We start from the raw sequence: 56958 nt of genomic DNA, 5'->3' as shown, positions 1-56958 counted from the left end.
TTTATAGCTTCTATATCGTTTTACTGCCCGAGTAGATAGTGCTAATTCGCTCCACTACGGCTGAGGCATCGAGCAAATCTTTAGTATTGTTTATACGGTCAATCCACTCCACCTTACCGCTTGCAGCGTCTTTGCCAACAATGATACGATACGGAATACCTATTAGATCCGCGTCCTTGAACTTCACACCTGCTCGTTCATCTCGATCATCGATTAGCACATTAATCCCCGCTTGCTCTAATGGTGTGGCCATTCGTTCTGCAAGCTCTCGCTGGTTCTCATCTGCGTAGGATATTGGGATGATGTGAAGCTGGTATGGACTAATAATTGTTGGCCATACAATCCCATCCCCTTCAACCTGCTGCTCAATTAATGCTGACAATATTCGGGATATGCCGATACCGTAGCAGCCCATCACGAAATGCTGTGATTTCCCGGCTTTATCAAGGAATGTAGCTGACATGCTCTCACTGTATTTTGTCCCGAGCTTAAATATATGTCCCAGCTCAATTCCTCTATTAAACTGTAAACGTCCTGCCTCACAGCGTGGACAAGTATCACCTTCAACAACATTGCGAAAATCTGAAACATGCGTGACGTCTAGGTCTCTTCTTACGTTCACATGCTTATAGTGGTAGTCTTGCTCATTGGCTCCTAGGATGCCGTCCGTTAATTCGAGCACGCTATAATCAACGAGTACTGGAACGGTTAAGCCGATTGGACCAACGTAGCCAGTAACAGAGGATATATGTGCTGCAACTTCGTGATCGTTAGCTAGATTAATAGTTAATGCCCTTAAATAATTCTTTACCTTTAGTTCATTAACCTCATAATCTCCACGAACAACGACAGCAACGGGCTGACCATCAACGATAAACAGCATCGTTTTTATGATTTGTTTTGCGTCAACACTAAGATTTTGCACTAGCTGCTCGATTGTGCTCATGCCAGGTGTATAAAGCTTTTCAAGCGGTGCATCATTAAATCTTGTCTGACTGTGAGCTATTACTTCGACAAAATCGGATGGGTTAACCTTTGCCGATGCTCGCTCAATATTCGCTGCGTATTGACATTGATCACAGTGTGCAATGGTGTCCTCCCCAATATCAGCCAGTGCAATAAATTCATGCGTCCCTCCTTCTCCGCCAATTGCCCCGGCATCTGCCTCTACAGCACGATAATTTAGTCCTAAGCGCGTAAAAATTCGGTTATATGCTTCATACATGCGATGATAGGTCGTGTCTAGCCCTTCCCAATCCGTATCGAACGAGTAGGCGTCCTTCATAACAAACTCTCGTGTGCGTAACAAGCCGAAGCGTGGTCTACGTTCATCTCGAAACTTCGTTTGAATCTGATAAAGCGTTACTGGCAGCTTGCGATAGGAGTTAATATCTTGACGTACAATCGAAGTAATGACTTCCTCATGGGTAGGACCAAGCGCAAATTCTCGTTGCTGTCGATCAGCTAGTCTTATCAGCTCAGGCCCGTAAACATCATAGCGACCTGACTCCTTCCATAGCTCAGCCGGCTGCATGACGGGCATTAGTATTTCCTGTGCGCCCGCAAGGTCCATTTCCTCGCGAATGACTTGCTCTATCCTTTTAAGTACACGTAAGCCAAGCGGCATATAGCTATAGATACCAGCCGCTAGCTGCTTGATTAAGCCAGCTCTTAGCATTAGCTGATGACTAACTACCTCTGCATCAGCTGGCGCTTCTCGTAATGTAGAAAAATACAATTGGCTTTGTTTCATTTCCAGCCCTCCTATGGATTGCTTAATATCGGTAGAAAATAAAAAAGACACATTCGTTAGGGACGAATGTGTCGTGATACCACCCTAGTTCGACGAAAAGCAAGCACAATTACACTGCTTCTAGTCCTTCATTAGTATAACGGCAAGTTAAACCGGTAACGATAGCGAATAACTTATCGTTACTGCTCACAAGATAGGGACTTTGCTCAATCGTTTCGAGAAGTCTTTCAGCCGGTGGACTTCCTCTCTGTTCAGCGATGCATGGAGCAAAATGGTCTTGATCAGGCGCATTTAGAATATATAATTGTTCAATACTGTAGCGGAAAGTAACGAAAAAGTCAACTATATGTTGTTACACGAGACCTTATCGTAATCGTTGCCATTCTGTAATGGTGGTTTTTATAGATTGCGATAGATGAGCGTGGTAAAACCTTTCGGTCTGCCATGAATCATGCCCAGCCTTCTTACTGCGATAAATAGTGCCCAGAGCGTAATTTCTGCCTTGTCTCGCTCCGACAATTTCCTAACATTGTTATATCCAGACAATAATGCTTCATATCCACCTAAGAAATCATGAGTTCTAAAATGACCTAGGTCATACCGAGCGCTCACCGCTTTAATATCACCGAAATCAATAATTCCACTATAAGCACCGTGATGTTGAAATATATGCGATGTATCGAAGTCGCCGTGAGCCAGATAAGCCCTTTGTTCGTTGATGAATTCGAAGCCTTCTTCTAAAGCAGTTCTCACCACATTTATCGAATGATCCTGTAAGCCATAATGATGTAATATAGACAGATCATGCTCTAAAAACTCTTCGTAGTAGCATCGCATAGATTCGTGCTCACCAGTCAGTGTAGCATTTACAGCTCGATCAATCTCACCAAAGCCCTTTAGTTCAATCTGATTGACTAGAGCGATTTGTTCACCTGCATGATATAGAATTTGTGCGAGGTTGTCATGATCGATCTCTAAGTCAGGCCGATCTAGATCACTACCTAATAGCTCTTCTGTAACCATAATAGATAAACCGATGAGATGATTTCTCTGTTCGTAATAGATGACGTTAGGAACGTTAATTCCTTTACTCCGTAGAAGCCTAAGCACTTTAACCTCAGCATCGAAACTAGCAGCTTGCTCTGGCAATATTCGAAGATAAAACGTTTGATGATCTGTGAATATCCGAAATACGTAAGTAGAGCTCCCTTTTGTTACTCTTTCTAATTCCACTCGTTTTCCGAAATAGTGTTCAGTGATTTCTCTCACTATCTCTATAGCCGGCACTTCAATTCTCTTCAACTATTCTTCCCCTCTCAGATTAGGGAAAAACGTTACATTACAATACGTAATCCCCTATAAGAATAAGAAACTTGGATTTATTGATGAACATAAAACATCACTCCTTTCATTGCTTGCACTATTATAACATTTTTATCCTTTTTCTTTATCGATCAATTTCCTGTGGTTTCCAATCATAAAGAAGAAACTCCTCGATAACGAGGAGTCTTAACATTGCATATATTCATTTAGCGTATAGTAATCGTTTGACGATATTGCTCAGATACGGTTTTATAGATTAGCTCATATCCTGCTTCATTGGGATGGATGCCGTCTTCACAGATCAGATTTTGATAGTTATGGTTTAGAAGAAATGCCGAACGAATATCGATAAGTGGTACTGATAGCTGTGAAGCGAGCCGAGTAACCTGGGCATTATACAGCTCCTGCCAACGATAGATTACGTTCACATCGCCTCCAAGCCATGTCAGAATATGATCCTTATTCAGATTACGAGAAATCCATGCAAAATATTTATCAGGAACCAATGGCGGCAATGTCAGCATAATCGGGTTCCCTTGACACTCACGGATTTTGGCGATCATCTCAGTATATTTCTTGTTAAATACTGGTATTGGCGTATTGCATTCGTGATTCGCTTGCGGATTGTCCGATATTTCCTTCCAGTTATAGTCGCAATCATTGCCACCAAACTCAAGCAGTACATTTTTAAAGTGCTTCACTTTATCTAGATGCCGATCCAAAACTGCGAGTCCCTTCGTTACCGTGCTTCCCATCATACTGTAGTTTTGAATAGAAAGCTTCTCGTCACTAATGCCAAATAGCTTCTGCAGATCCATCTTCAATGTACTGTAACGATTGGAATCCGAGCGAAGCAAAATCCCTTTGCCGATGGAATCACCAAATATACCTATGTTCAAGCTGCCGTTCAGCATTATTCATTCCCCCATTCCGTACACTTCTCTCCACCTAATTATATCAATGTGCGGAGTGAAACTGCAGATGATGAGTGTCATAACTTCGATATGACGAACGTTAGTACATAAGCTAAAAACCCGAGTGGTGCATAAGGAATGCACCACTCGGGTGTCGCAAAGTAGTTCTAAAAAGATTGTTCTATCTCCTAATACGCTAAGCTATTGCATCGATGCTTAACAATCGCAGCTGCGCTCTAAAGCAGCGTCTCCGCACCGTCAATAAAGATTTCTGTACCAGAGATATGGCTTGAGCTCGAGGATGCTAAAAACTTAACGAGATCAGCAACCTGTTCAGGCTTACCAGGGCCGTGCTCGAGCGGTTGACTTCCTTCAGGATAGACAACTGGAATTTGAATTTTTTCCACTTCTGGCTGCTTGAATGTGTTCTCACCAATATTCGTTTGAATGGCGCCTGGACAAATTACATTTACACGAATTTTATACTGTGCTAGCTCTAGTGCGGCCATTTTAGCAAAGGCAACCTGCCCTGCCTTTGAAGAGCTGTATGCTGACATACCGAATCCGGAAAACTTTCTACTGCCATTGATTGAGCTCGTAATGATGATGCTTCCACCGTTTTGCTTCATATGTGGAATCGCATATTTAATCGTAAGGAATGTACTTTTTAGATTTGTCGTTAACGTTTCGTCCCATTGATCTGGTGTAAGATCCTCGATTGGCGCAACCGTGCCATTGATACCAGCATTCGCAAACACAATATCGATAGTTTTGAATGTATCTACAGCTTGTTGAATCGCTTGCTCAACGCGCTTAGGATCGGCAACATCGGTATCGACAAAGATGCATTCCCCACCTAGCTGCTTGATCTGCTCCTCTGTCGTTTCCGCTCGTCGATTATTTAGGTCGACAAGTACAATTTTAGCTCCTGCCTTCGCCAAAGCAATGGCTGTCGCTTGTCCTATCCCTGAAGCAGCACCTGTAATGACTGCAACCTTGTTGTCTAGACTGTTATTGTTATCTGTCATTCTCGTATACGACCTCCCGTTAAAAGCATCATTAGAATCGTTACAGCTTAATCATAGTTTTACCAGCCTCTTAAAAAAAATCCGAAAAATACGGCGTATGCTGCTCAATCGCATCTTCTAATAGATCAAGTGTTTCTGGTGCGCACTTTATGCGCCCAATCTTACGCAAATATTCAGGACGTTTATATCCGAGTAACATCGTCGTCATCGTCTGAATGCTGATGCTATCCTCATTTTGCTTTGTAGAGCGTGTTATGCTGCCCTTACCATTCTTATCAATTTGTAGAGTAAAGGTCCCCTGGTTCCATGACAGTAATGGGTCATTGAGCGTAAATGTCCATTCCCGTTCCGTTATGTCTGGCTTGAACGGATACTTCGCAATAAATTGCTCAATATCTACAATTCGTGCCATATAGTAAGGCGAGATGGATTCCTTAATATCTGCATCCTCTAGCAGGAACGATAGCTGCTCATCGGTATGAATATTGCCGGTTACCTTTGATATCATAGAAAAATGCGCACTAATAAAGTTCCAAAGTCCGCTACGCGCTTCCTCATCGATAAAAATCATATCCTTGACGTGAAAAACCTCATCCTCGATCCAGTATAATATGTAACCGCTTGGCTCCCCATCCTCGCTATAATAGACAGCAGCCATCAAGTCATCAGAATCCCAACGCCAATATTCGCTCCACGCAAGGTCATTACGAAGCATAGCTCCATGTGTGATGAGTGAATAGCGTTCGTAGGCTCTAATAACGTCCTCACTTTCAGGATCAACGCGTGAGACATCACCTGGTACTGGTCTATTTTTAGGCAATTGATAGTCTTGAACCTCAAATACGATTTTGTCAGATATGATTTCCCAACCTTTGCGACGGTAGTATGGAATCGAATATGGGTACAAGTAGGAGATGGATTGGTTTCTTTCTCGCATATTGGTTAATGCCTGCAGCAGCAATCGGTTCATTAGTCCTTGACCAGAATATTCGGGAAATGTCCCCACTCCCGTTACACCGCCCATATCATAGGTTTGGCTGAAAATTCTCACTTGAAAAGGATAGGTTGCGACTTGAGAGATTAATTCATCTCCATCAAACCAGCCGATAACATCCGCTTGCTCCAGCACCGGTGATTTGGCGCGAACGATCTCCTCCTCATCCCAGCCTGATTTCATAAGCTCCTTATGTGTAACTTGAAAGACATATCGCAACAGACGGGAATATTGCTCCAGATGTGATAGATCAACCTTTTTCATTTTCAAATTTTGTTTGCGATGCATGTCGTAGACTCCCCTTAACATTTTTTTTAGGTTTGCACGAATCATCCGATAATATTCTGTGAAGCAGATAAGGTGATTGTTTTCTATAGTCCTTGGTGCGTATTGAATAAAAAAGATGCGCCCAAGCATTCACTTGAGTGCATCCTCACCATCGATCTAAAGGTTGTTTCTGTTTGCTGATATGCTCTTTAGTTTGTCACAGCTATAGCCTTGCTACTGTTTATCATGATCTTCCTTCTTAGTTGTTTCCTCAAGCATTACTGCATTTAATGCATTAAGAAAAGCCATCGCACTCGCTTTAATAATATCTGTATCCATCGCACGTCCGCTGTACGTTTTGTCCTCATATGAGATCTGGATATTTACTCGTCCAATCGCTTCTTTGCCTCTAGAGATGCTGTAAATCTTGTAATCCTTCAGCTTCACATCTAGCTTGGCGATATCCTTCAGAACCGAGTAAAGCGAATCAATCGGGCCATTCCCTCCTGCGCTTCCTTTTAGCAGTTGATCACCATATTTCAGCTCAACCGATGCAAACGGATTCGTATCATTCGTCGTAACCTCAAACGAGATTAGCTCGAACATCCGGTGATTTGCTTGTGTAGTAGAAGTAAAATGCTTACTAACTAGCTCGAAAACGTCATGATCATACACTTCTTTTTTCCCATCTGCTAGTTCAAGAAACTGTGGAAACAGCATCTCAGCTTCCTCATCACTAAGCGTAAAACCAATTCTTTGTACCACATTCTTAAATGCATGTCGTCCTGATCGCGCGGTTAAGATCAGCTCCATGCTATCCACGCCTACCTCCTCTGGAGACATAATCTCGTAAACCTGCTTATCCTTCAGCAATCCATCCTGATGAATGCCTGATGAATGGGCAAAGGCATTATCACCTACAATGGCTTTATTTACTTGCACATCAAGGCCTGTCAAATGAGTAAGCATTTTTGAGGTAGGGTTTAGTTCCGTTGTATGAATATCGGTGTAGCAATGATAGAAGTTTTCTCTCACCTTAAGTGCCATCACCACCTCTTCAAGCGCTGTATTGCCAGCCCGTTCACCAAGGCCGTTAATGGTGCATTCAACCTTATCTGCACCGTTTTTAATAGCGCTCAGAGTATTGGCTGTTGCCATACCCAGATCGTTGTGACAATGCACGCTTAACATCACTTGATCGTTCAAATTTTTTAAGCGGTCATTAATTTTATAGATCAGCTCACCGAACTGTTCAGGCACAGCATAACCAACAGTATCGGGGATATTAATGATCGTCGCTCCAGCCTTAACGACAGCCTCAATGGTAGTCCACAAATATTCGAAATCGGATCGCGATGCATCCTCCGTAGAATATTGAACATACGGAAGTAGCTTTTTGGCATATTGAACCGCATCAACCCCCATCTGCAGCACAGCATCCCTCGAACGATTAAACTTCTTCTCAACATGAATGTTGGACGTGCCTAGCACGATATGGATAAATGGATGCTGGGCAAGCTTTATGCTTTCATAGACAGCATCAATATCACTCTTTACGGCACGTGCAAGTGTTGTAATTGACACACTTTCTCCTACCTGCTTCGCAATTTCCTGAACGGCTAGAAAATCACCCTTCGATGAAGATGGGAAGCCTGCTTCGATCATATCTACATTGAGTTTTTTCAATTGATGAGCAAACTCAATTTTCTGATTAACATTTAATTTTGCACCTGGAACCTGTTCGCCATCACGCAGCGTAGTATCCAAGACGATAATTTTTCGGCTCATGGAGAACCCTCCCTCAATAGAAATATAACAAGCATCTATGTGAAGCGAGTTTGATTAAACCCGGTCTTTAATCAACAAAAAAACTCGTCTCTATATAGAGACGAGTTTTAACTCGCGGTACCACTCTAATTTATTTTATTCATCGAATAAAATAATCTTCTTCGATGGCCAACACCATCTATCCTTTTAACGGTGGAATTCCGGCTTACCCTACAGATTCAGGCAGCTGTTCATAGACGAGTTCAAAGTAAATGATACTACCGTTTCACACCAACCAACGGCTCTCTGCAAGCTCAGCTTACTTCTACTATTTCTAATCAATACATTTCAATATGTTGTTGTTAGAGATTATATGGATTAAAAAAGCGGATGTCAAGAAAAACTTTTGAAATAATTAACAAATGGAATTTTGACAATGAAAATTATCATTTAAAAAGGATAGGTTGCGATTTGAGATATTACTCATCTCCATCAAACCAGCCGATGACATCCGAAGCACAAGTCATGTGACGAAAGTAGGCTATATGTAATCTATATTGAAACGATTGGACAGTATTCCTTAGTAAAATAATGTATAATATCGTAAGTAATAACGGCGCGAGTTTAAGTGCTCTTATGTAGCTATCTGTATAAAGGAGTTAGATAAACGTATGGCAATGATCGATGATTTATTAAAATTAGATATCCGTATTGGTACTGTACTAAAAGCAGAGCATTTTCCAGAAGCTCGGAAACCTGCAATTAAGCTGGAGATAGATTTTGGCGAGATTGGCATTAAGCGTTCGTCTGCTCAAATAACGAGGAGATATGAACCGAATAAGCTTATTGGTCAACAAGTGGTTGCCGTTGTTAATTTTCCAATCAGACGAATAGCTGGCTATGAATCTGAAGTGCTAGTTATCGGGGGGATTCCAGAGGAAGGCGATGTTGTATTATTAAGACCTGACGCACCAGTTAAGAATGGAACGCCGGTTGCTTAATGCTAAATACTCACATACTTTAATGATGCAATGGATAGAGCTCCTAAAAAGACGTGGTTGCAATGGAAACCAAGTTTTCTTAGGAGCTTTATCCTTCGAGAATTATAAATTATTTGTGATCTGTACGTTCGGTAATGTTTAGTTCGATAATGTTTAGTTCGATAATGATAGTGAAGTGTCTGACCTAGTCATTCTGCCATTCCTCTTCAATGAGATCAGCGAGTACTGCAGCACCAGCTTTACTACCTGAAGCTGCGGCAATAATAAGTTGAGAAGGCATGACATATGCAGCATCTCCTGCAGCAAAAACGCCTTCTGCTGTCGTTTTCCCCATCGGATCCGTCACGATACCACCCATTTCTGTTGACTCATAGCCCAGCTCCTCCTGGAAGCTTAGATTGGCAGACAACTGTGTAGCAACCATTCCGCCACTACATTCAATCTGTGAGCCGTCGGTAAACCGAACCTTCTCAAGCTTACCATCTGATCCGATAAATGCTGCAATGGATTGTTCAATGACAGGAATCCCTCTTTCTCTAAGCTGATTCAGCTGTTCCTCCTCCAAAATTTGCTTCCCATTCGTGCACACGGTCAATTGCTTACTCCAGTTATATAGCAGCTTAATCGAATGGAACAGATGAGGAGTATCGGACACGAGTACTAGCGGTTGATCGCGGTGCTCCCAGCCATCACAAAAAGGACAACTGAACAAGCTTTTACCGTAAAATTCATGAATACCGGTAATGTTCGGCAGTACTTCCTTTATGCCAGCAGCTAGTAGCAGCTTACGTGCTGGAATGATTTCTCCTGACACAAGCCTCAGCTCAAAGCCGTTCTTCGTTCTGCTTACCGATTCAACTTCTGCTTGCATCGTTTCTACAGATGGATAACGATGAATCTCCTCGTTCGCGATTTTTCTAAACTCTGCAGGCTTAATTCCATCACGAGTTAAATAGCCGTGTGACTCATGTGCGACTCGATTCCTTGGCTTACCGCTGTCCAGCACTATGACCTTTCTTTTGGCTCTACCAAGCACAAGTGCCGCATTCAATCCCGCGGGACCTCCGCCTATAATTGCGCAATCGTATAACATAAAACGCCTCCATCCAATATAGATATTATAGATATGTTATGTCTGTAATGTGAGTATATATAGAGGAGCTCTCCCCCTACCCGCTCATAGTTATGAGTCGATGTAGATAGGTATAGCTCCTTGCTATCAGTTCATCATGGTTAAGCTTAATGATAGTGCTCTACTACGGCTAAGCTTCTCGTACATGGGAGGCAAGCTCTATAAGCTTTTTATTTTGCAAATATCGCTCCATGTCCTTCTCAGCTGCAAGCATGACTTGATGGATTTGACATTGCGAATCGACATGATCCACACATTCAAATAACGAGGTCAATCCTTCAATAGCGTGAATTACATCAAGAAAGCTAATCTCATCAGCTTGCCTTTTCAAGCGATAACCGCCACCAGCACCAGTTGCTGATTCGATTAGTCCTGCCTTAACCAGTTTCGTAAGTATTTTAGATAAATACGTTGGTGAAACCCCTTGCTTCTCTGCTAGAAGCTGAACACCAATCGGCTTATCTTCGGTATAAGCGATTAGATACATCATCGTATGAAGAGCATAGCTGGTCGCTTTTGAATATTTCATGATGTCCTCCAATTATAGACTTTATGTGTCTATAATATCTATAGTGTAAATCAATGTCAAGCAGATTACAGTTTTTTCAATCAAGCTGTCGCATGGTCAGATATAATCATGCTAGTATTAGTGCAGAGCCTACAACAGGAGGATATTATGTTTTTATCAATCTTAATTTTTATACTTGCAGGGCTTGCAGAAGTCGGTGGCGGATATTTGATATGGCTTTGGCTAAGAGAGTCCAAGCCTCTATGGTATGGTGCAGTAGGCGCAGCTGTGCTTGTTATCTATGGCATATTGCCAACGCTGCAAAGCTTTCCTAATTTCGGGCGGGTTTACGCGGCGTATGGTGGTGTTTTTATTGTTATTGCGGTGCTTTGGGGCTGGCTCGTTGATAAAAAAGCACCCGATCTATATGATTGGCTCGGTGCAGCGATCTGCTTGCTCGGAGTAGCGGTTATGCTATGGGCACCAAGAAGCTAACGCAGTCCCCGATCAACATACCTTTCATATAAAAGGCTGTATAAGCATCCTTCAGCGCGATTGTGCTCACTTGAAGAAGCCTATACAGCCTTTTAACATAATTAAACGTATGACAAGCTCATATCTCAGCATGACTTGAACAGGTCGCCTAGACCGTCCATGCATGAAAATCAATGACTCGATCACAAACCTTGTGTAACAATGCTCGATCATGACTGACAACTAACATGCCCATCTTGCGTCGCTCGGCAATTTGCAGTGCGGTTTTCCAGATTTGTGCTTGCGTAATGGCATCAAGCATGGTTGTCATCTCATCGGCAAGCAAATAACTCGTATGTGGACTCAAGGAACGGGCAATACATATACGTTGCAGCTGGCCACCCGATAGCTCTGAGGGCCAGCGATTAAACCAGCTTCGATCGATATGCAGTGCATCCAGCAGCTCATCATCTGGCTGCCAGCCCTCATTCAATATAGCGCCCACCTTCCAGCGTGGGTTAACCGCATGCTCAGGATGCTGATAAACAAGCTGTACTGGGTGATAGCCTCTTTTGGGCAGCAGATGACCGTTAATCCGTACCTCACCTTCTGTGGGTGAATCCATTCCGGCTAAGATGCGACATAGCGTTGACTTTCCACTTCCACTGGCTCCTTGCAAGCCAACAATCTCGCCTTGACGAATTGATAAATCAATGGAGCGAAACAGCCAGCTCTTATCAGGCAGCTGCTTACCAATGCCTATTGCTTCCAGCTTCATGACTGCCACCCCTTCACATGAATAAATTGATTCTGTGGCAGTGCCTGCCATAATGCCCGTGTATAGGGATGTACAAGCGCAGCACCCTCTCCAGTAAAGCTTGAAGCGGGCGCAATTTCCATCAGTTCACCACTATGCAGTACAGCAACACGGTCCGCAATTTGCGCTGCTGCGGTTGAGTCATGTGTAATGAACAGAATCGCTGTTCCCTGGTCAGCCATTTGCTGAAAGACCAGTAGTGTATCTTGAGCGACCTGTTCATCAAGGCCAGGCGTAGGCTCATCGGCAATGATTAGCTTAGCACCGCTTACTGCAGCGATACATACGAGTACACGTCTAGCCATTCCACCTGACAGCTGATAAGGATACATGGCAGCAGCAGCCTGTGGCAGACGAAAACGCTCAAATACCTTTTGCCGCTCCAGCTTAGGATTGCCTATACGAACAGCCTCTTCCACTTGCTGTCCAACGCGCATGAGCGGGTTCAAATACTGTACGGATTGCGGGATTAATGCAATCTGATTTCCTCTCAGCTGCCGCATTCGTTTATCTGTTAACGGTTGACCATCAAACGTTAGCTTGCCAGATATGGCGGCATGCTCTGGCAGAAGTCCAAGTATAGAATGAGCGAGTAGGCTTTTTCCAGATCCGCTCGCACCAACGATTGCCAATATCTCGCCTGCTTGTACAGATAAGGAGAGCTCTCGAATAACTGGCATTGTACGCTTACGCATTCTAAAATCATAGGATTCAAAGGCTATTGAAAGCTGATGAATGTCTAGCAGATGCATGGTTGCTCCTCCTCTCTATTGCCGTGCACGGCTTGGGTCGATGATTGAATATAAGCTGCGAGCCAGCATATCGAAGGCTCGCACGACGATAAACAAGCATAAGCCCGGAAACACTGCTAGCCACCACATACCCGCAGAGATATACTTCATAGATTCGGATAATATAATGCCGATCGCCGGCTGATGCGGTGATAATCCCATGCCTAAAAACGTAAGTGCAGCCTCGTGCAGAATCGCATGTGGAAACATTAACAATGCACCGACAATAAATTGAGGAAGTAGATGTGGCAGCATATGTCTTGTTGCAATCCACCATGATGATTTTCCTAGCTGCTTCGATATGATGACATAAGGAGCGACTTTCAGCGCTAGGATTTCAGCACGCAATAGTCTCGCAAGACTCGGCCAATGCGTAAGTGCCAGAGCAAGGATGACCCCCTTCATCCCGCCTCCTGCAGCGAACGCAATGAGGATGAGCAGCACAAGATGAGGTACACTTAAAAAGCAATCAATTAACCATGTAATGATACGATCTGCTGTTTTTCCAAGCGTTGCGGCGATTAGTCCTAGAATGCATGCAATAATCGCGCTTGAAATTGATGCTGCCGTGCCGACGCCAATGCTCAGCGCCAAGCCCTTCATCGTACGCGTAAGCATATCTCGCCCTAGCCAATCTGTTCCGAACAGATGATTCCATGAAGGAGATAAGTTTCTAGCGTCAAGCTGTGACAGCAAGCCCTTGCTGCTAAGCAGCGCTGCAAGCAGTAAAGGAACAACAAGAAGTACGCTTGCGCTAATGATGGTAAGGAGATAGCTACGCTTCATGCTTGTACCCCTCCTTAATGCGCGGATCAATGATGCGATACGTCCATTCAGCGATCGAATTGCCGACAAAGACAAAGCATGTGCTGAACAGTACGATACCCATAAGAAGCGGGACATCACCTCTAGTGCTTGCCTCAACCGTTGCTTGTCCAAGGCCAGGGTATGAGAACACCTGCTCGATGAGCACCGCTCCTCCGAACAGCTCACTGAACGATGCAAATTGCAATGTTATCGCTGGCAAAAGGATATTGCGCAAGCCATGCCGCCACACTAACTGGAGGCCACTCAACCCTTTTGCTCTTGCGAATGTTATATACTCGCTTGATAACACCTCAATTAGCTTCTCACGTGTATGAAGTGCGATATGTGAAACACCAACAAGACTTAACGTTATTGCGGGAAGGATCATATGGTAGGCTCGATCCAGCCAACTGACTTCATCTGCACGAACACCAATAGGTGTTCCTAACCCAACTGGAAAGATAGGCAGCCACACTGTAAATAACAGCAGCAGCAGCACACCAGCCCAGAAGGTTGGCGTAGAAGATAAGGCGTAGCAATACCATTGAATGATCCGATCGAGCCAAGTACCTCGCTTCAATGCTGCAGCAACACCAGCTGCAAATCCAAAAAAGCCGGATAATAGCCAAGCTATCATTAATAGTGAGATTGAACTCATAAATTTCTCTTGGATCACTTCAACGACTGGCTGGCGGTATATGATTGAGGTACCCAAATCACCTTTTACTATTGCACTAAGCCAAGTAAAGAATCTTTGCACTGGAGGCTCATTTAATCCCCAATGCTCCGCAATAGCTGCACGCTGCTCCTCCCCTACACGCAGCATATCTGCACCAATATAGGCTTGAACTGGATCGATTGGAGAATTGCTCATCAGTACGAACGTCAAGCTGCTTACACAGGCAAGCAGCAAAACGAGTCTCATTAGCTGACGGAGCAATAAGGTAGGTATCCGCATCGCTTACTCCACCCATTTCCACTGATCAATATTACTTGTTATTGGCCAGCCATGACCATGCGGATGAATCGGCTGCTCCCCAATATCAAGCTGTTCGTCCATATAATATAGATGGTCAATATTCACGAGCCAAGCCCATGGGGCATCACCTTTCGTACTGAGCCCTGTTGTACCGTCCCATTGTGCCTTTTTCCATAGCTCGTGTGCCTGCTCCATATCCACTGCTTCTAACGCAGCTTTCATATATTGATCAACTGTATCATTGCTGTAATATCCGGGATTAAAGTAGCCTACCCCTGCATATGAGCTGCTGTATACATGATACATCTCTAGTGGATCGAGACTTCCCCAGCCTAGCATAACGGGCTGCGAGTACATGAGACGACCGATTTCATCCCAGCTTTTACCTTCAGCTTGAATCGATATACCGATCGGCTTAATCATATCGGCTACCGCAATTGCCAAAGACTGACGGATGCTGTCACCAGCGGGATACAGCAAGGTGAACTGCGCCTTCACACCATTTTTTTCTAGTATTCCATCACCATCACTGTCATACCAGCCTCCATCTGCTAACAGCTTCATAGCAGCATCTGGGTCAGCATCCTGAACGACAGAAGCTTCATTCCACCACGGAAGCTGATCATTCACGGAATAGGCTGGAGTCCCATACCCTTCAAGCACCCCTTCTACAAGCAGCTCACGATCAATCGCAATATTCATGGCTTGTCGAATGGCAAGCTCACTCGTTACTGCATTGCCGATTGGGTATCCCTCTGCCGTACTGTTCCCCTCAGGCTGATATGGAAACATAATGCCGCGGTTGTCGACAGATTGAACTGCTTTAAGCTTCATCCCATTTATGTTCTGTTTACTAAAGGTAGATGGAACTGCTACGATATGCACCTTGCCAGCCTTGGCGGCTGCAAGCGATGCATCCTCATCTAGAAACAAAAATACTAATCGCTTAAAGCTTGATTGCGGACCGTAATAGCGCTCATTCTGCTCAACGATCAGCTGCTGCCCTTTATCCCACTGCACTAGCTTATACGGGCCCGATCCGATTGGTTGCTGAGCATAACGGTCTGAATAAGCATGCTTAGGCACAATCCCAATCGTAGTAAGCAAATCGATAAAGCTTGATTGTGCTTTTTCTAGTTCAAATTGAACCTGATAGGTGCTCAGAGCTGTAATGCTTCGTACATTGGTCAAATCAACAACTGATGCGTTTCGCTGCGCTGTTTCAAAGGTAAAGACGACATCCTCAGCAGTGAGTGGCGTCTCATCGCTGAATTCAATATCTTCGCGAAGCTCAACCTGCCAGCTTAGCCCATCGTCACTGATCGTATATCTAACAGCTGCATCACCGATGATGTTTAGCTGACTATCACGCTTAAACAATGTACTTTGAAATAAAGGTGAGCCGTATCGTCCCCACCCAGTAGTGGGATCAAATCCCTCTGCCGGCTCACCTCCAATGGCTAGCACTAATTCAGCTGGTTGTGGTCTTGTCTTGCCTTCCTGTAGATGATTGTTCCCCTGCGAAGCACATCCAGCTACAAGAATTGCGAGCAATGTAATCGATGCTACAACATATTTTCGAATCATATTGATGTTTCTACTCCTTCTACTCTTACGAAATGGACGTATATTGACTTGTATACGTGTATACATGTATACTTAAAAACTAAATTATCATAGCACACTGAGGTGGAATAATCCATGTATTTTTTGCAGCCTGCAACAAGCTATAAAAGCCTAGGCTATCAGGCGTACGAGACAATTCGTGATGCAATCATCACATTAAACCTCGAGCCAGGACAGATGGTTATGGAAGTCGAGCTAGCTGAACAGCTGGGCATAAGCAGAACACCGATTCGAGAGGCCTTTCAGATGCTTGTCAATGAACAGCTGCTGCAAGTATTACCGCAGCGAACGAAGAAAATATCGTTAATCTCTGATGTAAAGGTTAAAGAAAGCAGCTTCGTTCGATTTAGCTTAGAAAGTAGTGCCTTCCAGCTCGTTGCAGAGCAATGGGATGCTAATCAGCCTCGTTATACAGCAGCTGAGCAACAATTGCAGCTGTTATTGAAGCAGCAACAGGAGGCTGCTGAGCGTCAGGACGTCCTAGCCTTTCTTAAGCTCGATGAACAATTCCACCAGCTCATATTAAAGCTAGCAGGTAATGAAACCCTGCTGGAAGTAGTGTACCATATGCGAGGACATCTTAATCGCTATCGCTACTTAGCAATGAAGGAGTTTCAATTAACGAAAAAGCTGGTACAGGAGCATTCCGAGCTGCTTCGAACACTCATATCAGGTGATGCTTTGGCAGCCAAGCAACAGCTTGAGGCTCATCTTAATAAATTAGATGATGACATTCCACAGCTTCAGAAAAAATATCCGGCTTATTTTCAAGATTAGCTTGAACAATATATTGCCTCTGCAAATGAAAAAGCACCTAGCTAACTAATTAATTCGTACGGCCCTCGCATAAAGAGTCAGCGTAGCGAGTGGTACAGATTAATATTAGCCAGGTGCTTTTTGTGTTTGCTCTATATATTCGTGATGTGCGAGGTAACCTAGTCGGATTTACTCGCTATTGAAGCACAATTGTCGAGGTTGCGATGCGTTCAGTAAAGAGACGGTCATGCTCAACAAAGAGTATGGTTGGTTCGTATTGTAGCAATACCTCTTCAATCTGTATGCGTGACAATACATCGATAAAATTTAGCGGCTCATCCCAAATGTACAGATGAGCAGGCTCACAGATGCTTTTCGCAAGCAGCACCTTCTTCTTCTGCCCTCCACTAAAATGTGCCATGTCCTTCTCAAACTGATCTCGTGAGAAATCCAGCTTGCGCAGCAGCGATTTAAATAGCGCCTCATCTATGCCCTGCGTACGTGCATAATCCTTTAAGTTCCCCTTCAAATGCGCAGTATCCTGAGAAACATAGGAAATGATTAGCTGACTACCTCTTAATATTGAACCTGAATAATCGAGCTCATCTCCACAAATTAGCTTCAGCAGGCTTGACTTGCCAGATCCATTTTTTCCGGTGATCGCAATCCGATCCCCCTGGTTAATGGAGAAGTTGACATCACGACATACCGGCTTATCACCGTATTGGATCGAGATGCGCTGCAATTCAGCTAGCTTAGACTTGTAATAATGAAGCGGAGTCATTTTCATAGGCTCATTGCTTTCAATGTTTTTAAGGAGCTTCGATTTTTCTTTAATGGCATCGTGCTGGCGCTTCTCTAGTACTTTGGAACGCTTCATCATTTTTGCTGCCTTATGGCCGATGTAGCCTTTATCGACCTTCAAGCCCGAATTCAACGTTCCATTTTTTGTTTTTTCTACCTCATGTGACCACTGATTGGTACGTCTTGCGGCCTCTGATAATCGCTTAATATCTTGCTTAAGCTTTTCATTCTCTGCTAGCTCATATTGATCCTGAAGCTGCTTGTTTCCCCACCAGCTACTAAAGTTTCCTCTCTGTATATCAATATTTGTTTTGTTGATCGATAAGATATGGTCAACACAATCATCTAGAAAGCTGCGATCATGCGAGACGAGTATAAAGCCTCGCTTTCTTTTCAAATATTGACTTACGATCCTTCTTCCTTCTGCATCTAAGTGGTTAGTCGGCTCATCAATTAACAGAAAGTTGTTTTCCTTCATGAACAGTGCTGCAAGCATGACCTTGCACTGCTCACCTTTAGATAATGAACAGAATGGGCGATACAAAACTTCCTCATCTACTTGAAGTAAGGAAAGCTCACGGAGCAAGCGCCACTGCTCATAATCGGGACATAGCTCCTCCACTAGGTAGGCTGTAAGCTGGTCCTCGTCTTTGATTATGAACGGGAAATAATCGAAGCTAACGGATGCACTAATGGTACCGCTATATTCATATTGACCAAGCAGCAGCTTCAGGAAGGTTGTCTTTCCTCGCCCATTTCTTCCTGTAAAGCCAAGCTTCCAATCGGTATCGATTTGAAAGCTTACATCCTCGAATATATTGTCATAGCTTCCATCATAGGCAAATGTAAGCTGAGAAACTTGAATAATAGACATTATGTTATCCCCCTTGCTATTAAACATAAAAAGAGCTGCAAGAAAGTTACTTCCTGCAGCTCGAATAAATATAGCAAGTCAAAAACAACAGTATATCGGCATATACAGTCATCATTGAAAAGGATATACATATAGAGCGAAGAATGTAACGTTTCTTGCAATCATTTAAAACAGACGGATAGCGTATTTCTTCTCATCACAGAAAAAAACGATATTCATCGTTTTACAATTAGCAAGAAAAATCCATTACACCGTTCAACTCCATTCCTTAAATTACTGGCAGTATATCATAGCAGCTATAAAAAAACAACCCAATCCTGTAATTTATCTCCAGCAAGCTGCTACAATGTCCACTTTATGAGTAGCCCGCAATGGGTTAAGCCACCACCGAAACCATATAGCAGTAAGTGTTCCCCTTGTTTAATACGTCCAGCCTTCACGGCTAGATCTAGAGCTAAAGGTATCGTAGCTGAAGAGGTATTCCCATAATCCTCTAGGCTATATAATGTTCGATCAAGACTAATTCCTGTGCGCTCACAGATCGATTCGATCATCCGCAAATTCGCACTATGTGGCACAAACCAATCGACATTTTCGATAGGGTAGTTAATGCCATTAAGCATCGTGCGAATCCCTTCAGGCACAGTCGTAACAGCCCAGCGATACACCTCTCGCCCATTTTGCACAATTCTCTGTTTATGCTCTAGCTCCTCACCGAACAGAAGATTCGAAATGCCAGAGCAGTATAGATTTTTGCTTTTTTCTCCTTCGGAGCCCATATAATGCGTAATGAAGCTTGGTTCATGTTCGTCATATTCAACGAGCACCGCACCTGCACCGTCTCCAAACAGAATACAGGTTGTACGATCCTCGTAATCAGTAATTTTGCTTAGTGTTTCTGAGCCAATAACTAATATCTTTTTATGCAAGCCTGAGGTAATTAAGGCGTTTGCCATATGAATACCATAGGTGAATCCAGCACAGGCAGCGTTAAGATCTAATGTGTCTGCATGACGAATTTCCAGTTTTGCTTGAATAATTGCTGCCGAGCTTGGTGTTGCCACATCCGGCGTGAACGTACAGACGATCAGCATATCGACGTCATCAATCGATTTTCCGTATCGCTCAACGAGATTCAGCACGGCTTTATAGCCTAGATCACTCGTATATTCATGCTCAGCAGCAATCCTTCTTTCCTTTATGCCTGTTCTGGATACAATCCACTCATCGCTTGTTTCTACGATTTTAGAGAAATCTTCATTGGTCATCACTTTCTCTGGTACATAAGAGCCTATAGCTGTAATTTTAGCTTTCGATTGATTCATATGACACCTCCAATTGTACGTTCAAGTTTATCATACCATAGATTAGTACCAGATACTAATACTTGATACTATATTGCTGCAAAATAATATGTACTCACATAAAAAAAGGAACAAGAATTGGAGAAATGATTATTCACCAAACTTGATCCTTTTGAATGTTACATAGCTGTAGGTTGAATATGGCCAAAGTATGTTTGCAAGCTTTCTTCTTATTGTTACTATATTACTGCTGATAGTGCTTATAGTCAATTTCAAGAAAATCTACTACTTCCTTCTCCCAGCGATCCTTTACAAACGCAGTATGAACTGGATGCTCATTATAGGCATCATAAGCGGCTTGAGATTCAAATTCCATAGAGAATCCGTATTGGTAGTTATTTTTCAAACTTACCTGATGAAAAACTTGAAAGTTCTCTACTGTCGGAATTGAGCTAAGTAGTGCTTGTCCATCAGCTAGAAATTGGCGAGCTGCTCCTGAATCCTTCTCATGCTTAAGTGTAAAAATAACAGAGTGGATAATAGATGTGTTCATTCGATTGCCTCACTTTTAATTAAATTTATTAATACTGCTTACAGGAAGCGCATGTATGTTCCTTTGAGGATAATTTAGTAGAGCATTCCGTACAATATACAAATTCTTTGATCATTGAATTGTTCAATGGGTTATTCACTGGATCGTTCACTGGATTCTGCTGATCATTCAAAATTTGCTGCATCATTTGCTTTAGATCCCGTACTTCTCTAGCTAGTTTTGATGACTCAACGGCACTTGATGTTATCCAATAAATAATCGTAACGAATAAACATATGCCAATAAGCCACGTGCATAAATTAGGAATTATCTCTTGCACCTTTTCTTCCCCTTGTTCAATTAATGAAACGACAATGTAACCGTTAAACTGTTATATTTCACCATATTATTTTATATTATTTTCAGCTTAATTGTAACCCTCATAACCCGCAATAAAAATTGATGATAAGATTTATGGATACCATTAAATTAAGGTTTTCTCCCTTTGAATAACAGCATCTTGACCACAGCATACTAACGACGAGCAGTGCTCATTAAACAGATGAATTATATATGAGAAGTGGAGGATATTATGTCTGATCTAAAAATCGGGATCATATTAGGTAGTACACGCGAAGGAAGAGTAAGTCCTCAGGTCGGGGAATGGGTAAAATCTATTGCGGATAAACGTGGCGATGCACAATATGAGATTGTTGACATTAAAGATTACAATCTACCACTGTTAGGTGAAGTGGATGCTACCGAGCAAGCGACTCGCTGGAATAACACGATTGCAGCACTAGATGGCTTTGTCTTTATTACTCAGGAGTATAATCACAGTATAACCGGAGCATTGAAGAATGCGCTTGATTACGCCCGTGAGGCTTGGAATAACAAAGCGGCAGGCATCGTCAGCTATGGTTCAGTAGGTGGAGCACGTGCTGCCGAGCATCTACGCGGTATATTAGGTGAGCTGCTTGTTGCTGACGTTCGTGTGCACCCTGCTCTATCCCTATTCACCGATTTTGTAAATGGCTCTGAATTTAAACCTCAAGACTTACACCTCAATAATGTCAATGAGATGCTTGATCAGCTTATTCGCTGGAGTAAGGCGCTTAAGACGGTACTCTGATGTTCTCCCTTTTGCTTTACATTAAACGTTACGTGTAATGTGATATAAATAAGGAAAAGCCTATCTGGCTATTCAAGACTCCTCTACAGAATCTTTAATAGCAGATAGGCTTATTTGTAGCTTACGCTATGCATTTATTTTTCTTCATCAGCGTAAGGATGAATTGTCACAATCGTTCCGTCTTCACGGTATTTCAGCTCAGTGAATTTAACGCTGCGCTTGTGATTAACACCGCCAGATAAAGAGCAGTCATGGTAGAACAAATACCATTTCCCTTTAAATTGTACGATAGATTGGTGTGTTGTCCAGCCAAGTACTGGCTCCAAAATTCTACCCTTGTATACGAATGGTCCAGTAGGAGATTTACTAATTGCGTATACTAGGTAATGTGTATCACCAGTAGAATAGCTCAGATAGTAGTAGCCATTGTGCTTATGAACCCACGGTGCTTCGAAGAATCGACGATCGTGATCGCCTGCAAGCAGTGGATTGCCGTCCTCATCAACGATGCTAATCTCTTGAGGTGCAGACTTAAAGGTAAGCATATCATCCGTAAGCTCAGCAACCATTGGTCCAAGGGCTGGTCCATTTTCGTCTGGGTCTGGAGCATCGGCAACAAACTCACCAGTTTGCCATTTTTCAAGCTGTCCTCCCCATAATCCACCGAAATACATATAGGCGCGATTATCATCATCAACATATACTGCTGGGTCAATGGAGAAGCTTCCTTCGATGTAGTTGTCCTCAGGAACGAATGGTCCCTCCGGATTTTTACTTGTCGCTACACCAATACGGAAAATGCCTTCCTTATCACGTGCTGGGAAATAAAAATAGTACGTATCGTTTTTGAATGCAGCATCTGGAGCCCACATTTGTTTGCTTGCCCATTTTACGTCACGAACATGCAAAGCTTGTCCATGGTCTACAACAGGCGCATCGATATCGTCCATCGATAGAACATGGTAATCCTCCATTTTATATTGATCCCCGTTATCATTACTTTCACCATCATGATCCAAGTCATGGGATGGATAAATGTAGATTTTGTCGTTAAATACATGTGCCGAAGGATCTGCAGTATAGATATGAGTAACTAAAGGCTCATTTTGTTTAGCTTTGTTTGACATATCGCTCTCTCCTCTATGTTTTAATTGGTTTTATAATTAATGTACACGCGTTCATTATTGCGCAAAATGATAGCGTTGTCAATACATATTTATTAAATCATACATAAAAAGCCTGAATCCCTCAGGCTTTAACAAAAATAACCTATGATAGCTATACCTATTGCTGCAATAGCAGTACCAAGTATGACTGTTACCAGCATATAAGCTGCAGCAGCAGTCCATCTTTTCCTTTCAATAAGCTGGACTAATTCATAGCTAAATGTCGAAAACGTTGTAAATGCACCGAAAAATCCTACGCCTATCCATTGCCAAGCAAGCTCACTAATTAGCTGATGCTCATATAAGCTCCAAAGTATGCCTAACAAAGCAGAGCCAGTAACATTAATGACTAAAGTAGCATAAGGAAAGCTCTTTACGTGATTCCATATCGTAAGCTGACTAATATAGAACCGCAGGCATGCTCCAAGCGAGCCCATCATAACCGCACCTAGTATAATCATCCATTTTCGCCCCTAACTCTTCTACCGATCCACACACCTAATAGAGCAGCAAGTAGCCCGCCTAGCAAACTTGCGATAATTACAAATCCAGCCAAGCCCCATTCATCTGCCTCAAGCAGCTTTACTACATCTAAGCTAAACGTAGACATCGTTGTAAACCCGCCCAGCAAGCCTGTTCCTAGAGACAATCTCATGCGACGAGTTCGTTCTTCATGTGCAGGCATTAGCGTAAAAAGTATGGCAAGCAGTAGGCTTCCTACTATATTGATCCATACCGTATGCAGCCCGTGTGCAAGCGGGAAAAGTGTGTTTACTCCTACGCGCAGTAATGTTCCAGCAGCGCCTCCTAATGCTACCCAACGATAGCTGCCCATCCTATCCCCTCTTTCATAAGCTTGTCCTAATATAATAACAAAAACAAAGCCGCAGTCATATGATTTTCATTCTTCATCATGAATAGTTCTACGCTCGATTGGCATCATAATTATGAATGATTTACTAAGGAGTTTTTTGCCAATGAAAAAAACAGTAAAGAAAAAGGAGAATATCATCGAACGACAGGAACGTCGCTTAATTATGACTTGCTTCGTCGTTGGGATAATTATGCTTGCTGCATTGCTTCACAAAATGTTTTAAGGAGTGTTGGAAACGGTGACCTTGCTTTATACCTATGATCCTGTTCTATTCAGTAGATGGTTAACGTCGTTAACATTGGGATTTCATATTATATTCGCTACGATTGGTGTAGGGGTCCCACTCTATATCGGTCTAGCTGAATGGATAGGGATTAGAAAGAATGACTTTCATTACATATTATTAGCGCGAAGATGGTCCCGGGGCTATGTGATAACTGTTGCTGTTGGCGTCGTTACTGGTACAGCGATTGGCTTACAGCTGAGCTTGCTATGGCCTAGCTTTATGCAGGTTGCTGGACAATCCATTGCACTTCCACTCTTTATGGAAACCTTTGCGTTCTTTTTTGAGGCTATATTTTTAGGTATCTATTTATATACCTGGGATCGTTTCAAAAATCGAAAAACTCATCTGCTATTGCTAATTCCTGTTGTAATCGGATCAGGTGCTTCGGCAATATTCATCACGATCGTTAATTCGTTTATGAACTATCCTGTTGGATTTACCTATGAAAATAACATGATTACAGATGTCAATCCTATTCAAGCGATGATGAGTCCTGCTGTTCCAACGAAAATTTCGCATGTTCTTACGACTGCATATCTAACGTGTGGGTTAGTGCTGGCTGCTATTGCTGCCTTTGCCTATGCTCGCGGGCAACGGGAAACCTATCATCGTAAGGCTTTAAAATTTACGATGATCTGCTCCTTTGTCTTTATGATTGCTACGGTCATTATCGGTGATCTATCGGGTAAATATTTAGCGGTCTATCAACCAGAGAAGCTAGCGGCTACAGAGTGGCATTTCGAAACGTCGACGCATGCGCCCCTTATATTAGGTGGTGTGCTGCAGGAGGATAATACCGTCAAATACGGACTTGAAATCCCATATGGCCTAAGTATATTAGCTTTCAGCAACCCTTCTGCCGAGGTGGTAGGACTAGATCAATTCCCAGAGGAGCATTGGGCACCACTATGGGTACACTATATTTTTGATATGAAAATGGGATTAGTAGCGATGATGGTACTCATTACTTTGCTGTTCATGATAGAGCTTATCCGTAAGAAAGGGAACATTTATCGTGGCTGGCTGCTTGCACTCGTCGTTGCTGCAGCACCTATTGCCATGCTCACGATTGAGCACGGTTGGATCTTTTCAGAGGTTGGTCGTCAGCCTTGGGTGGTGCGCGGCATCATGACAACGACAGAGGGTGCAACGAGGTCAGAGCATGTAGATACGATGCTTTTAATGTTTTTCCTGCTATATACAGTACTCGCTATATCGTCTATTCGAGTGTTAACGAGAATGTTTAAGAGAAACAAGGTTGCAGACGAACTAGCGTTATATGAGAAATAGAGGTGAATTATGAATTTTGAGCTGCTAGGTATCACTGTGCTTTGGACCTTTCTATTCGGATATTTAATTGTAGGCTCCATTGATTTCGGCGCCGGCTTCTTTATGTACTACAGTACGATAAGCGGTACGAGACATATCATTCACAATATGATTGAACGCTATCTTTCCCCTGTCTGGGAAGTGACGAACGTTTTTCTCGTTTTTTTCTTTGTCGGGATCATCGGATTTTTTCCTGACATCGGTTATTATCTAGGGACTGCGCTATTAATTCCAGGCAGCATTGCTATTGTTTTACTTGCAATTCGTGGCTCGTATTATGCGTTTACCTTTTATGGTAAAGCCAATAACCGACTATATAACCTGCTTTATGGCGCAACGGGCCTGCTCATCCCTGCATCTCTTTCGACCGTTCTAACGATATCAGAGGGCGGTTACATTCAAGTGAATGATAATGGAAAGGTTATATTTCTTGCTAAGGAGCTCTTTACAAGCCAATACTCCTGGAGTGTTGTCGTGCTCGCTCTCGTTAGCGTGCTTTATATTTCAGCGATGTTTCTGAGCTATTATGCCTTCAAGGCATCGGATAAAGCCGCCTATCGAGTGGTGCGGAACTATGCTTTAATCTGGAGCTTACCGACATTGCTGGCAAGTTTGTTTGTTTTCTTTTCCATCTATAATCACAATCGGGAGCATTTTAATAATTTGCTTGAGATATGGTGGGTTTTCTTGCTCTCAATCCTCTGTTTTCTGATTGCGATTTACTTGCTATATTCGAATCAGAGGCTAGGTTGGTCGTTTGTATTTGTTATTCTTCAATTTGCATTCGCATTTTATGGCTATGGAGCAGGACATTTGCCTTACGTTCTCTATCCTTACGTAAGCATTTACGACAATTTCACAAACCCAAATATGGCGCTAGCGCTCGTTGTGGCGTTTATATTGGGTCTCGCATTGTTGGTGCCTTCGTTATATCTCCTATTAAAGCTGTTTCTATTCAACAGTGATTATGTGAAAGGAAAGCATGGATATGAGCCTCGATGAATTTTTAGTGCTTGTGTGTCCCCCGATCGTTCTCGCGATCGCGATTAGTTTTCTTGTTGTATGGGGCTCGATGGGCAATACAGATGAGAAGAAGGATCCAAGAAACAATTAGCTTAACACGAAAAAGCCAGCATTTCGCCTCATTTATCAGCTTACGAATAAGCAGAAAATTAGGCGTGCTGGCTTTTCTTGTGTAGCTATGTTACAGCTGCTTGTACAGCTATTAATTGGACTGCATCCATAAAAGTGAGGCAACCATTGGAATGATAACAATGATAATAACGGCTACTACCGTTGCGGTAAGCAGCCATTTTTTGCTGCGGGAACTCATAGACTTCGGCTTCGTAACTCCACAGCTTGGGCATGCTATAGCATTGGCTGCGATAGGTGTATGACAAGCTTTACACTGCATGTTTAACATACCTTTCCTAAGTGATGAGATGCCTTTTGAGGTTAGTTAATGACATTAATTAATTTCATTATTGAAATGCATTACAGAAATCAATTGTTAAAATTGATATGGATCTGTACAATTTCCGATTGCGTTCCAATTCGAATCGGCGGTCCCCAGAAGCCATAGCCAGAACTAACAATTGTATGAAGCTGACCTTTTTTCAGATAGCCCCAATCATTTTCAAATAATCGATTTGTAATTAGATTTCCTGGCATGACTTGACCTCTATGCGTATGACCAGATACAACAAGATCAACACCAGCCTGCTCAGCTTCATCGTATTCGTATGGCTGGTGATCAAGTAAAATAATCGGCAGAGATTGATCAAGCTGAGATGTTAATTGCTCCGTTGCAAGTCGTTCCCCTTCAGAATAATCCTTTCGGCCAATAAGAGCAAGTCCTCCTTCGATCGTAACCGTCTCATCATACAGTATTTCGATATTAGCCGTTTCGATGGCAGTGATTAACTCTGATAACTCGCCACGGAATTTATCGTGGTTCCCAAGTGAACCATACACGCCCAGCCTAGCCTCTAGCCCACCTAATATGTTAAAAATTTGTTTTTTCTCGACGATCTCAAGATCATCGTCAATGATGTCACCAGGAATAATGATGAGATCAGGCTCCAGCTCGTTTACTTCCTTAACAAGTCTTTCTGCATGCTTTTTACCAGATAAGTATCCAAAATGCGTATCCGAAAACATGACGACGTTTAGGTCCTCTGGATAAGACTTATCGATGTCGATCGTATATGTATTCACCTTAGGTGTATAGGCCATATAGCTACCATAAGCTAATGCCGCAACAAGCACAACGAATGCTATGCGAGCTGCTGCTACTCGCGTTTTCTCCCGATGTAATGACGTTAATCGCAGAATTAGCATGATAAGATGAACCAGTGGTAAGATCATTAAAGATAAACTAAATAGTGCTAACCAGTAGTTTCCGATAACGGCTAATAGCGTGCTGCCACTGCCAAATCTAGCTAAAATAAAGGATACAGAAAGGAATAACATGATTATGCTGTAGGCTATGAGAAACCATCGATTGCCTTTAATTCCTATTCCGCGATAACCGCTCCATGCCACATAAAACACTAATCCCGCATAAATGAGGAGTGTCACAATTAGTATGAAAATCACTTGTAGTTTGACATCCTTTCTATTATAGTAATAAAAAAAGTAATAAAGGGGTGATCGCATGAACACACATACCATACTGCTATACGATGGGGAATGCTCTTTCTGCAATGGTACGGTTCAATGGATTATTGCTCGAGATCCACATGCGAACATTCGCTTTGCCTCACAGCAAGGTGAGCTCGGTCAAGCGCTTCGCGATAAGCACCAGCTTCCGGTCGAGCTTGACTCGCTTGTACTAATCGATCACGGTAAAGCCTATGTATACTCTGATGCCGCGATCCGTCTAACAAAATATTTACATCGAGCTTGGCCGCTTGCTCAGGTACTGTATATCATCCCTGGCTTCATTCGTAATGCTGTCTATCGATTTATTGCTAAGCGTCGCTATCAATGGTTTGGCAAAGCGAAAGCATGCATGCTCCCCACTCCTGAGATAAGAGCCAGATACTTAGATTAGCGGACGTTTATTTCGGTTTGTAGATCAGGCATACGAATCGATGCTACAGCATGCTTCTTCTCTTCATCGTGAATATGGGTATAGATCATCGTCGTATCAATGGAGCTGTGCCCCATTAGTTCTTTTACGACTCGAATATCCACTTGGTTTCGTAACATTAACGTAGCGAAGGAATGGCGAAGCTTATGGCATGACAATTGTAGTCCTTGTAATTCAGCATGTTCAGCTTTTAGCTGCTTAAACATTTCCGATATAATTTTTTGTATTTGGCGGATAGAGAGCCTTCTTCCCTTTTGAGAGATAAAAAATGCTTCGTCCTGCGGGCGGTAAGGCTGAATTCGTTGCTGTAGCACACGCTTCATATATTGATTAACCTCGGGTGCTAACGGAATTTCATTCCACTTCCTCCCTTTTCCAAGCACGGTAATGGTTGCTTTTTCCTCATCATAGTTGCTTATATTAAGACGATGCACCTCTCCTACCCGCAATCCACAGTATGCCATTAATAACAGTATTGCAATGTTACGCTCCTGGTATTTCCCTTCTATATAATTGATCGTTAATGCGAGCAGCTCTTGCTCCAAATAAATCGGCTTACGATTTCGTTCTGTTTTGGATTTTTTTACTTCTTGGGCTGGATTGGTTACAGCCAGCTCAAAGTCAATAAGTGCTTTAAAAAAGCTTCGCAGTGCTGCAAGGCTTCGATTTCTAGCGCGGTCAGATAGCTGCTCCTTCTCCTGAACAAGGTAGCTAACAATCGTTAGCTTTTTGACATGCTTAAGCTCAGTACCATCTAAATAAGCTAAAAAATTCCGAACCTCTCTTACATATTCCTTTTTTGTTGTATCTGCATAGCCGGCTTGTTTCATCCAAAGCTGAAATACGTTAACCGGCTCTTCATAGCGCTCTTCTATCATCAGGTTTCCATCCCCTTACAATTTATGTATTATTCAACTGAGAAAGTAGCCAATAAGAGCTCGACCCTGTCCAATAAAATCGCTTAAAATCAAAAGTGCGCAAAACATAGATTTTGTGCACTTTATTATAGCAGTTTTGGGCCGCATAAGCTAATCACACAAATCATTAATCTCGTACGCCTCAACTGTTAATTTCAACTCTATTGACTTGTATCCTTTAAGAGAACTAAAATCACTGATGCTTATACTGGTTAACATGCCCCCACTTTTACTTGAATTGTTAAGGTCAAACCTGTATCGTTGTATATATACGAACTTATACTGAAAGAAGGCTTAAGATGAAAACAGAAAAACAAAAGATGATTGCAGGCGAATTGTACCTTGCTGGAGATCCCGAGCTTCGTGCAGATCGTTTGCGTGCTAGAAAACTAGTTAGAGAATTTAATGAGTCGCAGGATGACCAGATTGAGAAGCGCACTTCCATTCTTAAGCAATTACTCGGCTCAACGGGAAACAATCTATATATGGAGCCGAATATTCGATTTGACTACGGCTATAATACTTACGTTGGGGAAAATTTCTTTGCAAACTTCGATTGCACCATCTTAGATGTTTCTGAAGTAAGATTCGGAGATAACTGCATGCTAGGCCCTAGTGTACATATATACACAGCTACCCACCCCCTCCATCCAACCGAGCGTAATTCTGGTGTGGAGTTTGCTAAACCAATAACCATTGGCAATAATGTTTGGATCGGCGGTCATGTTACAATTAATCCAGGGGTAACGATTGGTGACAACGTGGTGATTGCTTCAGGTGCAGTCGTAACGAAGAACGTACCGGACAATGTTGTCGTGGGCGGAAATCCTGCTAGAATTATTAAGGAAATTGAATTGTAAGATCAAGGATCATCAGAACGTTATAATTGTTATGAACGTTACGAGATGTGATATATAGTACAAGTGAGAAAGCGGTAGTCTAGGATCAATTATGTCCTGGACTACCGTTTTTTATATTCACTGGCCTTCTCCTCTTCGTTACCTAGCTTCTTTTTTATGGATTGAATCATTAAGAACATAATTTAATACTTTATTTTCCACTGACACCTACAACTAATATTTTTTACAGCAAAAGTCGATTATCCATTTAAACAATAAATTAATCTTTTAATCCATATTAGTTTACATAATTATTTTTATGAGTACTATTATAGAAAATCCGCCTTTCGATTGACATCCTTGTCGCAGAATGATCGTCGTGGCGGATTTAACTTGTTGTCTCATCTTTAAAATGAATTTTTAGAATGAGTTAGCTTCATTTTACTGTAAAATGCAACTGCAGCCAATGATGCGCCAGCTCAACCCATTGCGAAGCCGCTGCATTCATTTGTCCTGCATGCGTGGCAGTCGTAGCATCAGCTAGAGACAAGCCGTGTCCGCCCTTCTCGAATACATGCAGCTCGTGCGGTATACGATGCTTGCACAGCTCCAAGGCAAAGGTTAATGAATGTGCAGACAAGACGAGATCATCTTCTGATGTATGCCACAGGAAGGTTGGCGGTGTATGCGGTCCTACAAAATGCGATGGAGTAAGCTGCTTTAGCTCCTCTGCCGTCGCTTGTTTTTCACCAAACATTGCTTTATTAATTTCATTATACAGGCCAGTAAATTTTACTTTATCTTGCTCTGTCATCCATTCCATAGCTAGCTGATTGTCAATTAACGCATAACCAAGAATTAGTGCATTCGGCTTCACTTCTTCTGGTTGAACATCAAGCTTTTCGGCTACATCCGCTCTATTCCAGTGTACACCGATGCTTGCTGCTAGATGTCCTCCTGCTGAGAAGCCAGCAACAGCAATTTGGTCTTCTGCGATATTCCATTCCGCCGCCCTGCTACGAATCGTGGCAATTGCTTTTGCCGCATCGTATAGTGGCTGTGGAAATTTGACGTGTGGATTCGGATTGCTCTGCTGCTCTGCTGTAAGAGGAGCCGCTCCGTAGTACGTATTATAATGCAACACAAATGTACGGTAGCCAAGCGATGCAAATCTTAATGCAATGGGCTCTGCTTCACGATCAGAAGTATATAGATAGCCCCCACCTGGCAATACCAATAAAGCTGGCTTAGGACTTGCTTGTCCTTCCTGCGCAACCTCGTATGGGATGTAAGCCGTTAACGTTACTTGTGGGAATTCCTCCCACAGCTGAATCGTTTCGATATGCATGCCGAACCTCCGTTTTCTCTTGTTAATTAATCTTCTAGATTAACGTTATGGTATACCTGCTGCACGTCCTCAAGATCCTCCAGCGCATCAATCAGTTTTTCAAACTGTGCTTGAGCTTCAGGAGATAGATCTACCTCATTGTTTGGCAGCATCGTAATTTCTGCTACATTAAATTCAGTAACATCTGCTGCTTGGAAGGCTTCCTGTACAGCCTGAAAATACTCTGGATCAGCGTAAACAATAATGTCCTCATCCTCAACAAGGATATCGCGAACATCAACATCAGCTTCTATTAGAAGCTCCATCACTTCATCTTCGGTTTTTCCAGATATCCCGATAACAGCCGTCTGTGTAAACATATACGATACAGAACCGCTCACGCCCATACTGCCGCCATTTTTATTAAATGCAGAACGTACCTCAGGCGCAGTACGATTGACGTTATTCGTTAACGCATCAACAATAACCATTGATCCGTCGGGACCAAAGCCTTCATAGCGCAGCTCAGAGTAGATCTCATCCGCACTGCCTTTCGCTTTTTCTAGCGCACGATCGATTATCGCTTTTGGCACGTTATATGTTTTCGCACGCTCAAGAACGACCTTTAGCGCACGATTTGATTCAGGATCAGGCTCACCTTTTTTTGCTGCTACATAAATTTCAATTCCGAATTTCGCATAGACACGGCTTGTATTTGCATCTTTCGACGCTTTTTTTTCTTTGATATTATTCCATTTACGGCCCATCTTGCTCCCACTTTCTTCATAAAATGTACATTACCATTATAGCGTATTTAGTAATAAAAACACAGCTAAACCGATTTAAAACATAAAAATTTGAATTGAATTTGCATTAAATGAACAATGTACAACACTTGCATGATTCGACTTTATTAGCTAATATTTATGTTGTCACCTTTAACCAAATCATTCATTTAGTATACTTAGTTTACATAATTAATATTACGTATATTCATGTGTAATTTTTACTGATTCGAACCTTTGCTAATCTACTCGTATATGGTAATATATACATAATAAAGACCAAGTGCTGGAACACTTGGTCAGTACAATTGGCTTGGATGGATGTTCCCATTTAAGTCATAAATGGTTTAAACCCACCGTCGGCTGTCAATCTTCGGGTGGGTTTTACTTTTTCTTGTTGTTGTTATTAATGTATGTTAAAAGTGCAAGAATGAACGATCCAAAAAGAAACATAATCGTTAACGCATCCTTCACTTCCATGGCCTCACCCCCTTTCGAAGGGAAACCATACCCACCCAAGATTCAATTGTAGCTCTATTTTACCTTCAATCTGCTTAATATACAATATTTACCTACAGTAATTTAAGTATCAGATAGCAATACAGGTTAAGTGCAATGTTAAGCACTGAAGTCTTGCTGAGCTTGCGAATAGAGCTGCTCATTCCTCAATGTGATATAAAAGGAGCTCTATGTACATATGTTCTTGCGTTGATTTGGCTAACAATAAAGGCTGCGATATCTTGATTCGTAATCTTAGTACCTGGCATATCGATTAAGCTTTCCTTAATCCTCTTAGATTGTAGGCTGTCTTTCACAAAGGGTAGTCTGATCAATGTCCAGTCGATTTGCTTATTAGCTAACATAATGTCCCACTCTAGCAGCTTATCTGTAATTAATTTAGGGAAGAAGAGCTTAAACAAGCTTGCTCCAATTCTATTTATTACATTCTTCTTATCTCCATTAATCGTTAAAGAGGCACCTGAAACTCCGATATAACGACTAATGTTAAGCTCGTTCATCACACGAAATATATCCGCCGTTACCTTGCTATAAATCGGATCTTCTTTTGCTGGTTGCCCAAATGTATTGATAACTATATCACAGCCTTCTAGAAGTGTTCGTAACGTATAAAGCTCTTGAACTTGTCCTTCAATTACTTTGATCTGTTCGTCGTGATACGTCAATCGATTACGATCCCTAACAAGCATCCGAACCTGATAGCCTTCTCGTACTGCATGCGCCGCAACATAACGCCCTACCCTGCCAGTTCCACCGATGATCGCTATCTTATAACGCCTGTCCATTATACACCTCCTAAATATATACATATAGTACGTTTAGCTCATATCAACGTTTCCTTTTTTTACTAATGCAAATTTCTAAGTTGGCGTCCAATAACTGTTTCGCTTACGACATCAACATAGATATCTATCGGTCCAACAATCTCATCCTTACTAGTCTGAATCTCTACCTTGTAAATTTTCGCGTCAGTGGATAAGTCCTTCGTATCTATATAACTAGGAACCCTTTCAACAGAAATGGGAGTGACAATTTCCCTTTTCCACGACAACACAGTTGACCTCTCGTCTGTGGTAAGAGCTTCTTCAGCAATTCTTTTGGCAATTGTAAATTCAATTAATTGATCTTCATTTATAGTAGAGCATCCCACGAACAGCATTGCGAGGATCATGATGAAGGCCATCATATTTAATGTTTTCATGACAATTTCTCCTCCCTTTTGAAGGATAGACGAAACTTTGACGGGAATGTTGCAGACCATAAGTGAATTAACTCCTGTATGACTCCATTCAAGCAACGACAATAGAGTATAGAAGATATGAGAACATAAAAAAGAGACGGTCTAAGGTCCGCCTCTCTTTATAAATCTAATTAAAATACTTTCGTTGTCCAGGATTCGCAGTTCCAAACCTCGTTAACAACCTCTTTATAAAACTCAGGCTCATGCGAAATCAACAGAATAGAGCCCTTGTACGCTTTTAACGCACGCTTCAGCTCTTCCTTCGCATCAACATCCAGATGGTTCGTTGGCTCATCGAGCACGAGAACATTGGATTCGTGGTTAATGATTTTACATAGACGAACCTTTGCTTTTTCTCCACCGCTCAGTACTTGAATTTTACTTTCGATATGCTTCGTCGTTAAGCCGCATTTGGCTAGCGCAGCACGTACCTCGAACTGTGTATAGGACGGGAATTCCTTCCATATCTCCTCAATACAAGTGTTATAGTTATCTTCACGTGCTTCCTGTTCGAAGTATCCAATCTCTAAGCTCTCTCCGCGCTCGACCTCTCCATCAACAGCAGGAATGATGCCGAGTAAGGATTTGAGTAGTGTCGACTTACCGATACCGTTAGCACCGACAAGTGCAATTTTTTGTCCGCGTTCCATGCGGAGGTCAAGCGGACGGGACAATGGCTCACCATAACCGATAACAAGCTGCTTTGTTTCGAAGATGAGACGGCCAGACGTGCGGCCTTCTTTAAAATTAAATTGCGGCTTTGGTTTTTCCTTCGCCAGCTCGATGACTTCCATCTTATCGAGCTTTTTCTGACGTGACATCGCCATATTACGTGTTGCAACGCTCGCTTTGTTACGCGCAACAAAGTCCTTAAGATCAGCAATTTCTTGCTGCTGTCGTTTATAAGCAGACTCAAGCTGCTGCTTTCTCATTTCGTACACTTGCATAAAATGATCGTAATCACCGACATATCGCTCAAGCTTTTGATTTTCCATATGATAGATCAAATTAATGACGCTATTTAAGAACGGAATATCATGAGAGATCAAAATAAATGCATTTTCGTATTCCTGCAAGTAACGCTTTAGCCATTCGATATGCTGCTCATCCAAATAGTTCGTCGGCTCATCCAGTAGCAGAATATCTGGCTTTTCTAGCAATAGCTTCGCAAGCAATACTTTCGTACGTTGACCACCACTTAGATCATGTACGTCTTTGTCGAGACCGATGTCGGTAAGCCCTAAGCCACGAGCTGTCTCATCGATCTTTGCATCAATTAGGTAAAAATCCTGATTCGTCAATGTATCCTGAATGTTGCCTACTTCCTCAAGCAGCTTTTCTAGCTCCTCTGGAGATACATCGCCCATTTTAAGATACATATCATTCATTTCCTGCTCCATATCGAACAGATATTGGAATGCACCCTTAAGCACATCACGGATCGTCATTCCTTTTTGCAGCACCGCATGCTGGTCCAAGTACCCAACACGCATCCGGCGAGACCATTCAACCTTTCCATCGTCTGGCTGCAGCTTGCCTGTAATAATATTCATAAATGTGGATTTACCTTCACCATTGGCACCGATTAATCCGATATGCTCGCCCTTTAGCAAGCGAAAAGAAACATCATTAAAAATTGCACGATCGCCGAAGCCATGGCTCAGACGCTCTACGTTTAATATACTCATGTAAGCACCCTATTCTTTGTTCATTTCTCGCTATATTATAATCGGAAATCCGCTCTATACTCAACCGTTTCCTATAAAAACATACAAAGTCTATCACTCTTTCACAGGTTTTGTCGATAAGTATATGCAATCCGCCATACATAAAGTGACAAACAAAAATGTAGCGATTTGTTACCATTACGTTATTCCGAAATTTTTCTTTGAGGTGACTAACTGATGGAACTTAGCTTAATTATGAATGAACATTTTGAAAATGAAACGATTTGCTTTGATGGCTTTGCCTTCAAAAACTGTATCTTCTCGAACTGCGTCATATTAATAACTTGTATGGATTTTGAATTTGTCAATTGCTCCTTCTTTGGTTCGACACTACATATCGAACCATCGTTACCGATATTTGAAATATCGCATCAGCTGTCTCAATCGATCTATGATGAATCGACACAATGCTATCGCAATGAATTTCAATATCCAAATCCAGAATTCCCGTTATTAAAGGCTTGACGTTTCGATGTAATGGTTCCTATTAAAGCCAGCGTGCGATCGATGCACGCTGGCTTTATGCTTTTCAATAGATGCCTATTACAATTAGCAAAAGAAAAAGCCTGCTAGGCGTACCTAACAGGCTCTAACTCGTTACATCTACTCAACCTGATGAATTTTAATAAGATTTGTTGCACCAGCGCGACCGCTTGGAATTCCCGCAGAGATCACAACGAAGTCACCAGCTTCAACATAGTTTGCTCGAACACTGTTACGAATCGCAGAGTTGAACATATCATCTGTTGTTGTTACATATTCGCCTTTTACAGGGAATACGCCACGAACAAGTGATAGACGACGCAAAGTTTTTTCGTTTGGAGTGATCGCAATAATTGGTGCCTTTGGACGATACTTAGAAACCATACGTGCTGTAAAGCCGCTTTCTGTTGGTGTAAGAATCGCTTTCGCACCAATTTGCAGTGAACTGTTTACAACTGCTTGTGAGATTACTTCAGTAACGGAGCTAGATTTTGTATTCATATGCTTGTTGAAGCTATCCGAGTAATCGATTGTAGATTCTGTACGCTCAGCAATCATCGCCATCATTTTAACTGATTCTAGCGGATATTTACCTGCAGCAGATTCGCCAGAAAGCATAATCGCGTCAGCGCCTTGTAGCACCGCGTTTGCAACGTCACTAACCTCTGCTCGCGTTGGACGAGGATTAACTTGCATAGAATCAAGCATTTGAGTTGCTACAATAACTGGCTTACCAGCTTTATTACATTTCTCAATCATTACCTTCTGGATCATTGGTACATCCTCAGCTGGGATTTCCACACCGAGGTCACCACGAGCTACCATGATTCCGTCAGAAGCCTCGATAATCGCATCTAGATTATCGACACCTTCTTGGTTTTCGATTTTAGAAATAATTTGAATATGAGAAACTCCTTGATCTTCAAGGATTTGACGAACTTCTAGAACATCCTCGGCTTTACGTACGAAGGACATAGCAATCATATCAATTCCTTCTTCGATACCGAAGTTAATGTGAACGATATCACGTTCAGTTACTCCCGGTAAAGTCGTACGAATACCTGGCAAATTGACACCTTTGCGAGGTTTTAATGCACCGCCGTTCATAACCTCACAATGCATATCAGAGCCTTGCACTTCCTTCACATGTAATTCAATTAGACCATCATCAATAAGAATAACATCACCAGCATTAATAACACTTGTCATATCCGGATAGTTGACACTTACACGCTTACCGTTACCAGTGATTTGCTCAGTAGTAAGTGTGAATATATCGCCAGTTTTTAGCTCGTAGCTTGATTCCTCAAGCGTACCGATACGGATTTCAGGACCTTTAATATCCATCATCGTTGCAACAATTTTACCAGCTTCCTCTGCAGCTTCACGAACAAGCTTAATGCGTGCGCTATGATCAGCTAGCTCGCCATGCGCCATGTTCAAGCGTGCAACGTTCATGCCTGCCAGCATCATTTCCTTAAGAATCGAAATTGAATTACTTGATGGACCCATTGTACATACAATTTTAGTGTGGCTCATTTTTGATCTCCTTCTGACTTTAAAACTTCTTTTTGGTTGTTATGATGTCTCCATTTTAGCCCTTTTTATACTTCTAGTACATGAAATATAGTATAATGGATGAACTATAGTGTACCGAGGTGACATTATGCTCGAAAATTTGACATTAACACATACGGAAGGATCTAACCGATCATCTTCCATTGAACATAGCAGCGCGGAGTATCATTTTTACATCATTACCTACGGTAGTTGTATCTTTCATACCTCTGATGTCACGATGACGGCTGAAAAAGGTCAATTTGTGCTCGCACCAGCTAATTGCTCCTATGAGGAGCGTTCAACGCAAACAGGACTACATCAAAAGTACAGCTTCTCCTTCACATGCAGCCAGGAGCTTCTACAAGTGCTGCCGCTATTACAGAAAAACAATTGGCTCATTCTATCGACGGGCTTGTATGATCGCAGCATAGAGCGCCTGCGCCCTCTGTGGAAGGAGCTACAGGAGGAACAGCCTTACGCAGCACTACGAATTGGTGCTTACTTGCTTGATACACTTGTCCTTTGGCAGCGCGAGCTAGATCGCGGGGAGCTGGCACCTGCATCACTCATTCATATTGAACGTATGAAGCAGTACATACAATCTCATTATCGTCAGAGGATTACGAAGGATGTACTTGCCGACTATATAAGACGTAGTCCAAGCTATACCGCTTCCCTATTTAAGAAAGGAACGGGTCAGACGATTAGCGAGTATGTCCATGCAGTACGGATGAAAACAGCGATGTATATGCTGTCCGCTTCCCTATTATCGATTACAGAGATTTCGGAGTATTTGGGCTATGCCGATGTATCGTATTTCCAACGTCTGTTCAAGCGTACGTTCGGCAATCCACCAAGTCACTACATGCAAGAACGAAGCGGCTCAAACTCCTGAATACCGCATAACAAGCGTCAAATAGCTTTAAACAAAAATAGTTAACCACATTAAGGATACTAGTAATTAATGTGGTTAACTATTTGTTTTTTCATCAAAGTCGGCGTTTTAAGCTACATCTTCCAATAAAAGCTTAAAACGTTCGGCTTTCAGGATCAAGAAGCTTGGACGATACTAGAAAACGAGGAGCGCAGCGTACGTTCTTGGTACGTGAGCACCGGAGTTTTCGGTAGCGTTCAAGATTCGCCGTCGACTAGACTACAACGCCCTATATCGTCATCAAAGTCGGACGTTTTAAGCCACATCTACGCTTCCTTCTTGGAGGTTTTGCCAAACCGCTGCCTATACCCACACTTCCGGCACAACTCCTCCACCGCTCTTCTACGTGAAAAACCATCATAAATCGCTGTTGCACGTTCACCTGCGATAATGTCGGAGAAGCTTTGCTCATTTACATTGCCAAGCTTGAGTATGCCTTCTCCATCCAAGCAGCAAGGGATGACCGTTCCGTCTATCAATACGCCTGCCTGATTACGCAGCGCATGACAGAAGCCTACCCCATCGTCCTCTTCCTCATCAAGTGCCGGCCAGCGGAACTGTGGATCCTGGTTAATATAGACACGATCGGCAATTTTCATACCTGAGCCTGTCCCAGGTATATACACCTCTTGGATTTCGTAATCAAGCTCAAATGCTCGCTCAATCATCTCAAGCAGCTCACGATTGCGTCTCGTTTTAACATTCTCTTCGTTATCCTCAGATAAATTCCATAAACGAAATGACGTAATCATATCGGTTGTTGCTCGAGCTTCATTTACAAATTCCAAGATGTCAGCTAAATATTGCTTTAGGTCACGACTGCCCGGATCGCCATCGAAGCTATGCAATGAAAAATTCATTTGGCGTAGCGCAGGCTTGCCAAGCAGCTTTTCTCTATTTTTCCGAATGAGCGTCCCATTCGTCGTTATATTGACCTTGAAGCCCTTGTCGTGTGCAATATCAAGCAGCTGATCCAGCTTCGGATGGAGCAACGGCTCTCCCTTTACGTGAAAATAGATATAGTTCGTATATGGTTTTATTTCATCCAATGTATGTGAAAATTGCTCGATAGATAGAAATCCCTTTGCACGCTCTGTTGGAGGACAAAAATAGCAAGATAAATTACAAATGCTTGTTGTTTCAATATAAAATTTCTTAAATCTTCTATTCATTTCTTCTTACGCCTCTTCATCTATTAGTATAACCTCATCATATCACACTATGCTAAGCAAGCACATCAATACTAGCGATGGACTATTGCTTCACCCTCATACCTGCGCTATAATCCTTCTTATTCAATAAAAGCTTAAGCTATCACATTTCAATAAAAGCTTAAGCTACTTCTGTTATTATTCTAGTTATGTTGGAAGGTAGGATTCACAATGAAGCACAATAAGTACTGGCTAATCGTCGTTATTGCCGGTTTGTTCGAGGTTGTTTGGGTTTCTGGCTTAAAATACTCCACTACCCCACTTCAATGGATCGGTACAATTCTCGCAATTATTTTAAGCTTCTATCTCTTTATTTTAACAACTTATAAGCTACCGACAAGCACGGCATACTCCGTATTTGTAGGTTTAGGTGCTGCTGGTACAGTAATCGTTGAAATGCTGATATTCAATGAGCCCGTACATTGGGGTAAAATCGGATTGCTTGCAGCACTATTAGCAGCTGTAATAGGCTTAAAGCTTGCTGAGCATGGTTCAGATGACGGTTCGCAACAAGAATCGCGCGCAGCGAAGGAGGATGCTTAGATGAGCTGGTTGTTTGTCATTGTAGCAGGTTTATTTGAGATGCTGGGTGTAATAGGCATTAACAAGCTAAACGAGAAAATATCGTTCAAAAATATAGCGATAACCGTGATCGGATTCGGCTTAAGCTTTTTATTTCTAACGCTATCTTTAGAGGAGCTGCCAATGGGTACTGCCTATGCGATCTGGACAGGCATTGGCGCTGCTGGAAGTGCACTTATAGGGATTATCTTCTATAAAGAGTCTAAAAATGCAGCTCGTTTGTTCTGTATTGCAGTCATTATCGCTTCTGTAATCGGTCTTAAGCTATTAAGCTAGCAATAACACGTTTATCTACACGTTATCTATTTTCGCTATATACTAAAACTAAATGAGCTACACAAAAAAAGCAGCAGTTCTCTCGCGGAACTGCTGCTTTTTTGTATTTAAATATCAAATTCACTTTTTGGCTTTTTAGGCTGACGCGGAACTTTATTCTGCACCGATGGCAAATGGCGCATGCTTCGAAGCATAGGGCCTTTGCAAATTGGACAGGTTTGGTCGGGCTGCGCAAATTCTTCACGAACCCACGCTTTACATTCAGCATTTTTACATTTCAAAATTTTGGTAGGTTTTAGATCTGTTGATGTATTAGTAGTAGTCACGCTTAAATGTTCCCCTTACGTACGTTAGTGTCTTTTTTTAGAATGTTATTGAACAGGAATAAGACAAACTGGCTTAGTCGAGAATGCTTCTTTACCTATGGACTGTAGTTGACCTGTCTCAGCATCCCGCTCCAACACAACTATATTGTTGTTATCACGATTTGCCACTAGCAGATGTCGACCGGATGGCGTCAGAGTAAAGTGTCGAGGATGTCCTCCGCCGGATGAAATATGCTGAATAACGGATAGCTCCCCCTGCTCATTTACGGCGTAAACGACAATGCTATCATGACCACGATTCGATCCATACACATAACGTCCATCTGCCGAAATTTGAATCTCTGCTGTGCCATTTTCACCGGTGTATCCCTCTGGCAATGTTGAGATATGCTGAAGCTCTGTCAAAGCTCCCGTTGCAGCATCATAGCTAAAACCAGTAACTGTAGAATTCAGCTCATTGATGACATAAGCGATGGGCTTTGTCGGGTGAAATGTTAAATGACGCGGGCCTGAGCCAGCTGGCAGATCAGCCTCACCCTGCTTGATCAGCTTAGACTGCTCACGGTCTAGTGCGTAGATCATCAGCTTGTCTAATCCAAGATCCTGAACATACAAGTACTTGCCATCTGGACTAAAGAAGCTTGAATGTGGATGTGGACGATCCTGCTGAGGCTTTACGCTACGACCTTCATGCTGGGCAATATCTGCAACCTGACCAAGCGATCCATCCTCGTTCAGTTTAATAAGGCCAACCATTCCACCATGATAGCTTGTAACGATTAAGTAATTATTATGCTCATCTCGTTGAATATGACAGGTTGTACCAGCTACGGACGGCTGAAGCTTTACAAGCTCGAAGCCTTCTTCACTGTAACGTAGATGTGCGATTGCCCCTGATTTCCCGCCATCGTCATTGACTTGCTCACATATCGCATAAACACTATTTTGGGCAGGATTAACATTTAGAAATGTCGGATTTTTTAGTCCTGAATAACCGGCTAATTTCTCAAGCTGTCCGTTTGTTTCATCGAATTTGAATAGTTCTACACCTTGTTCTGTCTCTTCTGCATAAGAACCAACAAATAATAACATGCTTATCACCCTCCCCTATTAAACTTTACATCCATCAGGACCGCAGCTATCATCACCATCAGCTTCAACATGCTGTAAGCCACTTGAACGCTCAGACCATGCCTTGTTCAACGTATCTACAAATACAGATACAGGCTGAGCGCCGCTAATGGCATATTTGCGATCGACTACAAAAAACGGCACGCCTCGAACACCTAGCTGCTGTGCTTCAAATTCATCCGCTCTAACCTGAGCTTTATATTTCTGTTCATCCTCTAGCACCTCTGTCACTTGAAGCTGGACAGATTCAGCTATGGATATAAGCACCTGGCGATCGGATAGGTCCTTGTTTTCAGTAAAGTATGCATAAAACAGCGCCTCAACAAGCTCCTTGGACTTTCCAACGGTTTCAGCGTAATGCACGATTCGATGGGCATCCAGTGAATTAATGGTCATCATATGTTCAAAGTTGAACGTTAAGCCAGCTTCCTTGGCACGACTTGCCACACCACTCGTCATTTCCTTGGCTTGCTGCACGGAGGTTCCGTATTTCTCAGCTAATGATTCAATTGTAGGGCGCTTTTGTGATTCATTTGGATCAAGCTCGAAGCTTTTATATTGAGTCACAATCTGCTCGCGATGCGGAAATTGCTCAAGTGCACGCTCATAATATGTTTTACCTATGTAACAGAAAGGACAAGCAAAATCAGACCATATTTCTACCTTCAACGTAATATCCCCCTCATCCTAAGCCAATGTAGCGCTATTGTTCAACGATTGCTCGTTTCTTGCTAAGTCTCAATTATTGTACCCCAACGCAACAGTTGGTACAATATTGACTAAAGGTAGTTTTTCTATTATAGAGGAGATCATGCAATGAATATTATTAAAGTTAAGGATCGACAAGAGCTAGATCGCAGGCTTCCGAGCATGCCTTGGTATGTTGAACAATTTATCCAATACAAGCTGCCAGATTTGTCTCCCTCCTCTTTGCTAGAGTATATTCGAGATTACGAGACCTTTTTTCATTGGCTTATGGCAGAGGGTCTATCAAAGGCTACGTCCGTTAAGGATGTGAGCTTAATAGAGCTTGAGCAGCTGCGGATGGAAGCGATCGATGGTTACCGATTGTTTTTATCCACCTACAAGGAGGAACGGAATAGCCGAACGACGATTACGCGCAAGCTATCATCCCTGCGCTCGTTGTTTCATTATTTAAGCCAAATTGCTGAGGATGAAGAGTTTTACCCACTACTTAAACGCAATGTCATGGCCAAGGTCGCCATTAAACGCACGCATAAGGCGAAGGATACAGCTGCTAAGCTCGAAGGAAAGCTGCTTCAGGAGCATGAGATCGATGAATTTCTCCATTACGTGCGTAGTGATTATGGCAAGGATATCGCCCGCAACAAGCAAGCAATGTATTCCTATCAATTAAATGTTGTCCGTGACAGCTGTATTATAAGCTTAATTCTTCATTCAGGACTCCGTGTCTCAGAGCTTGTCAATCTTAATGTTGACGATGTCGATATGAAGAAAAAGCTAGTTTATGTGTTTCGTAAAGGTAAAAACGACGAAACGTTCAAAACTCCTGTTTACTTTCGTCAAGCAGCGGTCGAGGATCTGCAGCGATACATGGAGCTGCGCGACATGAGCTATCATGCACCGAAAAGAGAAAAAGCTTTATTTCTAGCGATTGCCAATGGCAAAAAAGAAGGCTCACGAATGACGAAGCGAGCCATTCAAGCGATGGTTATCAAATACGCAACGCATTTTGGCAAGCCTTATTTATCCGTTCACAAGCTTAGACATTCCTTTGCGACTGATTACTATTTGCGCAATGATATCTATAAAACGCAAGAGCAGCTCGGACACGCTTCACCAGAAACGACGCAAATCTATGCTCACCTAACCGATAAAACGATGGCTGAAGCGATTGATCGCTCTAAGGAGGAGTAACGGCTTCGTTTGCTCACTTTATATAAAAGAGTTACAATGATACAAGCTTACGAGGAGGAACCTACTGATGATACAAGAACATACGATTATTATTGGAGCTGGACCATGTGGTCTTGCAGCTGCGATTTCACTTCAACGAATCGGTATTAAACCGCTAGTTATCGAAAAGCGAAATATCGTTCATTCAATCTCACAATACCCTACATATATGTCATTTTTCAGTACAGCGGAACGTTTAGAGATTGGCGACATTCCATTCACAACGGCCAACGACAAGCCAACTCGGCTAGAAGCGTTAAACTATTATCGTACCGCTGCTCAGCGTCATAACCTGCGTATTCAACCGTTTATGACTGTCCAGCGTATTACAAAAACGGATAACGGATTTATACTTGATGCTGTTAATCAATACGATGAACCCTACCAATATGAAGCGAAATATGTCATCGTGTCTACTGGCTACTTCGATCATCCGAATATGCTTGGCATCCCTGGCGAGGAGCTTCCGAAGGTTAGTCATTTTTTCCGCGAGGCACACCCATATACGGGGCTAGAGGTAGCGATTATTGGAGGCAGCAACTCCTCTATCGATGCAGCATTAGAGCTTGAGCGTGTTGGTGCGCGAGTTACAATTATTTATCGCGGGGAGCAATATTCTAAAAGCATCAAGCCATGGGTTCGACCAATCATTGAGTCCAAGGTAGAAAACGGGCATATAAAAATGCTCTTCTCCTCTCGCGTTGAACAGATTCACAATCGTACTATTGAGGTTTCAACACCAGAAGGCATAATCAATCTAGACAATGATTATGTCCTCGCCTTAACGGGCTTTCACCCAGATCATGAGTTTCTAACTACAGCTGGCGTCACGTTTGAACCGGAAGGACATCCAACCTTCAATCAAGAAACGATGGAAAGTAATGTGCCGGGCATATATTTGGCAGGTGTTGTTGTTTCTCGCAAAGAGGATGCAAATGAGATCTTCATTGAATCTGGAAGGTTCCATGGTGACAAGATCGCAGCCCATCTAAAGACTCTAGGAGAAGGCAACGTCACAGCTCATACAGAATAAGCAAAGGGAGTCCTGCTATCGATTAGCAGGACTCCCTTCTATCGTTCTGATCAGATACCGCAACACAGCTGCAATCAACGTTTATGTTTTGAAGCATTCTCTACTTGAGTACGCAGCTGCTCTACCTCGGCTTCATTAGGCTCAAGCTCACCGTACCTCACATCATTGTAGCGATCAAGCAGCTGATCATACATTTGTGATGAGACTGCCTCCTCCTGCTTCAGCAGAGCTATACTTTCCTTAGCCGTTAAATGCTGCGCTAATGGCTTTCCACTGCGCAAGCCATGCTCGATAACTGAGCGATATAATGCCCTAACCTTTTCCGCAGGCGATAAACGCCCCCACTTTTTCACTGGAGAGGCAGGCCTTCTATGTTTCCTTTGCTGCTTTTCCTTATGTCGTTCATGCTTAATATCTTCAATGATGTCGGTATAGCCTTTATCAGCACTGCTTTGCAGTGACTTTAGCTTAAGCAAATGCGCCAGCAATTTCTTTATAGCAGGCAAAAGCTTTTTCACGGCATATATCAATAGAAAAATAGCACCAACGACTATGGCACTGATAGCGAGCCACTTTACAATCGTTTCGAGCAATAGCCAAAACTTTGACGGCTCCTGTTCGGGTCCCATCTCCATAATCGGCTGCATTGGCGCTGCCGGCGCTTCTGCTGTTTGCTGCTCAGCCTCTCTATCTGTAAACAACCAAGCTAGAATGGCTGCAAACAGCTGCTCTGCATAGCGCTCGATGAAGCGCTGAATCTCTCTTGCGCTAGCAATACCGATAATGAGAAGCGCTAGAATCGAAATATACCAGCGATTCATCATGACCGAGCGTTTAATCGTCGACGAGCCTTCATCAATCATCTGCTGATCCTTAATGGTACGCTCATTATGAATATATAGAAAAAGCACGAATGCGATAATGCCTAGTCCATAATAGATCGTATTATAGTCGGAAAGCTCATGAAGTACGATAACCTTTAACAGCTGCAGCGCAATCGTTGATAGCAACAATATGAGCATTAATATGACAGAAAAGCTGTTGGTCCACTGCATTAGCAAAGCTCGAAAACTACTATGTACAACGAGAATACCTACGAATGCACAGCCAAGCCACGCGATTAATGTTAGCTCTACGGCGGTAACAGCAGTAATAAGCAAGAGCGGCGCGATGCCTAGCACAAGGACCGTTGCTATACGATATACATTCCTAATGCTCGTACGATGGTGTGCGACCACTCTTGGTAGCATATAGCTTATTAGCAACGATAAGCCCCAAGGGATAATTAACGAAAGCGGTAAGCTATAGATGGCAATCGTTAGCCATACCGGAGAAAAGTAAATGAGCTCCACGATGCCCTGCCACAACGGCATAGCATATCGTTTCAGATTCGTAGCTTTCATTGGACCGCCTCCTTCGCTAAGTCCTCTGACAGCTCGTCTGTCTGAAGCACAAGCACAGCGTTTTGGTTGCGTCGAAGCTGCTGTGCCGCCTGCTCATTTGCCTCGTTCCAATAGGTGCTAATAATAAATATATCGTGCTGTGACAAGCCTTCCTCAGCATAACGGAGCAGCATATCGTTCAGCGGCTCTGTCCGCTCAAGCAGTAGCTGTGCCATCACCTCTAGCATGCCATACCATTGACCATCCCCACGAGCTGGAGCAACCCACACACTATCCGCATGTTCAATACCTCGCATATTTGCAGCAAAGCCGCACTCCATCCCTTGATCTATCGCAAGCTTAGCCACACCAGCTGCTACATTAATGCTCCGCTCGATCAATTCAATATTAGAAACGGCACGCCACATGCCTTCATTGTCATCAACATTTACAATAATGAGCAGCTTTCGGTTCGCAGTAAATTCATACTGATGAACCTGCAGCGCACCTGTACGCGCTGTCGCCTTCCAATTAACTGCTTTTAAGGAGTCTCCATATTGATAGGGTCTAGTACCAGCCGTGATGAATGGATCAGGCATAATGAATCGTTTAACGATCTGATCACCTTGCCAGCTATGGTAAGGAATTCGATCGAAAGGAATCGTGATCGGCTTCGGATAAACAATAAGCTGGGAATCCAGAGGAATTTGCTTCGATTGTCTAGATATACCGAGTAAATCCCCGCTCGTTAATGTTACCGTTTGCAAATTATAGACGCCTCGTCTCATAGGAACAAGCGCGTGCGTTCGTTTAATTCGCTGGTCACTTGATAGTGTAAAATAGCTTTGGTGATTTTGATAATGAGTCCCTTTACTAACGGAGAAGTTATCTTGATGTGAAAATTGTAAGGCCGCCTCTAAAGAAGATTCAACGTAGAGCCAAGGGATTGGCAGCCTCTTTTTATTGCTTAAGGTTTCAACAAGCAATGTGGTATCCCCTTGAAAGCAGGTACGATCTACAAATTGTCTCGTATATTCTACTTTGCGAAAGCCCAACCTGCGAAACAATATATTCTGAATCGCAATGATTATTAATGTCGTTAACAAAAACCAAAACAGCACCATCTTCGTTACACTCCATGTGGCATTGGCTCTGTTGGTACAGCAACCTGCTGCAGAACCCTAGCAATGACTTGCTCTGCCGCATCGCTGCCTCGATGAATGCCTCTAAGCGCAAGACGATGCGCAAGAACTGGAGAAGCCATCGCTTTAATATCATCCGGTACGACATAGCTTCTTCCCCGTAGCGCAGCATAAACCTGAGCTGCTCGTAGCAAGGCTTGACTTCCACGTGGGGAAACACCGATCTGGACATCATCTAAGGCACGTGTAGCCTCGACAATCGCAACGATATAGGCAAGCAGCTCGTCCGATATACTAACACTCATATAGCTAGCAGAAGCTTCCTCCAGCTGCTGCTTCGTTATTACTGACTGCAGCTGCATAAGTGGGTTGGAATCCTTGAAGCGCTTCAATAATTGTAGTCCTTCATCACTTGTTGGATAGCCCATTTTTATCTTAAATAGGAAACGATCTAGCTGAGCCTCTGGAAGTGGAAAGGTTCCTTGCTGCTCAATCGGGTTTTGTGTAGCAATAACCATAAACGGAGAACCGAGTGGCATCGTAATTCCATCGATACTCACTTGTCTCTCCTCCATACATTCCAGCAGACTCGATTGTGTTCTTGGCGTTGCACGATTAATCTCATCAGCAAGCAGTACGTTGCTGAAGATCGGCCCTGCTCTAAATTCAAACTCTCCGCTCTTCTGGTTGTAGTAATGTATACCGCTAAGGTCAGAAGGCAACAAGTCTGGTGTGAATTGGATGCGCTTAAATTGCAGGGATAACGAGCTGGCTAGAGCTTTCGCCAGCATCGTTTTACCCGTTCCCGGTACATCCTCTAGCAGAACATGACCGTTCGTAATTAATGCAATCACTAGCTGCTCAATAACCTCTTCTTTCCCGACAATAACCTTTCCTACATTGCTTTTTACGGCTTGAAAAATATCCTGTATCGATGAATGGTTCACTAAACCGCCTCCAATAATATAGACTCCTTATTAGAATGGATAACTTCGCCGTGATTGGTTTCGCTGAAGCTGCTGCAATTCTCTCCAGTGTATGAGCTTAATATTCTGCTCTTGTAAAAACTGCTTCACATCCGGCTTACTTAACGCTTCCCATTCAATAACCCGCTTGCTTGCTTGACCATGAAAAGACTGTAATTCTGCTGCTGGCTTGCTTGGATGTACAATTAGCTCCGATACACCTGGCTTTAGCTTTTTTAGATAATCCATTAGCTCCTGCAGAAAGCTATCCGTTGTCTCATTTCCCCTTGATTCGAAGGGAAGTCCGATCAAATAATCGACGATAACAACTCCTTTCTGGTCAGCAAGCTGCGCAAGCGCTGCCAATTGTGGAGCAAGCTGAGCTGGTACGACCTCTTGCTGAGCTTCATTTACGAACCTCGGAAGGCGGAATGGGAGGCCATAATGCGCACATACATCAAGTGCTTCCAGCAAAAAGTGCTTGCCTGTCGCTAAGCCGTACAGACTGCCCATATGGCTGTCCGCGTGAGTAGGCTTCATCCCGAGATGCAGCGCCATTTCAATCTGATGATACAGCTCAAGCGCGACCTGACTTGGTGCCGCTGACTGCTCAAAGCCTAAGCAATCACTGTGGAAATATCCCTCACTTGTCACCAAGCTCGACACGTCCGCATTGCGTGTAACAGGAGCCCATTTGTAAGCCTCCCATTCACTAGTGAACGTAAAATGAACACCAACATCATATTGCAGATGCTTTGCACTCCATGCGGCAGCAGCACGAGCAAATGCACATGGCATCATCACCGTAGCTGAGCTTATTGCGCCCGCCTCGAGCAGCTCTTGAATGCCCGCATTGAAGGATGCACTTAACCCAAAATCATCCCCATTAATAATGAGCAGACGATCCTGCTCTGTATAGCCTAACTGCTGAGCCAGCGTTAAACTCATCGTACATCCCTCACCTTCATCTTATTTCATTTGCTCATTTACAAATGTAATGGTATAAGCTGCGTTCTTGATCATAGCTACAACGATACCAATCGGGTCGATCCCCTGCATGAAGCGTTCAATAAAATGCATGACAACATCCACACTTCGCAGCTTAATAAGCTCAGGCAGCAATGCTAGCTCGCTGTCAGTTAAGGCTACAATCGACACGTACGCTTTTTGCATCGAAAGAAGTTTAGCTGTGACCTCGTCGATATTAGGCTTAATGAGCTCTGACAGCAGCACTGCAAGCTCCATAGCACGAAGATCACGTGTCACAAATTCAAAATCAAGAATAGCGATCACGTTATCCTGTACAGCAAGTGCGTTACTGCAGTTAATGTCCCCGTGAATCCATTGATGGGGAAGCTTGCTTAATTGATGCTCCAGCTCTTCCAGCTGGCCACGCTCCTGCTGAATAAGCAAAAGCTGCTCTTCTAGCTGGGCAATCTCTTCGTGTCCGAGTAAGTGAAGCATTGTAGGCTCATCGAGAGGAAGATAGTTGTGAGCCAGCTGATAATATGGGCTATATGCAGGCACCTCACTTAACTCAACCTGTGACAGCGCTATACTAAGCTTTGCAGTAGCCTCCGCGAGGCTGTTTAATTGCTTAGCATTCGCAACCGATGGACGCTCGCCTTCAATGTAACGATAGCGGGCCGCTAGCTTTCCGTTTTGCAGCTTAGATACGGCACTCCCCATCCTGTTAATTACTGGTACTGGTGTCGCGATCGTTAATGTCTGCTTCTGCAATGCCTGCAGCATCTGATGCTCGAACATCAGCTTTTGCTGGTCAGCATGATTGTTGTAAATTCGAATAATGGATCGTTCTTGCTCGTCTTCGAGAAAAATCGTCGTATTATTCATGCCGCTTAAGCCAGGAATGATCCGTGGCTGACCGTGCCATGCATACTGGCCTAAAAGCTGCTCCAGCTCAGCGGACATAAAACCTTCCATTGATGAGCCTCCCTCTTCTATTTTCCTCTTTTTTAACGAGTCTGTTGCTTTAGTTTTTCTATTTTTCTTGCCAAGCTTTCTTTCCACACTTCAGCAAGCTCAGTAATTGATGCGAGCTGCTCGTATTGCTGTACTGTACTTTGTTTACTATACATGATGCGATTGGCAGCCTTAATCGACATGGAATGCTGTGCTTGCTCGATAAGTTCTACTTCCATACCTAAGCTTGCTTCTCCTTCTTCAAGCACTCTTAGATAGAACCCCGTATAACCGCTTTCCATTGATAGCTGTACGAGCTGTGGCCATTCATTACGAATGCCGAGCTTAAAGCATGGCTGTCTTGGCTGACTAACTTGAACAATAAGTGAACCTATTCGATATGTATTGCCAATTAATACTTGATCCTCTTCAAGGCCTGAGATCGTCATATTTTCTCCAAATGCGCCGGGCTCAAGTGGTCTCCCTAGCTGATCCCAATGCTTATAGCTTTCTTGAAGATAGACACATACCGCTTTATCTACTCCGCCGTGGTGAATTTTATCACCTTGCTCGTCACCCTCCACACCAAGCGAGGACACATAGTGACTTTTATTAGAGAATTGCTTGTAGATTGCGGTTGGAACTTCTTTCTTTCCATGCTTAATCATCTGAGGAACTCCAACTTGAAAGGAGATAATTTCAGGCACGTTCTTCACAATTTCCCTTCTTATTTCCATGAATTCACCACCTACAAGTATTATAGCTTCTAATTGACGGAATTGGCAAAATAGTTAGATTTTATGCGTCATTTCGACAAAATAACTTGCTGCTTGCTTCGTGTTCTACCGTCGAAAGCAAGGCGACATTTGTAAAGTTCTGCGCTTACCCGGGAAATATAAGCAACGATAAGCAGCTTATTTCCCCAAAATAACGAATGGCCACAACGACTATAATCCACTATGCCTTCCACTCTTTCGCCATCTATAACTCTATATTCTTTATACCATATAAATATCTGTAGTTCCTCTATTAAATATTCATGTTATAGATTATTTATAGGGTCATTCTTGATGTTAATGGGTAGTCATAGGCTTTGAGATTTCATCTTTGTCTTCAGATTCTATCTATCGCTTCGCTTATGATCTAATTTTCTTCCATGAAGTACCCTTAATCACAATTTAAGAAACAGCTACCTCCCCCTCTTCATTGTAAAGGCAGCTCTCTTTCTCGTTCGAATAAATCTCGGCTGCTCGTCACATCATATTGCAGCAGTTTTGTCGTAAATCCATTGGCTATGACAGCGTAGATAAGCACTGCTAGAGTAGGTAATATGATGATGGCTAGCTCATAAGCAGTCAAGCTAGCACCAGCAGCACTGACTAATGCGATTAGTACAAGTATGCTTAGTAAGCGAATCGGCTTATCCCATTCCTCTAGCTTCCACAGCGTTGTTTTTTGATCGAGAGGTACGCCATACAGAAGCAGCACATAGATTACAGCATAGCTAATGAACGAGATCAAACTGCTAACGATGAAAAACTCAGTTGAACCGATCATATAAAGCACCAGCAGCATCATACATGCTAGTACTTGTACGCCAATGACGGCGTGCTGAGGACTTTGCTTACTGTAGCTGATTTTAGATAACGTTTGTTTCAAAGGAATAATGCCATCTCGTGCCATTGCCATTAATGTACGTGCACTAACATGCAATAACGTTGAGCCTGAAAACCAGCAGCTTAGTAAAGCTAGCAGCATCAGCCCAACGCCAAGCTGTGGCGTCCGTTCAGCAAGTATCATAAACCACTGCTCACCCTCTGCCCCATTTGCTTGGATACCTAAGTTCATATATACAATCGCAAGCACAAGCATTAAAATCATCCCGACCATATAGGAGTAGCACGTTGAGAGCAATGCCGACCATGCCGTTCTTACCTTCGGCTCAATCGTCTCCTCAGCCGCTTGTGAGCTGGCATCACCGCCGATGAAGAAGCGACAAGCCAATGCAACCATAAAACCTATATGCATCGGTGTCAGCTCACTTGAAGCAGGAAACCAGCCATTAACATTGGTCTCAAGCTGAAACAAATGCATTCCGTTATAAATATCTCCTTGCATCGCTCGATATACAACAATAAATAAAACAATTACACCAAGCCCTTGTATAATAATAGAAAGATAATGAAACAGCGGAGAATAGTTGCTCTTCAATAAGCCAATGACCCCCATAACTAGGATGACTATACCCATGACCATAGTAAATCCAGACATTTGCTCTAGCCAGATGAGCTTATGTCCTGCGAGCAGCTTTAAAAAATACACGACACCATAGCTGTAGCCAAGCAGCATAGCTACCTGAGCAACCAGCTGAAGGCCGCCAACGATCGCACCCAGCCATGCCCCTCCCCTGCGCAGTGCGACGTGATATAAGCCGCCGGCAGTAGGCTGCGAGGATAAGTATTGACCAATTAGAGCTACAATAACAATAAAAAGCAAACCAACACCGCTATACACGAACAGGCTATTAACGAGCCCACCTTGCATCACCATCGGAGCAAACAAAAGTAGCATGATTGGAAACATACCAATCGTATTCATCGATATGCTAAATATGGACAGCTCGCCATATTGTCTTTTGAAGAACTGACCGAAGCCAAAGCGGTGCAGCTCATGCTTGTCTTGCAGCTGCTGAACAACCTTTCCGTATCGCACACCGCTAATATAATTTTGCTTGCGCAAGCTAGCCTGTACCTTTAGCGTAATAGCGAGCATACAAAGTACGGCAACAAACACTAGCAGCATAAACATCATCAAACCTATCATTTTGACACCTCCATGCTTTATTTATATGTTGCATAGAGGTAGTGCATGTCAATGATCCGACTTTCGATGTCGAACTAGATTATGGGGCTGGAATACAGCCCATCCTCATCATGTCATTTCAGATGCTCAGCCCTCAAAAAGTCACCCATCGTGAATTCCTCTTGCTTTTCTGTTTGCTTATGTTTGATAGATTACTGTCCATCTGTATAAATTAAATAAGAGGCTGGGACAAAACTAGCTTCTCATAAACAAAACAGGGATGAAATCGATTCAGATTTCATCCCTGTTGCATATTGCTTGTTACTTATGGGTGAAAACTTACGTCCTCACCGCATACTTTCTCAAGTTAACAGCCAATAATGCTAGACCAATATCATATTCGACTTTAGATTTCCCTCGAAGCATAAAACGAGTGAAACCTAAATTAGCCTTCAAGAAGGCAAAAACTGGCTCTACGTCAATTTTTCGTTGGCGGTAGAGCTTGTTTGTTTTGTCTTCTGAAAGCTTCTCTCTCACATAGGCTTTTTGCTGCTCCCATGTTTCATTGATCATGAGCGTACGATTCGTTCCCTCTTGTGCTTTGGTGCAGGTAGAACGGAATGGGCAGCCTGTACATTCTTCACATTCATATAGCTTAAATTTTCGCATAAAGCCTGAGCGGTCTCTGCGCGTAACATAGCGCTGAAATAGAAGTTTCTTCTCATTGGGGCACAGATAGTGATCTTGCTCTGCATCGTACTCCCAATTACTCGTTTGGAAAGGGTCTGTCTTGAATCTTCTTTTTTGCTCGTTCAAGTAATGAGCATACGTGAGCAGAGGTGTACGGTTGATCTTCGTTAAAATATGATCATAATTTTGTTCACTGCCATAGCCTGCATCCGCAACAATATGTTGAGGTAATTCAAAGTATTCTTCTTCAATGGTATGTAGGAATGGAATCAACGTTTTTGTATCGGTTGGGTTAGGGAAAATGCCATAGGCCAACGTGTATTGCCCTTCGGTTGCAATTTGGACGTTGTAACCAGGCTTGAGTTGTCCGTTTTTCATGTAGTCGTCTTTCATACGCATGAAGGTGGCATCATGATCTGTTTTAGAATAGCTGTTGCGTGCACCTAAAATGTCTAGATCCTTTTCATATTTTTGTTTACGTCCAATCCATTCTCGAACCTGCTTGACCATTTGCTTAGGTGTTTTGCGTTGACGGCGTAGCTGCTTACGCTCAGCGATGTCCTCTGTATGAGCGATGGTTTGTGTATAGTCCTCTACAACTTCCTCTAGTTTTTTTGCGATTTCTTGTAGTTGTTCATTGGAAAGCTGTTCATCCTGTTCACGTGCCATTTCAGGAATGATCTTGTTGTTCAGCAGTTCATTGTAGAGCTGATTGGATTGTTCAATGAGTCTACGGTGATGCTTTTCGATGGCTTTTTTCCAAACGAATGTAAACTTATTCGCATTGGCTTCGATCTTTGTACCGTCAATAAAAATAGCCTCCTGATCAATGAGCCTTTCTTCAACGAGTTGACAACGAAACTGAATAAAGCATTGACGGATGAGGTTTTTCATTTCAGGATGAATACGAAAACGATTAATGGTGCGGTAGCTAGGCTCATACCCTTGGGCTAACCACATCATACGAATGCTGTCCTTCGTTAATGCTTCGATTTTTCGACCTGAAAAAGCAGACTGAGTATAGCCGCATAAAATAAGTTTGAGCATCATGCGTGGATGATAAGCTGGACAACCTGAATGACGAAGAAATGAAGCAAAGGCTTCATCTGGAATACTTTCTACAAGATGATGGATATGAAACGCAATGTCGTTTTCTTGTAATTTAACTTCTAAATCTAGAGGCAAAACTAATTGATTCATGTTATAATCTTTAAACATAAGGAACACCTTTCTTGTTGGATTTGGTTGTGGTGACTTAATTTTAACAGATGGTGTTCTTTTTGTATTTAAAAAATATTAAAGCCGTTGAAATTTTACTCGTCGTAAAATTTCAACGGCTTTCTTTGTTTGTCAGGTGGGGTTTTGTCCCAGCTTCTTTTTAAATTAATTACGTAACCTATCGTTTCAAGATGGAGCGCTAGTAGAAAACAAGTAGCGCAGCGTACGTTGTTGGTACGTGAGCAACGGAGTTTTCGCTAGCGCTCCATATTCGACGTCGAATCCACTACGTAGTGTTACATCGTCATCAAAGCCGGACTTTTAACCAACCTCTTACAATGAAGGTTCAAAAGTTCGGCTTTCAGGACCAAGAAGATGCCACGAAGCTAGGAAACGAGGAGCGGAATGTACGTTTTGGGTACATGAGCACCGGAGGCTTCCGATGAGTGGCATATTCGCCGCCGAATATGCTACACGCAACACATCGTCATCAAAGCCGGATTTTTGAATTTCCTCTTAAAGGAGGTTTTTTTCTCTTTCTGTTAGTCTACGGCCATACACATCCACCACCAGCTCCCCACCGTTTAGGCCGAGGATGCGATCAGCATAGCGCTCTGCCCAGTCACCCTGATGAAGCACAGAGATAACGATCAGCCCTTGCTCCTTACACAGCTGTTTTAGCTCGCTAAGTACGATCTCCGCATTATGTGGATCAAGTCCGGCAACCGGCTCATCTGCTACGATCACTTTCGCGCCGTGAACAAGTGCACGAGCAACGGCAATCCTTTGCTGCTCTCCCCCTGATAAATGTCTCGCTTTCATTTTTGCCTTATCCAGCAGGCCACGCTTCTCGATCATATCCATAGCACCCATATAATCATCATTGCGGACCATACCTGTCCACCGTCTCCAAGCAGGAGTCTGACCGACAGCACCGATAATTACATTCTTTAAAGCGGTTTTATCCGGAAACAAATAAGGCTTCTCTTCTAAGTATGCAACCTCTTTCTTCAGCTGCATCTTCGCTCGGAATCCACCTTCAAACACATTTTTCCCGTTAAATATATACTTGCCTGACGTCCAGTTTTCTTGCAGCGCCAAGCACTTTAGCAGCGTTGATTTCCCGCTTCCGCTTGCTCCCTTTACTGCAATGAAATCACCTTCATAAGCATCAAACGTAATATTTTTAAGGAGCTTCGGTCCACCTGGTATAGACTTTGTAAGATTTTGTACCCGTATCATATCGTCATCCTTTCTATGAAAATGAAAACGCATCTCATATTTTTAGTTTACGATAAATACTAACCTCTTTCCATACGAACAAATGTTTGGTATAATGATATTAGAACAAACGTTCGATTCTATTATCCAATTAAAGGAGGCTTGATCAGCATGAATCCTACTTCCCAGCATTTTAGATTTATTGAAAAGGTACCACCGAAACGAGACTTGACCTTTACTTTTTTTAGCGATGGCAGACTCACAATTGAGAATAATGATACAGGTGAGCTGATCAGCCCGTCACAACTTCGTAGCGATAGCAAAGACTTCTACATTAAGCATCGTATTCTTTTCATTAAAAATCGATTGCTCGAAGCGCAGCAACGCTATGCCTAGCATATACTTTTCCATTTGACTACTCTATTATAATAAGGTAGATTGATCATACGAGATTG

The 56958-nt window shown here is 42.8% G+C and carries 59 protein-coding genes and 1 other annotated feature; of the genes, 16 read left to right on the top strand and 43 right to left on the bottom strand.

Features of this window, described 5'->3' with window-relative positions; translation table 11 throughout:
• Positions 1 to 10: 10 nt before the first annotated feature.
• The 6 genes from NSQ99_RS10500 to NSQ99_RS10475 form a co-directional block, all read right to left on the bottom strand.
• A complete protein-coding gene (locus tag NSQ99_RS10500) occupies positions 11 to 1753 on the bottom strand; it encodes a proline--tRNA ligase (RefSeq protein WP_340836460.1) in 1743 nt (580 codons plus the stop codon).
• Between the two features lie 399 nt (positions 1754 to 2152).
• A complete protein-coding gene (locus NSQ99_RS10495) occupies positions 2153 to 3055 on the bottom strand; it encodes an aminoglycoside phosphotransferase family protein (protein WP_340836459.1) in 903 nt (300 codons plus the stop codon).
• Positions 3056 to 3282: 227 nt separating this feature from the next.
• Positions 3283 to 3990, bottom strand: a complete 708-nt coding sequence (locus tag NSQ99_RS10490; protein WP_340836457.1) for an SGNH/GDSL hydrolase family protein — start codon at positions 3988 to 3990, stop codon at positions 3283 to 3285.
• Positions 3991 to 4226: 236 nt separating this feature from the next.
• Entirely contained in the window at positions 4227 to 5018 is a 792-nt protein-coding gene (locus NSQ99_RS10485; RefSeq protein WP_340836456.1) for an SDR family oxidoreductase, read from the bottom strand.
• A 70-nt stretch (positions 5019 to 5088) separates the two neighbouring features.
• Positions 5089 to 6300, bottom strand: a complete 1212-nt coding sequence (locus tag NSQ99_RS10480) for a GNAT family N-acetyltransferase (protein ID WP_251665266.1) — start codon at positions 6298 to 6300, stop codon at positions 5089 to 5091.
• A gap of 213 nt (positions 6301 to 6513) precedes the next feature.
• The gene (locus NSQ99_RS10475) at positions 6514 to 8067 is read right to left on the bottom strand and encodes a 2-isopropylmalate synthase (RefSeq protein ID WP_251665265.1); all 1554 of its coding nucleotides are present in this window, start codon (positions 8065 to 8067) and stop codon (positions 6514 to 6516) included.
• 93 nt (positions 8068 to 8160) lie between these two features.
• Positions 8161 to 8397, bottom strand: a binding site (T-box leader).
• 320 nt (positions 8398 to 8717) lie between these two features.
• On the opposite strand from NSQ99_RS10475, the gene csaA reads away from it, so the two are divergent.
• Positions 8718 to 9047, top strand: a complete 330-nt coding sequence (gene csaA, locus NSQ99_RS10470) for a chaperone CsaA (protein WP_251665264.1) — start codon at positions 8718 to 8720, stop codon at positions 9045 to 9047.
• 184 nt (positions 9048 to 9231) lie between these two features.
• Here the strand turns inward: csaA and NSQ99_RS10465 are convergent, their stop codons facing one another.
• Both NSQ99_RS10465 and NSQ99_RS10460 read right to left on the bottom strand, forming a co-directional pair.
• The gene (locus tag NSQ99_RS10465) at positions 9232 to 10140 is read right to left on the bottom strand and encodes an NAD(P)/FAD-dependent oxidoreductase (protein WP_251665263.1); all 909 of its coding nucleotides are present in this window, start codon (positions 10138 to 10140) and stop codon (positions 9232 to 9234) included.
• A 169-nt stretch (positions 10141 to 10309) separates the two neighbouring features.
• Entirely contained in the window at positions 10310 to 10708 is a 399-nt protein-coding gene (locus tag NSQ99_RS10460; protein WP_251665262.1) for an RrF2 family transcriptional regulator, read from the bottom strand.
• A gap of 147 nt (positions 10709 to 10855) precedes the next feature.
• Between NSQ99_RS10460 and NSQ99_RS10455 the strand changes: the two genes are divergently transcribed.
• Positions 10856 to 11182, top strand: coding sequence for a YnfA family protein (locus NSQ99_RS10455; RefSeq protein ID WP_251665261.1), 327 nt, complete (start codon positions 10856 to 10858; stop codon positions 11180 to 11182).
• 148 nt (positions 11183 to 11330) lie between these two features.
• On the opposite strand, the gene NSQ99_RS10450 is transcribed toward NSQ99_RS10455, so the two are convergent.
• The 5 genes from NSQ99_RS10450 to NSQ99_RS10430 are packed head-to-tail and all read right to left on the bottom strand — an operon-like array spanning position 11331 to position 16142.
• Positions 11331 to 11939, bottom strand: coding sequence for an ABC transporter ATP-binding protein (locus NSQ99_RS10450; protein WP_340836454.1), 609 nt, complete (start codon positions 11937 to 11939; stop codon positions 11331 to 11333).
• Positions 11936 to 12730 carry an ABC transporter ATP-binding protein gene (locus tag NSQ99_RS10445; RefSeq protein ID WP_340836453.1) on the bottom strand — a complete coding sequence of 265 codons (795 nt, stop codon included), beginning with the start codon at positions 12728 to 12730 and terminating at the stop codon, positions 11936 to 11938. Before NSQ99_RS10445 ends, NSQ99_RS10450 begins: the two co-directional genes overlap by 4 nt.
• A 15-nt stretch (positions 12731 to 12745) precedes the next feature.
• Complete coding sequence (locus NSQ99_RS10440; protein WP_340836452.1) at positions 12746 to 13555, bottom strand: ABC transporter permease; 810 nt, start codon at positions 13553 to 13555, stop codon at positions 12746 to 12748.
• Complete coding sequence (locus NSQ99_RS10435; protein ID WP_340836451.1) at positions 13545 to 14534, bottom strand: ABC transporter permease; 990 nt, start codon at positions 14532 to 14534, stop codon at positions 13545 to 13547. The genes NSQ99_RS10440 and NSQ99_RS10435 overlap by 11 nt, the downstream gene beginning before the upstream one ends.
• Before the next feature lie 3 nt (positions 14535 to 14537).
• Complete coding sequence (locus NSQ99_RS10430) at positions 14538 to 16142, bottom strand: ABC transporter substrate-binding protein (protein ID WP_340836449.1); 1605 nt, start codon at positions 16140 to 16142, stop codon at positions 14538 to 14540.
• Between the two features lie 114 nt (positions 16143 to 16256).
• Between NSQ99_RS10430 and NSQ99_RS10425 the strand changes: the two genes are divergently transcribed.
• On the top strand, positions 16257 to 16958 hold the full coding sequence (locus tag NSQ99_RS10425) for a GntR family transcriptional regulator (RefSeq protein WP_340836448.1): 702 nt from the start codon (positions 16257 to 16259) through the stop codon (positions 16956 to 16958).
• A gap of 175 nt (positions 16959 to 17133) precedes the next feature.
• On the opposite strand, the gene NSQ99_RS10420 is transcribed toward NSQ99_RS10425, so the two are convergent.
• From NSQ99_RS10420 to NSQ99_RS10405, 4 genes are all read right to left on the bottom strand, one after another.
• On the bottom strand, positions 17134 to 18615 hold the full coding sequence (locus NSQ99_RS10420; protein WP_340836447.1) for an Lsa family ABC-F type ribosomal protection protein: 1482 nt from the start codon (positions 18613 to 18615) through the stop codon (positions 17134 to 17136).
• Between the two features lie 341 nt (positions 18616 to 18956).
• Complete coding sequence (locus NSQ99_RS10415; protein WP_340836445.1) at positions 18957 to 19940, bottom strand: ketoacyl-ACP synthase III; 984 nt, start codon at positions 19938 to 19940, stop codon at positions 18957 to 18959.
• 223 nt (positions 19941 to 20163) lie between these two features.
• The gene (locus NSQ99_RS10410) at positions 20164 to 20472 is read right to left on the bottom strand and encodes a Dabb family protein (RefSeq protein ID WP_340836443.1); all 309 of its coding nucleotides are present in this window, start codon (positions 20470 to 20472) and stop codon (positions 20164 to 20166) included.
• A gap of 28 nt (positions 20473 to 20500) precedes the next feature.
• Positions 20501 to 20791 (bottom strand): hypothetical protein, encoded by a 291-nt coding sequence (locus NSQ99_RS10405; RefSeq protein ID WP_340836442.1) that lies wholly within the window; start codon positions 20789 to 20791, stop codon positions 20501 to 20503.
• Between the two features lie 252 nt (positions 20792 to 21043).
• Here NSQ99_RS10405 and NSQ99_RS10400 point away from each other — a divergent pair, with 252 nt between their 5' ends.
• Positions 21044 to 21583 carry an NADPH-dependent FMN reductase gene (locus NSQ99_RS10400; RefSeq protein ID WP_340836441.1) on the top strand — a complete coding sequence of 180 codons (540 nt, stop codon included), beginning with the start codon at positions 21044 to 21046 and terminating at the stop codon, positions 21581 to 21583.
• 134 nt (positions 21584 to 21717) lie between these two features.
• Here NSQ99_RS10400 and NSQ99_RS10395 read toward each other — a convergent pair whose 3' ends face one another.
• From NSQ99_RS10395 to NSQ99_RS10385, 3 genes are all read right to left on the bottom strand, one after another.
• Positions 21718 to 22710 (bottom strand): glycoside hydrolase family 43 protein, encoded by a 993-nt coding sequence (locus NSQ99_RS10395; RefSeq protein ID WP_340836439.1) that lies wholly within the window; start codon positions 22708 to 22710, stop codon positions 21718 to 21720.
• Between the two features lie 128 nt (positions 22711 to 22838).
• On the bottom strand, positions 22839 to 23210 hold the full coding sequence (gene crcB, locus NSQ99_RS10390; RefSeq protein ID WP_340836438.1) for a fluoride efflux transporter CrcB: 372 nt from the start codon (positions 23208 to 23210) through the stop codon (positions 22839 to 22841).
• A complete protein-coding gene (locus NSQ99_RS10385) occupies positions 23207 to 23584 on the bottom strand; it encodes a fluoride efflux transporter FluC (protein ID WP_340836437.1) in 378 nt (125 codons plus the stop codon). Before NSQ99_RS10385 ends, crcB begins: the two co-directional genes overlap by 4 nt.
• A gap of 277 nt (positions 23585 to 23861) precedes the next feature.
• Here NSQ99_RS10385 and NSQ99_RS10380 point away from each other — a divergent pair, with 277 nt between their 5' ends.
• The 3 genes from NSQ99_RS10380 to cydS are packed head-to-tail and all read left to right on the top strand — an operon-like array spanning position 23862 to position 26352.
• Entirely contained in the window at positions 23862 to 25199 is a 1338-nt protein-coding gene (locus tag NSQ99_RS10380) for a cytochrome ubiquinol oxidase subunit I (protein WP_340836436.1), read from the top strand.
• Between the two features lie 9 nt (positions 25200 to 25208).
• Positions 25209 to 26240, top strand: a complete 1032-nt coding sequence (locus NSQ99_RS10375) for a cytochrome d ubiquinol oxidase subunit II (RefSeq protein WP_251665246.1) — start codon at positions 25209 to 25211, stop codon at positions 26238 to 26240.
• Positions 26221 to 26352: a cytochrome bd oxidase small subunit CydS gene (gene cydS / locus NSQ99_RS23245; RefSeq protein ID WP_445670503.1), complete on the top strand. Its 132-nt coding sequence runs from the start codon at positions 26221 to 26223 to the stop codon at positions 26350 to 26352. Before NSQ99_RS10375 ends, cydS begins: the two co-directional genes overlap by 20 nt.
• Positions 26353 to 26463: 111 nt before the next feature.
• Here cydS and NSQ99_RS10370 read toward each other — a convergent pair whose 3' ends face one another.
• Positions 26464 to 26652 (bottom strand): hypothetical protein, encoded by a 189-nt coding sequence (locus tag NSQ99_RS10370; RefSeq protein WP_340836434.1) that lies wholly within the window; start codon positions 26650 to 26652, stop codon positions 26464 to 26466.
• Positions 26653 to 26741: 89 nt separating this feature from the next.
• The gene (locus tag NSQ99_RS10365) at positions 26742 to 27836 is read right to left on the bottom strand and encodes a metallophosphoesterase (protein WP_340836432.1); all 1095 of its coding nucleotides are present in this window, start codon (positions 27834 to 27836) and stop codon (positions 26742 to 26744) included.
• Positions 27837 to 27894: 58 nt separating this feature from the next.
• On the opposite strand from NSQ99_RS10365, the gene NSQ99_RS10360 reads away from it, so the two are divergent.
• On the top strand, positions 27895 to 28293 hold the full coding sequence (locus tag NSQ99_RS10360) for a thiol-disulfide oxidoreductase DCC family protein (protein WP_340836431.1): 399 nt from the start codon (positions 27895 to 27897) through the stop codon (positions 28291 to 28293).
• On the opposite strand, the gene NSQ99_RS10355 is transcribed toward NSQ99_RS10360, so the two are convergent.
• Positions 28290 to 29210 carry a tyrosine-type recombinase/integrase gene (locus NSQ99_RS10355; protein WP_340836430.1) on the bottom strand — a complete coding sequence of 307 codons (921 nt, stop codon included), beginning with the start codon at positions 29208 to 29210 and terminating at the stop codon, positions 28290 to 28292. The genes NSQ99_RS10360 and NSQ99_RS10355 overlap by 4 nt on opposite strands.
• Before the next feature lie 338 nt (positions 29211 to 29548).
• Between NSQ99_RS10355 and NSQ99_RS10350 the strand changes: the two genes are divergently transcribed.
• Positions 29549 to 30109 carry a maltose acetyltransferase domain-containing protein gene (locus NSQ99_RS10350; protein ID WP_251665243.1) on the top strand — a complete coding sequence of 187 codons (561 nt, stop codon included), beginning with the start codon at positions 29549 to 29551 and terminating at the stop codon, positions 30107 to 30109.
• A gap of 415 nt (positions 30110 to 30524) precedes the next feature.
• Here the strand turns inward: NSQ99_RS10350 and NSQ99_RS10345 are convergent, their stop codons facing one another.
• From NSQ99_RS10345 to NSQ99_RS10320, 6 genes are all read right to left on the bottom strand, one after another.
• Complete coding sequence (locus tag NSQ99_RS10345; protein ID WP_340836429.1) at positions 30525 to 31436, bottom strand: alpha/beta hydrolase; 912 nt, start codon at positions 31434 to 31436, stop codon at positions 30525 to 30527.
• A gap of 26 nt (positions 31437 to 31462) precedes the next feature.
• Positions 31463 to 32182 carry a YebC/PmpR family DNA-binding transcriptional regulator gene (locus NSQ99_RS10340; RefSeq protein ID WP_340836428.1) on the bottom strand — a complete coding sequence of 240 codons (720 nt, stop codon included), beginning with the start codon at positions 32180 to 32182 and terminating at the stop codon, positions 31463 to 31465.
• Between the two features lie 402 nt (positions 32183 to 32584).
• Complete coding sequence (gene comI, locus NSQ99_RS10335) at positions 32585 to 32680, bottom strand: competence inhibitor ComI (protein WP_227793437.1); 96 nt, start codon at positions 32678 to 32680, stop codon at positions 32585 to 32587.
• Positions 32681 to 32865: 185 nt separating this feature from the next.
• Positions 32866 to 33504, bottom strand: a complete 639-nt coding sequence (locus tag NSQ99_RS10330; RefSeq protein WP_340836426.1) for an NAD(P)-dependent oxidoreductase — start codon at positions 33502 to 33504, stop codon at positions 32866 to 32868.
• Positions 33505 to 33566: 62 nt separating this feature from the next.
• The gene (locus NSQ99_RS10325; protein WP_340836425.1) at positions 33567 to 33920 is read right to left on the bottom strand and encodes a hypothetical protein; all 354 of its coding nucleotides are present in this window, start codon (positions 33918 to 33920) and stop codon (positions 33567 to 33569) included.
• A gap of 170 nt (positions 33921 to 34090) precedes the next feature.
• Entirely contained in the window at positions 34091 to 35647 is a 1557-nt protein-coding gene (locus NSQ99_RS10320) for an ABC-F family ATP-binding cassette domain-containing protein (protein WP_340836424.1), read from the bottom strand.
• Between the two features lie 216 nt (positions 35648 to 35863).
• On the opposite strand from NSQ99_RS10320, the gene NSQ99_RS10315 reads away from it, so the two are divergent.
• Positions 35864 to 36151, top strand: coding sequence for a hypothetical protein (locus NSQ99_RS10315; protein WP_251665237.1), 288 nt, complete (start codon positions 35864 to 35866; stop codon positions 36149 to 36151).
• A gap of 138 nt (positions 36152 to 36289) precedes the next feature.
• On the opposite strand, the gene pyk is transcribed toward NSQ99_RS10315, so the two are convergent.
• Complete coding sequence (pyk, locus tag NSQ99_RS10310) at positions 36290 to 37708, bottom strand: pyruvate kinase (RefSeq protein ID WP_340836423.1); 1419 nt, start codon at positions 37706 to 37708, stop codon at positions 36290 to 36292.
• A gap of 127 nt (positions 37709 to 37835) precedes the next feature.
• Between pyk and NSQ99_RS10305 the strand changes: the two genes are divergently transcribed.
• Positions 37836 to 38624 carry a helix-turn-helix transcriptional regulator gene (locus NSQ99_RS10305; RefSeq protein ID WP_340836422.1) on the top strand — a complete coding sequence of 263 codons (789 nt, stop codon included), beginning with the start codon at positions 37836 to 37838 and terminating at the stop codon, positions 38622 to 38624.
• Positions 38625 to 38929: 305 nt separating this feature from the next.
• On the opposite strand, the gene NSQ99_RS10300 is transcribed toward NSQ99_RS10305, so the two are convergent.
• Positions 38930 to 39835, bottom strand: coding sequence for a radical SAM/SPASM domain-containing protein (locus NSQ99_RS10300; RefSeq protein ID WP_251665234.1), 906 nt, complete (start codon positions 39833 to 39835; stop codon positions 38930 to 38932).
• A 210-nt stretch (positions 39836 to 40045) separates the two neighbouring features.
• On the opposite strand from NSQ99_RS10300, the gene NSQ99_RS10295 reads away from it, so the two are divergent.
• The gene (locus NSQ99_RS10295; protein WP_251665233.1) at positions 40046 to 40417 is read left to right on the top strand and encodes a DMT family transporter; all 372 of its coding nucleotides are present in this window, start codon (positions 40046 to 40048) and stop codon (positions 40415 to 40417) included.
• On the top strand, positions 40418 to 40732 hold the full coding sequence (locus tag NSQ99_RS10290) for a DMT family transporter (protein ID WP_251665232.1): 315 nt from the start codon (positions 40418 to 40420) through the stop codon (positions 40730 to 40732).
• 107 nt (positions 40733 to 40839) lie between these two features.
• On the opposite strand, the gene NSQ99_RS10285 is transcribed toward NSQ99_RS10290, so the two are convergent.
• Genes NSQ99_RS10285 through NSQ99_RS10275 form a run of 3 tightly spaced genes read right to left on the bottom strand, consistent with a single transcriptional unit; the run spans position 40840 to position 42858 of the window.
• Positions 40840 to 41058, bottom strand: a complete 219-nt coding sequence (locus tag NSQ99_RS10285; RefSeq protein WP_251665231.1) for a cold-inducible protein YdjO-related protein — start codon at positions 41056 to 41058, stop codon at positions 40840 to 40842.
• 45 nt (positions 41059 to 41103) lie between these two features.
• Positions 41104 to 42150 (bottom strand): lactonase family protein, encoded by a 1047-nt coding sequence (locus NSQ99_RS10280; protein ID WP_251665230.1) that lies wholly within the window; start codon positions 42148 to 42150, stop codon positions 41104 to 41106.
• An 18-nt stretch (positions 42151 to 42168) separates the two neighbouring features.
• Entirely contained in the window at positions 42169 to 42858 is a 690-nt protein-coding gene (locus NSQ99_RS10275; RefSeq protein ID WP_251665229.1) for a DsbA family oxidoreductase, read from the bottom strand.
• A gap of 147 nt (positions 42859 to 43005) precedes the next feature.
• Between NSQ99_RS10275 and xerS the strand changes: the two genes are divergently transcribed.
• Positions 43006 to 44088: a tyrosine recombinase XerS gene (gene xerS, locus NSQ99_RS10270; protein ID WP_251665228.1), complete on the top strand. Its 1083-nt coding sequence runs from the start codon at positions 43006 to 43008 to the stop codon at positions 44086 to 44088.
• A 67-nt stretch (positions 44089 to 44155) separates the two neighbouring features.
• A complete protein-coding gene (locus NSQ99_RS10265) occupies positions 44156 to 45160 on the top strand; it encodes a YpdA family putative bacillithiol disulfide reductase (RefSeq protein WP_251665226.1) in 1005 nt (334 codons plus the stop codon).
• Positions 45161 to 45234: 74 nt separating this feature from the next.
• On the opposite strand, the gene NSQ99_RS10260 is transcribed toward NSQ99_RS10265, so the two are convergent.
• From NSQ99_RS10260 to NSQ99_RS10220, 9 genes are all read right to left on the bottom strand, one after another.
• Positions 45235 to 46563 carry a DUF4129 domain-containing protein gene (locus NSQ99_RS10260; protein ID WP_251665224.1) on the bottom strand — a complete coding sequence of 443 codons (1329 nt, stop codon included), beginning with the start codon at positions 46561 to 46563 and terminating at the stop codon, positions 45235 to 45237.
• A complete protein-coding gene (locus NSQ99_RS10255; RefSeq protein WP_251665223.1) occupies positions 46560 to 47666 on the bottom strand; it encodes a DUF58 domain-containing protein in 1107 nt (368 codons plus the stop codon). Before NSQ99_RS10255 ends, NSQ99_RS10260 begins: the two co-directional genes overlap by 4 nt.
• A gap of 5 nt (positions 47667 to 47671) precedes the next feature.
• Positions 47672 to 48631: an AAA family ATPase gene (locus tag NSQ99_RS10250; RefSeq protein WP_251665222.1), complete on the bottom strand. Its 960-nt coding sequence runs from the start codon at positions 48629 to 48631 to the stop codon at positions 47672 to 47674.
• Positions 48632 to 48661: 30 nt separating this feature from the next.
• Positions 48662 to 49597 carry a polysaccharide deacetylase family protein gene (locus tag NSQ99_RS10245; RefSeq protein WP_251665221.1) on the bottom strand — a complete coding sequence of 312 codons (936 nt, stop codon included), beginning with the start codon at positions 49595 to 49597 and terminating at the stop codon, positions 48662 to 48664.
• Positions 49598 to 49618: 21 nt separating this feature from the next.
• Entirely contained in the window at positions 49619 to 50593 is a 975-nt protein-coding gene (locus tag NSQ99_RS10240) for a phosphotransferase (protein WP_340836418.1), read from the bottom strand.
• Positions 50594 to 50625: 32 nt separating this feature from the next.
• Entirely contained in the window at positions 50626 to 51309 is a 684-nt protein-coding gene (locus NSQ99_RS10235) for an MOSC domain-containing protein (RefSeq protein WP_340836417.1), read from the bottom strand.
• Between the two features lie 466 nt (positions 51310 to 51775).
• Positions 51776 to 53395 (bottom strand): APC family permease, encoded by a 1620-nt coding sequence (locus NSQ99_RS10230; protein ID WP_340836415.1) that lies wholly within the window; start codon positions 53393 to 53395, stop codon positions 51776 to 51778.
• Between the two features lie 318 nt (positions 53396 to 53713).
• A complete protein-coding gene (locus tag NSQ99_RS10225) occupies positions 53714 to 55282 on the bottom strand; it encodes an IS1182 family transposase (protein ID WP_340834972.1) in 1569 nt (522 codons plus the stop codon).
• A gap of 516 nt (positions 55283 to 55798) precedes the next feature.
• Entirely contained in the window at positions 55799 to 56524 is a 726-nt protein-coding gene (locus tag NSQ99_RS10220) for a phosphonate ABC transporter ATP-binding protein (protein WP_251665217.1), read from the bottom strand.
• 150 nt (positions 56525 to 56674) lie between these two features.
• Between NSQ99_RS10220 and NSQ99_RS10215 the strand changes: the two genes are divergently transcribed.
• Positions 56675 to 56899: a hypothetical protein gene (locus NSQ99_RS10215; protein ID WP_251665216.1), complete on the top strand. Its 225-nt coding sequence runs from the start codon at positions 56675 to 56677 to the stop codon at positions 56897 to 56899.
• The last annotated feature ends 59 nt before the right edge of the window (positions 56900 to 56958 follow it).

The sequence above is a fragment of the Paenibacillus sp. FSL W7-1287 genome (genome assembly GCF_038004245.1).
GTDB classification, from domain to species: domain Bacteria; phylum Bacillota; class Bacilli; order Paenibacillales; family Paenibacillaceae; genus Pristimantibacillus; species Pristimantibacillus camelliae.
Note: the sequence above shows the minus strand (reverse complement) of the source record. Positions and strands in the feature narration are given on the sequence as shown.

What these genes read in the sequence shown, in the direction of transcription:
- NSQ99_RS10355 (WP_340836430.1), bottom strand. Translation starts at nt 29,210, where the DNA reads ATGATAGAAGAGCGCTATGAAGAGCCGGTTAACGTATTTCAGCTTTGG.
- NSQ99_RS10295 (WP_251665233.1), top strand. Translation starts at nt 40,046, where the DNA reads ATGAAGCACAATAAGTACTGGCTAATCGTCGTTATTGCCGGTTTGTTC.
- NSQ99_RS10500 (WP_340836460.1), bottom strand. Translation starts at nt 1,753, where the DNA reads ATGAAACAAAGCCAATTGTATTTTTCTACATTACGAGAAGCGCCAGCT.
- NSQ99_RS10255 (WP_251665223.1), bottom strand. Translation starts at nt 47,666, where the DNA reads ATGGTGCTGTTTTGGTTTTTGTTAACGACATTAATAATCATTGCGATT.
- NSQ99_RS10475 (WP_251665265.1), bottom strand. Translation starts at nt 8,067, where the DNA reads ATGAGCCGAAAAATTATCGTCTTGGATACTACGCTGCGTGATGGCGAA.
- NSQ99_RS10235 (WP_340836417.1), bottom strand. Translation starts at nt 51,309, where the DNA reads ATGGAAATAAGAAGGGAAATTGTGAAGAACGTGCCTGAAATTATCTCC.
- NSQ99_RS10360 (WP_340836431.1), top strand. Translation starts at nt 27,895, where the DNA reads ATGAACACACATACCATACTGCTATACGATGGGGAATGCTCTTTCTGC.
- NSQ99_RS10455 (WP_251665261.1), top strand. Translation starts at nt 10,856, where the DNA reads ATGTTTTTATCAATCTTAATTTTTATACTTGCAGGGCTTGCAGAAGTC.
- NSQ99_RS10260 (WP_251665224.1), bottom strand. Translation starts at nt 46,563, where the DNA reads ATGAAAGCTACGAATCTGAAACGATATGCTATGCCGTTGTGGCAGGGC.
- NSQ99_RS10245 (WP_251665221.1), bottom strand. Translation starts at nt 49,597, where the DNA reads ATGAGTTTAACGCTGGCTCAGCAGTTAGGCTATACAGAGCAGGATCGT.
- NSQ99_RS10345 (WP_340836429.1), bottom strand. Translation starts at nt 31,436, where the DNA reads ATGCATATCGAAACGATTCAGCTGTGGGAGGAATTCCCACAAGTAACG.
- NSQ99_RS10485 (WP_340836456.1), bottom strand. Translation starts at nt 5,018, where the DNA reads ATGACAGATAACAATAACAGTCTAGACAACAAGGTTGCAGTCATTACA.
- NSQ99_RS10230 (WP_340836415.1), bottom strand. Translation starts at nt 53,395, where the DNA reads ATGATAGGTTTGATGATGTTTATGCTGCTAGTGTTTGTTGCCGTACTT.
- NSQ99_RS10340 (WP_340836428.1), bottom strand. Translation starts at nt 32,182, where the DNA reads ATGGGCCGTAAATGGAATAATATCAAAGAAAAAAAAGCGTCGAAAGAT.
- NSQ99_RS10385 (WP_340836437.1), bottom strand. Translation starts at nt 23,584, where the DNA reads ATGGGCAGCTATCGTTGGGTAGCATTAGGAGGCGCTGCTGGAACATTA.
- crcB (WP_340836438.1), bottom strand. Translation starts at nt 23,210, where the DNA reads ATGATTATACTAGGTGCGGTTATGATGGGCTCGCTTGGAGCATGCCTG.
- NSQ99_RS10370 (WP_340836434.1), bottom strand. Translation starts at nt 26,652, where the DNA reads ATGCAGTGTAAAGCTTGTCATACACCTATCGCAGCCAATGCTATAGCA.
- NSQ99_RS10350 (WP_251665243.1), top strand. Translation starts at nt 29,549, where the DNA reads ATGAAAACAGAAAAACAAAAGATGATTGCAGGCGAATTGTACCTTGCT.
- NSQ99_RS10435 (WP_340836451.1), bottom strand. Translation starts at nt 14,534, where the DNA reads ATGCGGATACCTACCTTATTGCTCCGTCAGCTAATGAGACTCGTTTTG.
- NSQ99_RS10430 (WP_340836449.1), bottom strand. Translation starts at nt 16,142, where the DNA reads ATGATTCGAAAATATGTTGTAGCATCGATTACATTGCTCGCAATTCTT.
- NSQ99_RS10375 (WP_251665246.1), top strand. Translation starts at nt 25,209, where the DNA reads ATGAATTTTGAGCTGCTAGGTATCACTGTGCTTTGGACCTTTCTATTC.
- NSQ99_RS10240 (WP_340836418.1), bottom strand. Translation starts at nt 50,593, where the DNA reads ATGGAAGGTTTTATGTCCGCTGAGCTGGAGCAGCTTTTAGGCCAGTAT.
- cydS (WP_445670503.1), top strand. Translation starts at nt 26,221, where the DNA reads ATGGATATGAGCCTCGATGAATTTTTAGTGCTTGTGTGTCCCCCGATC.
- NSQ99_RS10400 (WP_340836441.1), top strand. Translation starts at nt 21,044, where the DNA reads ATGTCTGATCTAAAAATCGGGATCATATTAGGTAGTACACGCGAAGGA.
- xerS (WP_251665228.1), top strand. Translation starts at nt 43,006, where the DNA reads ATGAATATTATTAAAGTTAAGGATCGACAAGAGCTAGATCGCAGGCTT.
- NSQ99_RS10490 (WP_340836457.1), bottom strand. Translation starts at nt 3,990, where the DNA reads ATGCTGAACGGCAGCTTGAACATAGGTATATTTGGTGATTCCATCGGC.
- NSQ99_RS10225 (WP_340834972.1), bottom strand. Translation starts at nt 55,282, where the DNA reads ATGTTTAAAGATTATAACATGAATCAATTAGTTTTGCCTCTAGATTTA.
- NSQ99_RS10215 (WP_251665216.1), top strand. Translation starts at nt 56,675, where the DNA reads ATGAATCCTACTTCCCAGCATTTTAGATTTATTGAAAAGGTACCACCG.
- NSQ99_RS10315 (WP_251665237.1), top strand. Translation starts at nt 35,864, where the DNA reads ATGGAACTTAGCTTAATTATGAATGAACATTTTGAAAATGAAACGATT.
- NSQ99_RS10480 (WP_251665266.1), bottom strand. Translation starts at nt 6,300, where the DNA reads ATGCATCGCAAACAAAATTTGAAAATGAAAAAGGTTGATCTATCACAT.
- NSQ99_RS10445 (WP_340836453.1), bottom strand. Translation starts at nt 12,730, where the DNA reads ATGCATCTGCTAGACATTCATCAGCTTTCAATAGCCTTTGAATCCTAT.
- NSQ99_RS10425 (WP_340836448.1), top strand. Translation starts at nt 16,257, where the DNA reads ATGTATTTTTTGCAGCCTGCAACAAGCTATAAAAGCCTAGGCTATCAG.
- NSQ99_RS10440 (WP_340836452.1), bottom strand. Translation starts at nt 13,555, where the DNA reads ATGAAGCGTAGCTATCTCCTTACCATCATTAGCGCAAGCGTACTTCTT.
- NSQ99_RS10220 (WP_251665217.1), bottom strand. Translation starts at nt 56,524, where the DNA reads ATGATACGGGTACAAAATCTTACAAAGTCTATACCAGGTGGACCGAAG.
- NSQ99_RS10320 (WP_340836424.1), bottom strand. Translation starts at nt 35,647, where the DNA reads ATGAGTATATTAAACGTAGAGCGTCTGAGCCATGGCTTCGGCGATCGT.
- NSQ99_RS10395 (WP_340836439.1), bottom strand. Translation starts at nt 22,710, where the DNA reads ATGTCAAACAAAGCTAAACAAAATGAGCCTTTAGTTACTCATATCTAT.
- NSQ99_RS10460 (WP_251665262.1), bottom strand. Translation starts at nt 10,708, where the DNA reads ATGAAATATTCAAAAGCGACCAGCTATGCTCTTCATACGATGATGTAT.
- NSQ99_RS10465 (WP_251665263.1), bottom strand. Translation starts at nt 10,140, where the DNA reads ATGTTATACGATTGCGCAATTATAGGCGGAGGTCCCGCGGGATTGAAT.
- NSQ99_RS10265 (WP_251665226.1), top strand. Translation starts at nt 44,156, where the DNA reads ATGATACAAGAACATACGATTATTATTGGAGCTGGACCATGTGGTCTT.
- NSQ99_RS10325 (WP_340836425.1), bottom strand. Translation starts at nt 33,920, where the DNA reads ATGAAAACATTAAATATGATGGCCTTCATCATGATCCTCGCAATGCTG.
- comI (WP_227793437.1), bottom strand. Translation starts at nt 32,680, where the DNA reads ATGGAAGTGAAGGATGCGTTAACGATTATGTTTCTTTTTGGATCGTTC.
- NSQ99_RS10300 (WP_251665234.1), bottom strand. Translation starts at nt 39,835, where the DNA reads ATGAATAGAAGATTTAAGAAATTTTATATTGAAACAACAAGCATTTGT.
- NSQ99_RS10280 (WP_251665230.1), bottom strand. Translation starts at nt 42,150, where the DNA reads ATGTTATTATTTGTTGGTTCTTATGCAGAAGAGACAGAACAAGGTGTA.
- NSQ99_RS10420 (WP_340836447.1), bottom strand. Translation starts at nt 18,615, where the DNA reads ATGTCTATTATTCAAGTTTCTCAGCTTACATTTGCCTATGATGGAAGC.
- pyk (WP_340836423.1), bottom strand. Translation starts at nt 37,708, where the DNA reads ATGAGCCACACTAAAATTGTATGTACAATGGGTCCATCAAGTAATTCA.
- csaA (WP_251665264.1), top strand. Translation starts at nt 8,718, where the DNA reads ATGGCAATGATCGATGATTTATTAAAATTAGATATCCGTATTGGTACT.
- NSQ99_RS10415 (WP_340836445.1), bottom strand. Translation starts at nt 19,940, where the DNA reads ATGAATCAATCGAAAGCTAAAATTACAGCTATAGGCTCTTATGTACCA.
- NSQ99_RS10305 (WP_340836422.1), top strand. Translation starts at nt 37,836, where the DNA reads ATGCTCGAAAATTTGACATTAACACATACGGAAGGATCTAACCGATCA.
- NSQ99_RS10290 (WP_251665232.1), top strand. Translation starts at nt 40,418, where the DNA reads ATGAGCTGGTTGTTTGTCATTGTAGCAGGTTTATTTGAGATGCTGGGT.
- NSQ99_RS10330 (WP_340836426.1), bottom strand. Translation starts at nt 33,504, where the DNA reads ATGGACAGGCGTTATAAGATAGCGATCATCGGTGGAACTGGCAGGGTA.
- NSQ99_RS10410 (WP_340836443.1), bottom strand. Translation starts at nt 20,472, where the DNA reads ATGAACACATCTATTATCCACTCTGTTATTTTTACACTTAAGCATGAG.
- NSQ99_RS10450 (WP_340836454.1), bottom strand. Translation starts at nt 11,939, where the DNA reads ATGAAGCTGGAAGCAATAGGCATTGGTAAGCAGCTGCCTGATAAGAGC.